General features: G+C 61.1%; 51 protein-coding genes, 2 tRNA genes and 1 pseudogene (1 of these 54 only partly in view). 24 read left to right on the top strand and 30 right to left on the bottom strand.

The annotated features are described in order from the left end of the window. Window positions 1-293, bottom strand: partial view of an MFS transporter gene (locus OPU96_RS20440; RefSeq protein WP_498559570.1) — the 5' end (the start) only. It extends 925 nt beyond the left edge of the window; 293 of the gene's 1,218 nt are visible here — the first part of the coding sequence; it begins with the start codon at window positions 291-293; its stop codon lies beyond the left edge, outside the window. 119 nt (window positions 294-412) lie between these two features. Here OPU96_RS20440 and OPU96_RS20435 point away from each other — a divergent pair, with 119 nt between their 5' ends. The 6 genes from OPU96_RS20435 to OPU96_RS20410 all read left to right on the top strand — a co-directional run bounded on the left by OPU96_RS20435 (window position 413) and on the right by OPU96_RS20410 (window position 7,858). Next, entirely contained in the window at window positions 413-1,051 is a 639-nt protein-coding gene (locus tag OPU96_RS20435; RefSeq protein ID WP_192296887.1) for a TetR/AcrR family transcriptional regulator, read from the top strand. A gap of 146 nt (window positions 1,052-1,197) precedes the next feature. Further along, window positions 1,198-3,060, top strand: a complete 1,863-nt coding sequence (locus OPU96_RS20430) for a DUF3857 domain-containing transglutaminase family protein (RefSeq protein ID WP_498559569.1) — start codon at window positions 1,198-1,200, stop codon at window positions 3,058-3,060. Between the two features lie 402 nt (window positions 3,061-3,462). Next, entirely contained in the window at window positions 3,463-4,314 is an 852-nt protein-coding gene (locus tag OPU96_RS20425; RefSeq protein WP_192296889.1) for an AraC family transcriptional regulator, read from the top strand. A gap of 310 nt (window positions 4,315-4,624) precedes the next feature. Further along, a complete protein-coding gene (locus OPU96_RS20420) occupies window positions 4,625-6,937 on the top strand; it encodes a TonB-dependent siderophore receptor (protein WP_498559568.1) in 2,313 nt (770 codons plus the stop codon). A 119-nt stretch (window positions 6,938-7,056) separates the two neighbouring features. Beyond that, the gene (locus OPU96_RS20415) at window positions 7,057-7,470 is read left to right on the top strand and encodes a hypothetical protein (protein ID WP_498559567.1); all 414 of its coding nucleotides are present in this window, start codon (window positions 7,057-7,059) and stop codon (window positions 7,468-7,470) included. Beyond that, window positions 7,457-7,858, top strand: coding sequence for a hypothetical protein (locus OPU96_RS20410; RefSeq protein ID WP_463984515.1), 402 nt, complete (start codon window positions 7,457-7,459; stop codon window positions 7,856-7,858). The genes OPU96_RS20415 and OPU96_RS20410 overlap by 14 nt, the downstream gene beginning before the upstream one ends. Before the next feature lie 102 nt (window positions 7,859-7,960). Here the strand turns inward: OPU96_RS20410 and OPU96_RS20405 are convergent. From OPU96_RS20405 to OPU96_RS20380, 6 genes and pseudogenes are all read right to left on the bottom strand, one after another. Beyond that, window positions 7,961-8,030: transfer RNA gene (locus OPU96_RS20405), tRNA-Asn, on the bottom strand. A 293-nt stretch (window positions 8,031-8,323) separates the two neighbouring features. Further along, window positions 8,324-8,827: an RES family NAD+ phosphorylase gene (locus OPU96_RS20400; RefSeq protein ID WP_498559566.1), complete on the bottom strand. Its 504-nt coding sequence runs from the start codon at window positions 8,825-8,827 to the stop codon at window positions 8,324-8,326. Then, window positions 8,827-9,300: an Xre family toxin-antitoxin system antitoxin gene (locus tag OPU96_RS20395; protein WP_192296893.1), complete on the bottom strand. Its 474-nt coding sequence runs from the start codon at window positions 9,298-9,300 to the stop codon at window positions 8,827-8,829. The genes OPU96_RS20400 and OPU96_RS20395 overlap by 1 nt, the downstream gene beginning before the upstream one ends. A 285-nt stretch (window positions 9,301-9,585) precedes the next feature. Continuing rightward, window positions 9,586-9,753: pseudogene (locus OPU96_RS20390) on the bottom strand (ParA family protein); the annotation flags it as partial. 122 nt (window positions 9,754-9,875) lie between these two features. After that, a tRNA-Asn gene (locus OPU96_RS20385) sits at window positions 9,876-9,951 on the bottom strand. A gap of 41 nt (window positions 9,952-9,992) precedes the next feature. Continuing rightward, complete coding sequence (locus tag OPU96_RS20380) at window positions 9,993-10,898, bottom strand: LysR family transcriptional regulator (protein ID WP_498559565.1); 906 nt, start codon at window positions 10,896-10,898, stop codon at window positions 9,993-9,995. 101 nt (window positions 10,899-10,999) lie between these two features. Between OPU96_RS20380 and lldD the strand changes: the two genes are divergently transcribed. After that, window positions 11,000-12,136, top strand: coding sequence for an FMN-dependent L-lactate dehydrogenase LldD (gene lldD, locus OPU96_RS20375; RefSeq protein WP_226455068.1), 1,137 nt, complete (start codon window positions 11,000-11,002; stop codon window positions 12,134-12,136). A gap of 290 nt (window positions 12,137-12,426) precedes the next feature. Then, window positions 12,427-13,353, top strand: a complete 927-nt coding sequence (locus OPU96_RS20370; RefSeq protein ID WP_498559564.1) for a GGDEF domain-containing protein — start codon at window positions 12,427-12,429, stop codon at window positions 13,351-13,353. 23 nt (window positions 13,354-13,376) lie between these two features. Here OPU96_RS20370 and OPU96_RS20365 read toward each other — a convergent pair whose 3' ends face one another. The 7 genes from OPU96_RS20365 to OPU96_RS20335 all read right to left on the bottom strand — a co-directional run bounded on the left by OPU96_RS20365 (window position 13,377) and on the right by OPU96_RS20335 (window position 21,073). Next, window positions 13,377-14,144, bottom strand: coding sequence for an iron-containing redox enzyme family protein (locus tag OPU96_RS20365; RefSeq protein WP_225595247.1), 768 nt, complete (start codon window positions 14,142-14,144; stop codon window positions 13,377-13,379). A 78-nt stretch (window positions 14,145-14,222) separates the two neighbouring features. Further along, window positions 14,223-16,685, bottom strand: a complete 2,463-nt coding sequence (locus OPU96_RS20360; protein WP_498559563.1) for an EAL domain-containing protein — start codon at window positions 16,683-16,685, stop codon at window positions 14,223-14,225. A gap of 71 nt (window positions 16,686-16,756) precedes the next feature. Next, a complete protein-coding gene (locus OPU96_RS20355) occupies window positions 16,757-18,559 on the bottom strand; it encodes an ABC transporter ATP-binding protein (protein ID WP_192296901.1) in 1,803 nt (600 codons plus the stop codon). Then, window positions 18,552-19,154, bottom strand: a complete 603-nt coding sequence (locus OPU96_RS20350; protein WP_305392790.1) for a DsbA family protein — start codon at window positions 19,152-19,154, stop codon at window positions 18,552-18,554. Before OPU96_RS20350 ends, OPU96_RS20355 begins: the two co-directional genes overlap by 8 nt. A gap of 36 nt (window positions 19,155-19,190) precedes the next feature. After that, window positions 19,191-20,132, bottom strand: coding sequence for an oxygen-dependent tRNA uridine(34) hydroxylase TrhO (gene trhO, locus OPU96_RS20345; protein ID WP_226455064.1), 942 nt, complete (start codon window positions 20,130-20,132; stop codon window positions 19,191-19,193). Window positions 20,133-20,251: 119 nt separating this feature from the next. After that, entirely contained in the window at window positions 20,252-20,548 is a 297-nt protein-coding gene (locus OPU96_RS20340) for a BolA family protein (RefSeq protein ID WP_192296903.1), read from the bottom strand. 6 nt (window positions 20,549-20,554) lie between these two features. Continuing rightward, complete coding sequence (locus OPU96_RS20335) at window positions 20,555-21,073, bottom strand: DUF2059 domain-containing protein (RefSeq protein ID WP_192296904.1); 519 nt, start codon at window positions 21,071-21,073, stop codon at window positions 20,555-20,557. Window positions 21,074-21,266: 193 nt separating this feature from the next. On the opposite strand from OPU96_RS20335, the gene OPU96_RS20330 reads away from it, so the two are divergent. Continuing rightward, window positions 21,267-22,649, top strand: a complete 1,383-nt coding sequence (locus tag OPU96_RS20330; RefSeq protein WP_226455062.1) for a class II fumarate hydratase — start codon at window positions 21,267-21,269, stop codon at window positions 22,647-22,649. Here the strand turns inward: OPU96_RS20330 and OPU96_RS20325 are convergent. From OPU96_RS20325 to pap, 3 genes are all read right to left on the bottom strand, one after another. Next, the gene (locus OPU96_RS20325; protein WP_498559562.1) at window positions 22,646-23,602 is read right to left on the bottom strand and encodes a DMT family transporter; all 957 of its coding nucleotides are present in this window, start codon (window positions 23,600-23,602) and stop codon (window positions 22,646-22,648) included. The two genes, OPU96_RS20330 and OPU96_RS20325, sit on opposite strands and share 4 nt — an antisense overlap. A gap of 192 nt (window positions 23,603-23,794) precedes the next feature. After that, a complete protein-coding gene (locus OPU96_RS20320) occupies window positions 23,795-24,979 on the bottom strand; it encodes a thiolase family protein (RefSeq protein WP_498559561.1) in 1,185 nt (394 codons plus the stop codon). Window positions 24,980-25,278: 299 nt separating this feature from the next. Beyond that, window positions 25,279-26,793, bottom strand: a complete 1,515-nt coding sequence (pap, locus tag OPU96_RS20315) for a polyphosphate:AMP phosphotransferase (RefSeq protein ID WP_226455060.1) — start codon at window positions 26,791-26,793, stop codon at window positions 25,279-25,281. A 141-nt stretch (window positions 26,794-26,934) separates the two neighbouring features. Between pap and mnmC the strand changes: the two genes are divergently transcribed. After that, window positions 26,935-28,914 (top strand): bifunctional tRNA (5-methylaminomethyl-2-thiouridine)(34)-methyltransferase MnmC2/FAD-dependent 5-carboxymethylaminomethyl-2-thiouridine(34) oxidoreductase MnmC1, encoded by a 1,980-nt coding sequence (gene mnmC, locus OPU96_RS20310; RefSeq protein ID WP_498559560.1) that lies wholly within the window; start codon window positions 26,935-26,937, stop codon window positions 28,912-28,914. Here mnmC and OPU96_RS20305 read toward each other — a convergent pair whose 3' ends face one another. Continuing rightward, complete coding sequence (locus OPU96_RS20305) at window positions 28,915-33,741, bottom strand: NEL-type E3 ubiquitin ligase domain-containing protein (RefSeq protein WP_498559559.1); 4,827 nt, start codon at window positions 33,739-33,741, stop codon at window positions 28,915-28,917. Window positions 33,742-34,051: 310 nt separating this feature from the next. On the opposite strand from OPU96_RS20305, the gene OPU96_RS20300 reads away from it, so the two are divergent. The 4 genes from OPU96_RS20300 (at window position 34,052) to OPU96_RS20285 (ending at window position 39,181) form a co-directional block, all read left to right on the top strand. Then, the gene (locus tag OPU96_RS20300) at window positions 34,052-35,824 is read left to right on the top strand and encodes an N-acetylglutaminylglutamine amidotransferase (RefSeq protein WP_498559558.1); all 1,773 of its coding nucleotides are present in this window, start codon (window positions 34,052-34,054) and stop codon (window positions 35,822-35,824) included. A gap of 3 nt (window positions 35,825-35,827) precedes the next feature. Then, window positions 35,828-37,561 carry an N-acetylglutaminylglutamine synthetase gene (gene ngg / locus OPU96_RS20295; protein WP_498559557.1) on the top strand — a complete coding sequence of 578 codons (1,734 nt, stop codon included), beginning with the start codon at window positions 35,828-35,830 and terminating at the stop codon, window positions 37,559-37,561. 148 nt (window positions 37,562-37,709) lie between these two features. Continuing rightward, window positions 37,710-38,894, top strand: a complete 1,185-nt coding sequence (locus OPU96_RS20290; RefSeq protein WP_192296913.1) for an osmoprotectant NAGGN system M42 family peptidase — start codon at window positions 37,710-37,712, stop codon at window positions 38,892-38,894. 59 nt (window positions 38,895-38,953) lie between these two features. Beyond that, the gene (locus tag OPU96_RS20285; RefSeq protein WP_003192759.1) at window positions 38,954-39,181 is read left to right on the top strand and encodes a YheU family protein; all 228 of its coding nucleotides are present in this window, start codon (window positions 38,954-38,956) and stop codon (window positions 39,179-39,181) included. Window positions 39,182-39,186: 5 nt separating this feature from the next. Here the strand turns inward: OPU96_RS20285 and csrA are convergent, their stop codons facing one another. Next, window positions 39,187-39,384: a carbon storage regulator CsrA gene (csrA, locus tag OPU96_RS20280; protein WP_226455055.1), complete on the bottom strand. Its 198-nt coding sequence runs from the start codon at window positions 39,382-39,384 to the stop codon at window positions 39,187-39,189. 252 nt (window positions 39,385-39,636) lie between these two features. Next, window positions 39,637-40,452, bottom strand: coding sequence for an SDR family oxidoreductase (locus OPU96_RS20275; RefSeq protein WP_226455054.1), 816 nt, complete (start codon window positions 40,450-40,452; stop codon window positions 39,637-39,639). Window positions 40,453-40,751: 299 nt separating this feature from the next. On the opposite strand from OPU96_RS20275, the gene OPU96_RS20270 reads away from it, so the two are divergent. Beyond that, complete coding sequence (locus tag OPU96_RS20270) at window positions 40,752-40,904, top strand: DUF3309 family protein (RefSeq protein WP_015885095.1); 153 nt, start codon at window positions 40,752-40,754, stop codon at window positions 40,902-40,904. Between the two features lie 54 nt (window positions 40,905-40,958). Here OPU96_RS20270 and OPU96_RS20265 read toward each other — a convergent pair whose 3' ends face one another. From OPU96_RS20265 to OPU96_RS20245, 5 genes are all read right to left on the bottom strand, one after another. After that, entirely contained in the window at window positions 40,959-43,046 is a 2,088-nt protein-coding gene (locus tag OPU96_RS20265; RefSeq protein ID WP_498559556.1) for an LTA synthase family protein, read from the bottom strand. A 357-nt stretch (window positions 43,047-43,403) separates the two neighbouring features. After that, on the bottom strand, window positions 43,404-43,595 hold the full coding sequence (locus tag OPU96_RS20260) for a PLDc N-terminal domain-containing protein (protein ID WP_003172956.1): 192 nt from the start codon (window positions 43,593-43,595) through the stop codon (window positions 43,404-43,406). Between the two features lie 68 nt (window positions 43,596-43,663). Then, window positions 43,664-44,194: a hypothetical protein gene (locus OPU96_RS20255; protein ID WP_192296917.1), complete on the bottom strand. Its 531-nt coding sequence runs from the start codon at window positions 44,192-44,194 to the stop codon at window positions 43,664-43,666. A gap of 42 nt (window positions 44,195-44,236) precedes the next feature. Further along, window positions 44,237-44,743, bottom strand: coding sequence for an ankyrin repeat domain-containing protein (locus tag OPU96_RS20250; RefSeq protein ID WP_305391274.1), 507 nt, complete (start codon window positions 44,741-44,743; stop codon window positions 44,237-44,239). A 112-nt stretch (window positions 44,744-44,855) separates the two neighbouring features. Continuing rightward, window positions 44,856-46,682, bottom strand: a complete 1,827-nt coding sequence (locus OPU96_RS20245) for a long-chain-acyl-CoA synthetase (RefSeq protein WP_498559555.1) — start codon at window positions 46,680-46,682, stop codon at window positions 44,856-44,858. Here OPU96_RS20245 and OPU96_RS20240 point away from each other — a divergent pair. Next, complete coding sequence (locus tag OPU96_RS20240) at window positions 46,681-46,887, top strand: hypothetical protein (protein ID WP_498559554.1); 207 nt, start codon at window positions 46,681-46,683, stop codon at window positions 46,885-46,887. The genes OPU96_RS20245 and OPU96_RS20240 overlap by 2 nt on opposite strands. Before the next feature lie 149 nt (window positions 46,888-47,036). After that, window positions 47,037-47,315 (top strand): DUF3509 domain-containing protein, encoded by a 279-nt coding sequence (locus tag OPU96_RS20235; protein ID WP_010208870.1) that lies wholly within the window; start codon window positions 47,037-47,039, stop codon window positions 47,313-47,315. Window positions 47,316-47,371: 56 nt separating this feature from the next. Here the strand turns inward: OPU96_RS20235 and OPU96_RS20230 are convergent, their stop codons facing one another. The 4 genes from OPU96_RS20230 to aroC form a co-directional block, all read right to left on the bottom strand. After that, complete coding sequence (locus tag OPU96_RS20230; RefSeq protein WP_192296921.1) at window positions 47,372-47,635, bottom strand: response regulator transcription factor; 264 nt, start codon at window positions 47,633-47,635, stop codon at window positions 47,372-47,374. Between the two features lie 210 nt (window positions 47,636-47,845). Beyond that, complete coding sequence (locus tag OPU96_RS20225; protein ID WP_498559553.1) at window positions 47,846-48,376, bottom strand: 1,2-dihydroxy-3-keto-5-methylthiopentene dioxygenase; 531 nt, start codon at window positions 48,374-48,376, stop codon at window positions 47,846-47,848. After that, entirely contained in the window at window positions 48,373-49,530 is a 1,158-nt protein-coding gene (locus tag OPU96_RS20220) for an MFS transporter (protein ID WP_305391278.1), read from the bottom strand. The genes OPU96_RS20225 and OPU96_RS20220 overlap by 4 nt, the downstream gene beginning before the upstream one ends. Before the next feature lie 64 nt (window positions 49,531-49,594). Beyond that, entirely contained in the window at window positions 49,595-50,686 is a 1,092-nt protein-coding gene (gene aroC / locus OPU96_RS20215) for a chorismate synthase (RefSeq protein WP_192296924.1), read from the bottom strand. Between the two features lie 143 nt (window positions 50,687-50,829). On the opposite strand from aroC, the gene OPU96_RS20210 reads away from it, so the two are divergent. Together OPU96_RS20210 and OPU96_RS20205 are read left to right on the top strand one after the other, a co-directional pair. Continuing rightward, window positions 50,830-51,792, top strand: a complete 963-nt coding sequence (locus OPU96_RS20210; protein ID WP_305391279.1) for an alpha/beta hydrolase — start codon at window positions 50,830-50,832, stop codon at window positions 51,790-51,792. Between the two features lie 98 nt (window positions 51,793-51,890). Continuing rightward, on the top strand, window positions 51,891-52,697 hold the full coding sequence (locus tag OPU96_RS20205) for a hypothetical protein (protein WP_192296926.1): 807 nt from the start codon (window positions 51,891-51,893) through the stop codon (window positions 52,695-52,697). Between the two features lie 159 nt (window positions 52,698-52,856). Here OPU96_RS20205 and prmB read toward each other — a convergent pair whose 3' ends face one another. Beyond that, the gene (gene prmB, locus OPU96_RS20200; RefSeq protein WP_498559552.1) at window positions 52,857-53,765 is read right to left on the bottom strand and encodes a 50S ribosomal protein L3 N(5)-glutamine methyltransferase; all 909 of its coding nucleotides are present in this window, start codon (window positions 53,763-53,765) and stop codon (window positions 52,857-52,859) included. A 239-nt stretch (window positions 53,766-54,004) separates the two neighbouring features. Between prmB and OPU96_RS20195 the strand changes: the two genes are divergently transcribed. The 5 genes from OPU96_RS20195 (at window position 54,005) to OPU96_RS20175 (ending at window position 56,782) form a co-directional block, all read left to right on the top strand. Continuing rightward, entirely contained in the window at window positions 54,005-54,595 is a 591-nt protein-coding gene (locus OPU96_RS20195) for a cysteine hydrolase family protein (protein WP_192296928.1), read from the top strand. A 136-nt stretch (window positions 54,596-54,731) separates the two neighbouring features. Next, window positions 54,732-55,052, top strand: a complete 321-nt coding sequence (locus OPU96_RS20190; protein WP_192296929.1) for a hypothetical protein — start codon at window positions 54,732-54,734, stop codon at window positions 55,050-55,052. A gap of 75 nt (window positions 55,053-55,127) precedes the next feature. Then, window positions 55,128-55,685 (top strand): Smr/MutS family protein, encoded by a 558-nt coding sequence (locus OPU96_RS20185; RefSeq protein WP_032888029.1) that lies wholly within the window; start codon window positions 55,128-55,130, stop codon window positions 55,683-55,685. 78 nt (window positions 55,686-55,763) lie between these two features. Then, on the top strand, window positions 55,764-56,309 hold the full coding sequence (gene folE / locus OPU96_RS20180; protein ID WP_003442011.1) for a GTP cyclohydrolase I FolE: 546 nt from the start codon (window positions 55,764-55,766) through the stop codon (window positions 56,307-56,309). Between the two features lie 101 nt (window positions 56,310-56,410). After that, window positions 56,411-56,782, top strand: a complete 372-nt coding sequence (locus OPU96_RS20175) for a glutathione S-transferase N-terminal domain-containing protein (RefSeq protein ID WP_192296930.1) — start codon at window positions 56,411-56,413, stop codon at window positions 56,780-56,782. Window positions 56,783-56,871 lie beyond the last annotated feature (89 nt).

Genomic DNA, 56,871 nt, shown 5'->3' with positions numbered 1-56,871 from the left:
ATCGAGTTGAACAGCAGGAAACCGACGATGGTCAGCAACAGCACATTACGCCGACGCCAGCCACGGGTCGCGATGGTCATGGGGATGACTGCCAGCACCGAACCCAGCGCATAGGCGGTGACCATCTGCCCAGCCATTGCCGGAGAAATCGCCAAGCCTGCGCTGATATGCGGCAGCAGGCCTGCGGGCAAGGTCTCGGTGACGATACAGATGAAACCGGTCATGGCCAGGGCGAGCAAAGCGCCGATGGGCAAGCGTTCTGAAGACGCGGACAAGCTGAGTGAAGGTGTCATGGGCAACTCCTGGGACGACTTAAATACTGATCGATACAAATGTTGCAAGCCCAGCGGGTACATTGTCAACGACTTATGTATCGACTAGTATTTATCTCGTTTTCTACTGGAGACCTGACATGGCACAGATGGGCCGCCCGCGTAATTTCGACCGTGACCATGCCGTGGAACAGGCCATGCACCTGTTCTGGCAATACGGCTACGACGCCACCTCCCTCGCCCAACTCAAGGCCGGCCTGGGTGGCGGTATCTCCGCGCCAAGTTTTTACGCCGCGTTCGGCTCCAAGGAGGCGTTGTTCGACGAATGCGTGCAGCGCTACCTGTCGACCTACGCCAGAGTCACCGAATGCCTGTGGGACGAAACCCTGTTGCCCCGCCAGGCTATCGAAACCGCCCTGCGTCAGTCGGCGCGCATGCAGTGCGAAGACGGGCACCCCAAGGGCTGCATGGTCGCGCTAGGCGTGATGAGTGCACCGAGCCCGGAGAATGCGCGGGTCGCCCATGCACTGACGCAATCACGCCTGCGCACACGGGCGGGGATCGTCGCGTGTGTGGAGCGCGCGATCCGCGCCGGGCAATTGCCGCAACACACGCAGGCCCCGGTGCTGGCAACGGTGTTTGACAGCTTTTTGCAGGGGGTGTCGATCCTGGCACGGGATAACGTGCCCCATGCCGTGATCGACGCGGCGATTGATCAGTTGCTGATGGCGTGGGATGTGGCGGCGTCGGTTGTGGCGCCGCAACTCAAACAGCCGTAGCAAACCTGGAAAACCGCCGGGGAAGCGTGGAAAAGCACTGCAGGCCTATCGCCACTTCTATATAGTAATGCTTCGCATTAAGCGGATTACCCAAGGAATGCGCGCCCTGTTACCGACGGCGCACGTCATCGTTCAGAAGGATCTTTATGCAAGGCTTTACTCTCTCCCCGGCGCGCCTGTTCGGTGTGCTGGCTGTGGTGGTTTGCGGGCTGTTCACGGCACAGGTGCAGGCCGATGACACCGACCACTCCCTCACTGTCGAAAAAAATACCCACGCCTATGTCGTCAATGCTGACGGCAGCTTTGTGCTCAACGTGGAAATGATCTCGCGGGTCAATGAAGAGCGCGCAATCAAGCTGCACGCCCAACGGCCACTGAGCTTCAACCGCACACTGGAAACCTTGAAAGTCGTCGAGGCCTACACCCAGAAAGCCAGCGGTCGCAAAATCCGCGTACAGCCCAAACAGATCAAGGAGCAGCAAGAGCGCGCCTCAGCCGATGCGCCGATGTTCCAGGACTCCCGGGTCAAAGTGGTGATCTTCCCGGACGTGGCGGTCGGCGACCGCCTGGTCTTGCGCTACCAGTTGCAGCGCAACAAGCCATTGTTTCCCCAGCAGTTCGAAGACATCAACATCCCGGACTTCTACCAAACCGAGCAAACCAGCTTTTCCTACGACATGCCAGCGAGCATGCCACTGTACGCCGACGTCAAAGGCTACAAGGCCTCCACGCCAGCGGCGGCACCCGGTCGTAAGATCTATCACTGGGAACAACTGCCCAGCGAGAAATTCCGAATCGAAAACGGTGCAGTCGCCTACAGCGACTACGGGCAATTCATAGCTGTATCGACGTTCGCCGACTACAAACAATTTGCCCAAGCCTACGCCGCCAGGGCACAGATCGAAGTGACGCCCGCCATCAGCAAACTGGCCAAGGAACTCACAAACAACCTCGACACCCCACGTAGCAAAGCCCTGGCGCTGAGCGACTGGGTGCGTAAGAACATTCGCTATGTCGCGGTTTACGTCGGCCCTGGCGGCGTAGTACCGCACCCGGCGCAGGCGGTGCTGGACAACCGTTACGGCGACTGCAAAGACCATGTCGCCCTGCTCGAAGCCTTGCTCAAGGCCGTCGCCCTCGAAAGCTCACCGGCGCTGATCAACTTCGGCAACGCCTATACCTTGCCAACGGTGCCGACGCTGGGCCTGCTCAACCATGCGATCACCTACGTGCCGAGCCTGGACCTGTACCTGGACTCCACGGCGGCGCCGATTGGCGCCGGCTACCTGCCGATTCCGGACCTGGGCAAGCCGGTGTTGCTGACCCAGACCGGCGCACTGGAACGCACGCCGATCAGCCAACTGGGCAAAGTCGAGAACACCCTGACCTTCACCGTCGCCGACAACGGCGGCGCCGACTTCAACCACGTCTCCACCGTGGAAGGCTGGGGCGCGGAGTTCAACCGCTTCGTATTCAAGTCGCTGCCGCCCGCCGACCTCAAGAAACTGACGCAGGAAATCCTCAGCATGTACGGCCAGTCCGGTAATGGTGAAGTCGTCAGCGACACCCTGGAAGGCAATGCGCCGATCTTCAAATCGACGATCACGGGCCACACCGACAACCTGGTCAACCTGCCCGGCCCGACCGGCGTGCCGACCCTCACCAGCCTCGCCGGCGGCATTTCACAGAACGTGTTTGCGTTTATGGCCGAGAAAGAGCGCACCCAGAACTTTACCTGCCTGTCTGGCGAAATTGCCGAACGGGCGCGCTTCGAATTTCCGAAGACGGTAAATATTCTGGCAGTGCCCAAGGCGGTGTCTCTCAAGAGCGGCGGCTTCGATTACCAAGCCAAGTACACCCAGGACGGCAACAGCGTGGTGGTGACCCGCAGTTACCAGTTCGCCCACACCGACGCGCAGTGCAGTGCACAGGACTACGTCACGATGAAGCCGACGATTGAAGGGATGGTCAACGACCTGAAAAGCCAGGTGATTGTGCAGACCCTATAACTGCGCCTACCTACGCGATTGCCCAGCCAATCCCAAGGCAAAAAGAGGCCTGCATCTGTGCAGGCCTTTTCATCTGGCTATCAGCCACACCCCATTAGAAAAAAACTCAACGGTTGCCGGTCAAACGGAACGAACTTACCGACGCGGCGATGATTGCGCTGGCTTGCGTTATAGGGGGTCGACATTTCTTTTGGTGCAGAACCTGACCAATATCCAATCGTCGAAGACCCTCGATAAGATCCGCTGCCTCATCAGAAGGCCGCTCTTTCAACACAGAAGAAAGCTCAACCTGCCTAAGCAACCCTAAGGTTAGGAACGGCTAGACGCTATTGAGCAAGTTGATCATAGTATTCTTCGATTCGGCCAAAGCCCCCTCTCTCATCCCTGGCTCTACAAGACAACATGTCCAGCATTGCGATTACCGATCTAATTGTGCCTTGGGACGTCGACAGCTTCTCGCGACCTGTTGTGGCCTTGAGTGCCACATGGGTAGCAAAGGACTGGGAAAATGCGAGGCATCAGCATCGCAAGGCGCAGCTGATCTACTCCTTACGCGGAATCCTCAACTGTGAAATTGACGACGGTATCTGGATCGTGCCGCCGCAGTGCGCCATCTGGATACCGGGGGACTTACCGCACGCGGCGCGGGGGGCGGGTGAAACGGAATGCTATTGCCTGTTCGTTGAGCCAGACGCCGCACCGGACCTTCCGCAAACCTGTTGCACGATTTCGGTATCGCCCTTACTACGCGAGTTGCTACTGAAGGTGGCCGGTTTTCCCGAATTGTACCCGCCGGGGGGACGGGAAGACCGGTTGATTGCTGCCTTGCTCGATGAACTGGTGGCGGCACCGGTGGAAGACTTGCATCTGCCCATGCCACGCGATCCCCGATTGCGCCGCCTCGTAGAAATGATGCTGGCTACCCCCGCGGATAAAACCTCGAAGGCCGATTGGGCTACTCGAATTGGCATGAGCGAGCGAAGCATGAGTCGTCTTTTGCTGCATGAAATTGGAATGAGCTTTGGGCGCTGGCGTCGGCAATTGCATGTAATCCTTGCGCTGCAACGCTTGACCAAGGGTGAAAGCGTGCAAACGGTGGCATTAGAGCTGGGATACGAAAACGCCAGCGGTTTCGTGACCATGTTCCGCAAGGCAATGGGCAAACCTCCGGCACGATACCTCTCGGATCGCATCAGCGGCGCAGAGCTTGCTTCAGTGCCACACATCATGTTCACCAATGAAATCTCCCCCTGATGCATCAGGCGGATCTTGGCTCTGGGCCACCGGCCGTCCTCCATCTCCTGCTGTCCTTCCTTGCGCAGTCGCTGATATTTCGCAACCTCGTGGTGATAGTGAAGACTGACTGCTCGTCGAGAGCAGAGCCTTTCTTGGACGCATGCGACTGCAGGTGTTCACGCAACGCCAGGTTTTCAACGAAAACCATCCTCACGCCAAGATGACATCACGCTTGGCCTAAATGAATAATAATCTGGCCTGGTTTCGCCATCACACCCCTCTGTGTGTGTTGTTAAATGCAACATCTAAATACAAATGAGTATTGTTGATGTTCACCATCACAACTGTTGGGAAATCCCGTTGGCCAATTGATATGCGCGCAGAGCCCGATGGCTTTCCTCGTCCGGGAGGGTCTTACAAGGGAGTAATCCGGAGCGCGCCCCGCACCGTACTGGGCTCGGCCATAGCGGCGGCCGTTCTGATCAGCGCGCAAGGCGCATTCGCCGCCGAGCCAGGGCAGATCCAAACCACGGCGGGAGGCAAGTCTCAGGAGGAAATAGCCTTGCCGGCCATCACCGTGACGGGCCCAATGGATACGGCGACCACTGAAGGTACTGGCTCCTACACCACGGGCCAGACGACGGCGGCGACGCACCTGCCGCTTTCGTTGCGGGAAACACCGCAGTCGGTGACGGTGATCACCCGCCAGCGCATGGACGACCAGCAACTGAATTCGGTGCAGGGCGTACTGGAGAACGCCACAGGCGTCTCTTCATACCAATCCGACAGCGAACGGACGAGTTTCTACTCGCGTGGTTTCTTGATCAACAACGTTCAGTACGACGGCATACCCACCGTCGTCGGCAACATCGTTAATGGGAGCGGTATCGGTTCTCTCGATACCGCGTTCTATGATCGTGTCGAGGTAGTGCGCGGCGGCTCCGGCCTGCTGACCGGCACCGGTAATCCTTCGGCCGCCATCAATCTGGTGCGCAAACGGCCGACCCGCGAATTCTCGGCGTCCGCCTCGCTCGGTGCGGGGAGCTGGGATACCCACCGGGAAATGGCCGACGTATCGACTCCGTTGACCGAGGATGGCCGTGTCCGCGCCCGCATAGTCGGGACGTCCCAGGAAGGAAACTCGTACATCGATGGGTACAAGCCGCAAAGGAAGGCGTTCTACGGCATCATCGAGGCAGATCTGACGCCGGACACGACGGTGAGCCTGGGTTATGACTACCAGGACATCACGCCGAAGGGCTCCACTTGGGGAGGTTTGCCGCTCTGGTTCAGCGACGGCACGCAGGCGGAGTATTCACGCTCCAAAAACTACGCTCAGAACTGGAGCCATTGGGACAACACCCTTAAAACGGCGTTTGCCGAGATCGAGCACCGCTTCGACAACGGTTGGAACCTCCGGGCCGTCGCTAACCAGTACCGCACCGAATACGATGCCCAACTACTCGGCCTGGTCGGTCGCCCGGATCGCGCCACGGGGCTGGGTTCCTTTCCCAACGGAGCTTATCCGGTGGCACTGGCGTCCGAAGGTCGCAGCCGTCAAAACACCTTCGACGTGATGGCGAGCGGGCCCTTCGAACTGCTTGGCCGCCAGCATGACCTGGTGGTGGGGGCGACGAGTTCGCGCCGCACCGCCAGCCAGCAAGATATCGCTCCGTTCTATGCAGGCCTTACCCCGGTCAATGTCTATGAACTGAGCCCAGCCTTTCCTCGCCCCAACTTCGATGCCATAGCTTCGATCCCGACCCGTACCCTGATCAAACAGAGCGGCGTCTATAGCGCAGCCCGGTTCTCGCTGGCCGAGCCTCTGAAACTCATTGTCGGCGGCCGCTTCAGCAACTATGAAATCGACGACGCCGTGGGCGGCTCGTCGCTGCACTACAAAAAGAGCAGTGAATTCACGCCGTATGCTGGCTTGATCTACGACATCGACAAGACCTATTCGGCCTACGTGAGCTACACGGGCATATTCAATCCGCAAACCGACTATCGCGACAGCAAGGGCAATGTGCTCACGCCGTCGAAGGGAAAAACCAAGGAGATCGGACTCAAAGGCGCTTATCTGGACGGGCGTCTGAATGCGTCGATGGCCGTGTTCGAGACCAAACTGGACAACGCTGCACAGATGGTCGCAGGAACCTATACCCCAGGTGGTGCCCAAGCCTATGTAGGCGCGGATGGCACGAAGTCGCGCGGGGTCGAGCTGGACTTGCAGGGCGAATTGGCGCGTGGCTGGAACATCTATTCAGGTATCGCCCATTTCACGGCGCAAGATGGCGATGGCGTGCGCTTGAACTCCCAAATACCGCGCACTACAGCCCAGCTTTTCACCACCTACCAACTACCTGGAGAGTGGCGCAAGTTGACCCTGGGTGCAGGCGTCAAATGGCAAAGCCGCTTCTACCAGGCGCCTAAAACCGGCACCAGTTCGTTGGGCGGGGAACAAGGTTCTTATGCGTTGGTATCACTGTTGGGGCGCTACGCCATCACGAAGAAGATCACCGCGGCAGTCAACGTCAACAACGTGCTCGACAAGAAGTATGCGTTGCAGAAGGGCGATTTTGACACCGTAGGTTATGGCGCGCCACGCAACCTGATGGTGACGCTGGACTATAGGTATTGATTCTCCCGCAGGCAAACACTTCACCCGTTAGAAATCCCAACACATACAACAGCCCACTAATTGTCGAGAAAGCTCCTATGCCCCTTCAGCCTACCCTTCACCCCGCCCAAGACACGGCCGTGAATACCCCAAACAACGTAGCCTTGTTCTGGTTGACGACAGCCGCTGGTGCCGTACTTTTTGTCAGCTTCCAGTTATTTTTCTATGTAAATGACTTTGTGAGAGCACACGCAGCGACACCGGCTATTACGTTTGAACCCGATGTACTGTGGATGTTTTCCGCCTTCTATGGTTCTTGGATCGTCACGGTGCTTATCGCACTGATAGGAACCCGCAAGGCTCAGCGGGTTGCCCTGGTTCTCGGCAGCTTACTTGTCGCGCTGAATACCCTCGGGGGAATCTCCGACGGATTGCGCGACGGTTGGCACGTTGCTTTTTCGGCCGTGTTCTTCATTACGCTGCCAGGCGTATTCGCAATCGCAGCCACTTGGCGTTGCATCAAAAGCAAAGGAGTCGACCATGTCGGTCAATAGTTCTGACTTCCCTTTTGTCTGGATGAAACTTACGCAAGAGCCCGGGCACGATCACCAAAAGGACTTCGCCGAATTCGAGGCCAACTTGCAGCGTGGGGAGCCGTTCGTGCTCCTGACTGATATAGCACCTGCCGAAGACCATGAGCACTCGCCGGAAGAAAAGAAACGCACCGCACTCTGGATGAAAAAGCACAAAATTGAATTGCGAAAGTGGGTTCTGGCAATGATTCTGGTCGAACCCAACTCGGCAAAACGTCTTGGTTTCAGGGCATTCGCGGCCGTTTTTGCCAAGTTCTGGGGCTACCCTCTGCTTCTAGCTGCTTCACGTCAACAGGCAATGGAGATGGCAAGAGAACTGCTTGCAAAGGATAGAAAGTCATCTCATTGATGGCCCATCCTGGCATCCGCTTGCTCACGCTGTGCGCTTCGATCACCCGGCCAAATCCAAGGCAAAAAAAGCCTGCATCTCTGCAGGCTTTTCTCTATCTGACTCCACGACCTGGACTCGAACCAGGGACCCAATGATTAACAGTCATTTGCTACCGATTGGTCGCAACGGGCCCACGGAAAACGTGCTGGAGACACTGAAACGCTGCACAGCGTGAGTACATGAATGCGTCACGCCAGGAGAGTTAGTCGGGTTGGGTTGGGTTGTCAAAGCGTGGCAAAACAATGACCTATAGGAAAAGGAGGCGCCCTTTGTCAGCATTCACCCGGCAATCCTGCAAAAATCTGGTAGTGCAATTCATTCGTCATAGATCTACCCGACTCCAATGTTCTATTCACTCGGGTCTCGGCCCCCCCCCTAAGCAATCCGTTTGTCCAATGGGTACCTATCGTCCTGGTTCGACGGTCAACGCATAGGCTGAGGAGGGTTCAACCGTGTGTCGAGAGCAAACCGCTCTTGGCTGATCAATTCGAATAAATCGTTCATTGCAGAGGGATTCATCAGCACATTCCAGCTATGCCGGGAAACGGCTGAAGGAATCAACACGAAGGGATGCTCTGCTAAGAGGCTGTCACCAAACTGCTGCTGACCTCGTCCGGGGGAGCCCGGGAACAGCCAGTTTGCGTTAGGTACCGAGTCAGGCATGACCCGATGGACGAGCTTGAAGTCCTTGACCCGGGCACACGTGAGTACATGCGCAATCGTGTCCAGCGCCTGAAAACCTTTGTGCACGGCCACCTCAAGGATCGCAGTAGACGGATCTGCGGAGCAGTACACCGCTTTGATACCTTTAGAGTTCCACCGGCCGCCGGCGATTTCTGCACCAATGCCGGACGACCAGGTGGATGCATGCTTCTCTTGATCCAATCGCCACAAATACAACTCACCATTCCCTGGCACTATCGTCATCAGGAATACACCCCGTATTCCATGCGGGTCAGAAAGTCCTCTACCAACTCAAATCCCATCTGAGTCGTCAGCAGATCCAGAGGCGTCTTTCCCTCGAGCCCCATAGCAGGAGAGGTCATCCAGTTGAGCGCCTGCTGGCGATCTCCCAACACCTCCTCTGCCTTACTCAATACGCTAGCCAGACGCCACGTGCTGTTGGTCTGCTCAGCCGTCAGGGGCTCAGGCTTTTTGATACGCCGCTGCACCGTTCGATCCGAAAGCCCGAGCACCTTAGAGAACACATGGTGATCTCGTAGTTGGCTGTATGACTGAACAAACGCAATCACCAGCTCTGACGGAAACCCCTTCTCCATCATGGAATGAAGCTCAAACGCACTCGTAACCTTGAGTTTTTTGCCTTCGCCAAACAGCAGCTGTAGCGGCCGCGCTGGATCGTATGTTGTCGCTTGTAGGCTTTTGCTTGCAGGAATCATGGTCGCCCTCCTCTGCCATATGGCTAAAATATATCGCCAGATGGCAGAGAAAGCCAACCTATCCGACGATGGGTATTTTTCGCCTATCGCACACTGAAACTGGCAGATTGAAAAGAGGCATTTTCTGCAAGTCCAATTCAAGCTAGATGAGCATTGTCTGTCACTTAATACGGGAATTGGCGAACCTGTTTTCGTAATGTTCTCCCTCAAATATGCGTAGAGGATTCAGTAGATCTTCCTCTGGATCCCAGCGATGAAACTCAAATCGTCCGCTCAGTTTCATCACCCAGGCGCGTCATGCTCCAGGTTGTAAAACGAGGACAACGACGGCTGATTATCAAGATCGATGAGCAGGGTCCGAACACCTGCGTCGGCGCAGAACGCGCCCAGATTGGCGCCAACCGTAGCCTTACCCGGCCCGCCTTTGGTTGAAACGACTGCAGCGACTTTCATGGGGCTTACCTCTGAATCGTGGGATTAGAGACGTCTTCATGCCTGCCACGCTGTGCGCTTCAATCACCCCGGCCAAATCCAAGGCAAAAAAAAGCCTGCATCTCTGCAGGCTTTTCTCTATCTGGCTCCACGACCTGGACTCGAACCAGGGACCCAATGATTAACAGTCATTTGCTCTACCAACTGAGCTATCGCGGAATGCGCCGTATGTTACTGATTAAAAAGAAGAAGTCAAGCATTCAGTGCGAACGTACCGGATGATCGGTCGTGAGTGGCTGTTCCTTGGCCAAATCCAGCCAGGCCCGCGCGGCGGGTGGCAGGTGGGCGCTGGCGCGCCAGGCCAGGGCGATGTGCCAGTCGGTGTGGGGTTCGTCCAGCGGGATCAGGGCGATGCCGGTGTGTTGATGCTTGTGCGCCAGCATGCGCGGCAGGAAGGCGACGCCCAGGCCGGCCGAGACCAGGTCGACGATAAAGTCGATCTGCCCGCTGCGGGCCGCGACCCGAGGGGTCACGCCTTTGCGTTCGCACGCGGCGAGGATCTTGGCGTTGAGGGCGAAGCCGGCTTCGAACAGGATGAACGGCGAGTCCGCCAGGTCGTTGAAGTCGATGCGCGTGTTTTGCGCCAGAGGGTGCTCCACGGGCAGCACGGCCATCAACGGTTCGTTGCGTACGGGCTGGTGGTCGAAACCTTCGTCCATCGGCAGCAGTAGCGCCGCCAGGTCGACCTCCCCCGCTTCCAGGCAGTCGCGCAGTTTTTTGCTGCCGTATTCGGTGAGTTCGATCTCGATGTCCGGATAGCGGCGGCGGTAGGTCGCAAACATCGCTGCAAACAACACACCGCAGCCCACTGGCGGCAAGCCGATGCGCAGTACGCCGCGCTTGAGGCCACGCAAGTCGTTGATCTCGGCCAGCAGGTCATTGTGCTCGGCAAGCAGCACCTGGGCGCGGCGGTAGGTCATTTCGCCAGCAGCGGTGAGTTCGTTCTTATGCCCGAGGCGATTGAGCAGCGGCATGCCCAGTTCATCCTCCAGGGTCTTGACCGCCTTGCTCACCGTGGATTGGGTCAGGGACACAACCTCAGCCGCCTGGGAGAAACCGCCCTGGCGCACCACTTCGACAAAGGTGCGCAGTGTTCTGAGGTTCATCAGTATTCCTTTAGCGACTGGATGCTAGTTGAAAAAGTTGTTTTTATCATGCCAGAGCTTTGCTTATCGTGAACCCCCTTTGACCTGTGGAGTTTACGCTGATGATCATTTCGTCCGCTTCCGATTACCGTGAAGCCGCCCGACGCAAGCTGCCGCGCTTTCTGTTCGATTACATCGACGGTGGCGCCAACGCTGAGCACACGATGCGCGCCAACGGCACGGACTTGGCCGACATCAGCCTGCGCCAGCGCATCCTGCGTAATGTCGACAACCTGAGCCTGAAAAGCACGCTGTTCGGCCAGGAATTGGCGCTGCCGGTGATCCTCAGCCCGGTTGGCCTGACCGGCATGTATGCGCGTCGCGGTGAAGTGCAGGCCGCCAAGGCGGCGGCGAACAAAGGTATTCCGTTCTGCCTGTCGACAGTGTCGGTGTGCCCGATTGAAGAGGTCGCGTCGCAAAGCCCACAGGCGATCTGGTTCCAACTCTATGTGCTCAAGGACCGCGGTTTCATGCGCAATGCCCTGGAGCGTGCGCAAGCCGCCGGGGTCACGACGCTGGTATTCACCGTCGATATGCCCACGCCGGGTTCGCGTTACCGCGATGCGCACTCGGGCATGTCCGGGCCGTTCGCCGCTTCGCGCCGCATACTGCAAGCCGTGACCAAGCCGCAATGGGCCGTCGATGTCGGGTTGATGGGGCGCCCCCATGACCTGGGCAATATCTCCAAATACCTCGGCAAACCCACGCACCTGGAAGACTACATCGGCTGGCTGGCCAACAATTTCGATCCGTCGATCAGTTGGAAAGACCTGGAGTGGATCCGTGAATTCTGGAAGGGCCCGATGATCATCAAGGGCATCCTCGACCCGCAAGACGCCAAGGACGCCGTGAGTTTCGGCGCCGACGGCATCGTGGTCTCCAACCACGGAGGCCGGCAGTTGGATGGCGTGTTGTCCACCGCCAAGGCATTGCCGCCGATTGCCGAAGTGGTCGGGGACGATCTGACGGTGCTGGTGGACTCGGGTGTGCGCTCCGGGCTCGACGTGGTACGCATGCTCGCCCTCGGCGCCAAGGCGTGCCTGCTGGGACGTTCGACCGCCTACGCGCTGGCCGCCGAGGGTCAGCACGGCGTGGAAAACCTGCTGGATATCTTCGCCAAGGAAATGCGCGTGGCCATGACCCTGACCGGTGTGACCTCGATCGATCAGATCGACCGTACAACGCTGGTCAACCCATAGCCAAATAAATGGCGTCACTGGGCACCGTTGCACCTTGGCTGTATTTACAGCCATTTGATTTAAAAGGACTTTTATAAAAACAAAGGATTTGGCATGAATCTCGCTCTAACTTGTCTCAAGCAGGTTAGGCGATGACAAGACGTGTGGCAGTGCCCAGGGGTTATAACCCACTGCAAAGCGGTCTAAACTGTTTCCAATGTTTTACGGAACTGAGGGAACAGTACGACGCATGGCACTCGCCACTCTTATCGAGCCTGTAAGACAGTTCTGCGCTTAGAGGCTGATAGTTTATGAAAACACCGACCCATACCAACGCAATTGACTTCGACAGTGCCAAATTGCAACGCCTGGGTTTCGGTCAACCGTCCTCCCTGCCACGACGCCCCACCACAGTCGCGCAGCTGCGCCAGCAGTTGAGCATGCACTTGCAGACCAGCCTGGAACCGGAGCGGATCCTCGGCCTGTTTTTCCGCGAAATCCAACGCCTGGTCCCCCTGGACGCCCTGCAATATCACCACCAGGCCAGCGACCTGCGCCTAGAGTTTGGCCATCGCGGCCATCACTCGGTGAGCTACGCGCTGAGCCATGAAGGCGAGCACCTGGGCGAGTTGGTGTTCCGCCGCAACCAGCGCCTTCTGGAAGACGAACTGAGTCAGCTCGAATCCTTGCTGGCTACCCTGCTCTACCCGATGCGCAATGCCCTGCTCTATCGCGCGGCCACCCGCAGCGCGCTGCGCGATCCGTTGACGCAAACCGGTAACCGCATCGCCATGGATCAGACCCTGCAACGGGAAATCGACATGGCGCGCCGGCATTTGAACCCACTGTCGCTGCTGATGCTGGACATCGATCACTTCAAGATCATCAACGACACCCATGGCCATACGGCCGGCGACAGCGTGTTGCGCACCGTGGCCCAGGCCATCAAGAGCCAGTTGCGTAACGTCGACATGGTGTTCAGGTTTGGCGGGGAAGAGTTTCTGATCCTGCTGTCCAACACCGGCCGGGACGCGGCGGCGATGGTCGGCGAACGCCTGCGCAAGGCGGCACAAGCCCACGACTATTGGGCGGATGGGACAAGAATCGAACTGACCGTGAGCCTCGGTTGCTCGACCCTGCTGGCCGCAGAGTCGGCCGACAGCCTCTTGCGCCGGGCCGACAGCGCCTTGTACGTGGCCAAGCGCGAAGGCCGCAACCGCTTGGCAATGGCGGGGTAAGCACCCCGCCATCACGTGTTACATCACGCCTCGCTGGCGACGCGCATCGGGCGCTCACGCACGGCCGCAGGCGCTTTCTCTTTCTCCAGGTGCATGCAGCTTTCCAGGAACAGATACATGTAGTCGTAGCTCTTGCATACGGCTTGGCGCAGTTCGACCTGCAAGGCCTTGCTCGGGTTCATCCCGGCCAGGGTGCAGATGATTTCCAGTGCTTCCCACGGGTGGGCATCGTCGTACTGGGCATGCATCTTCAGCCACTTCATCGCACGCTTGCGTTCTTCTTCGGGGAAGGCCGCCGCGTAGACACCGGTGGAACACACCACGGCCGACCACTCCCCCGTCGCCCCTTCGATTGCATAGTTGGTCGCGGCCACGGCCACGATCAGCGAATCGGCCGAGCTGGTGTGCCAGCACCAGTGGCTGAGCGCATGCAATTCAGGCGGCACGTTCTGCGCCTGCAACTCCTCGAGGCTGACCCCATGGGCACGCGCCCAATGCACCCAATAATCGGCGTGGTTCAACTCGACGCGAATATTGCGCATCAGCCAACGTCGCGCCATATCCTCCCCAGGATGGCGGGCAAACTTGGTCTTGGTGAGGTTCTGTGCCATGTACAACGCAAACTGTTCAACCACCGGCCAGCCACCGATCAGGTAGTGGCGCATGGTCTTGGCGCTGAGCGTGTTGTCACGCATGCGCTGGTACAGTTCGTGCTCGACAACTCGGCGCTTGCTCTCGCTACAGTCCTGGATCAATTGCTGTGCCCAGGCTGGGTAACTTGAGGCTTCCATTAGCGGGCCGGTTCTGTTGAATGTGTCGATCACTATAAGGCTCCTTTTTTAGTGTGATAGTACAGACCAGCGTATGTTTCAGCGGAATGTGCCGGGCGCCCTGAATAACAGGGGCTGCGGTCGCACAGGTCGACACTGCAAGCTATCAAAGGTAAACAATTGCGGGCGTTCTATCAGGTAGCCCTGAGCGTAATCCACACCAATCTCAAGCAACGCCTGTTCGATGTGCGGTGTTTCAACAAACTCGGCAATTGTGCGCTTACCCATGACGTGGCCGATGTGATTGATCACTTCGACCATGGCGCGGTTAATCGGGTCGTCCAGCATATCCTTTACGAAACTTCCATCGATCTTCAGGAAGTCTACAGGTAAATGTTTGAGATAAGCGAATGAGGACATTCCGGCACAAAAGTCGTCGAGCGAGAAATGACAACCTAAGGCTTTGAGTTCATTAATAAAGCGAATTGCACTGCCCAGGTTGGCGATAGCACTGGTTTCGGTTATTTCAAAACAGATCATCGCCGGCGGTATACCGTAGTTATTGAATTTCTCACGTAAAAAGCCGAGAAAGTCGTCATCGCCGATGGTAATACCCGACAGATTGATCGCACACATCGCCATGGGCAGGCCCGGCCGCTCGTGCATGCAGTCGGCGATGATCTTGAACACATTATCCACCACCCAACGGTCCAGCGAGGTCATCAAGCCATAGCGCTCGGCGGCCGGGATAAAACTGTCGGGCAAGATGATGCGACCGCCTTCGTCATGCAGGCGCAGCAGGATTTCAATATGCCCGGTGCCGCCATCGGTATACCCCAGGGGCGCGATTTCCTGGGCGTACAAGCAAAACCGGTTTTCCTCCAGGGCCATGTGCAAGCGCTGCACCCAGGCCATCTCGCCAAACCGCAGGGACAGTTCCGAATCGTCGGCATGATAGACCTGCACCCGGTTGCGGCCCTTTTCCTTGGCCATGTAGCAGGCCATGTCCGCCGCTCGCAGTGACGTCTCCAGGGTGGTCGGGACCTGGGAGATATGCACCAGGCCAATGCTGACGGTGGTCATGAACGGCCGGCCCTTCCACACAAAATGCAGGCTTTGCACGGTATGGCGCAGGCTCTCGGCGATTTTCTCCGCCACCGGCGCCGGGCAGTTTTCCAGCAGGATGCCGAACTCGTCGCCGCCCAGGCGCGCCAGGGTGTCGCCGTCGCGCAGGTCCGATTGCAGGAGCGCGCAGATGTGCCGCAGCAGTTCATCGCCCGCTGCGTGGCCGCAGGTGTCGTTGACCAGCTTGAACTGGTCCAGGTCGAGGAACATCAACGCATGCCGTGGGTTCTGCTGGCGCCCCACGTGATGCAGCACCTGCTCCAGCCGGAACTCGAATTCGCGACGGTTGGCCAGGCCGGTCAACGCATCGTGGGTGGCCTGCCACGACAGGTTGGCAATGTACTGGCGCTCCTGGGTCATGTCATGCAGCACCAGCACGGCCCCGCTGACCTTGCCGGCACTGCAGATCGGCGCCCCCACCAGCGTCACCGAAACCGTGCTGCCGTCCAGGCGCTGGATCAGCTTGGAATGCTCGCTGCCACCACTGAGCCGGCCCTTGATGATGTGATCGATCAGGGTAAAACCGTCGGGCTCGGCGTTTTCGTCGAGCAGTTTGAACAACGCGGCCAGGGGCAGGCCCTGGGCCTGGGCCGACTTCCAGTGGGTCAACGCCTCGGCCGCCGGGTTCATGTAGGCGATGGCGCCATCGACGTCGGTGGTGATCACCCCATCGCCAATCGACTCCAGGGTGATCTGCGCACGCTCCTTTTCCGCCTGCAAGGCGTCGGCGAACGCATGACGCTGGGCCAGCAGTTTGTGGGTGCGCAACAGCGCCAGCACGATCAGGCCCAGGGCGGTCGCCAGGTTCGTGATCAGCAGCAGGCGCAGAATCATCCGCGAACCTTCGCCCAAGGCGTCGCTGAAGGCCTTGGCGGCCGGCGTCACCCCTTCATTGATCGCAGTGATGCGCGCCTTCCATTGCCGCACGTCGTTGCCGCTGAGGTGGTCGGCGCGGATCGCGCGGTGCATTTCCTGGGCCAGGTCATCCAGTTGCAGCAGGTAGCCGTCGCCGACCGTCCACAGCTCGATGGCTTTTTCCAGGTAGCTGAAATGGCGGAAGTTGAGGTACAGCCAGATCAGGCTGGAGACATCGTCGGGATGGTTACCGCCCTTGAGGATGCCCTGGCGGGCGGCGGCGATGTCGGGAGCGGGTTGGTCGAGGGCGATGCGCAGTTCATGCCCGCCCTGGGGCACGGCGATGGCTTGCTGGTACTTGAGGTAGGTGGTTTCGTCGCGGTTGTCGGCGTAGAGGGTCAGGTAATAGATGGCATCTTTCTGGCCCTTGGACCACAAGCTTTCGCCTGCCACGTAGCCGCGCACGGCCGAAAGCACGTAGAGACTGACGCAGCCTAACAATGCCTGGAACAGCACGACGGCGATAAAGGGCCACACAATGCCCAACAGCCGAGGCGTTCCGAGAGTCCGCTTTTGCTTCATGAAGTCCCTTGCACATGCACCGCTGGATACGCACGCGAAAAACCGCTTCCGATAGCTCAGCCTAGGCTAAATCAACGCACTTGTTGCAAGTGTCCATAAAGTTTTGCGTACAGCCCGCCGTCGGCGATCAGTTGTTGATGATCACCATCCTCGGCAATGTGCCCGCCGTCAAACACCAAGACCCGGTCTGCCTGCTTAACCGCCGACAGACGGTGGGCGATGATCAGTGTAGTACGCCCGCTGAGAAACCGCGCCAGCGCCTGGTGCAGGTTGTACTCGGTGGCGGCGTCGAGGGCGGAAGTCGCTTCGTCGAGGATCACCACCTTCGGCTCGGCCAGGACCATCCGCGCAATCGCCAGGCGTTGCCGCTGGCCGCCGGAAAACCGCACCCCGGAACGCCCCACCACACTGTCCAGGCCCATCGGCAGTGCCTTGACGGTAGCATCCAGCTGGGCAATTTCCAGTGCCTGCCAGCAGGCCTGGTCGCTGCGGGTGCGCCCCATGGTCAGGTTGGCGCGCACGGTGTCGTTGAACAACGCCGGGTGTTGCAGCACCACGGCGACGTTCTCGCGGATGGTCTCCAGGCCGATTTCCTGCTGGGTCGCACCGCCGAAGCGGATGCTGCCCGCCTGCGGCGTGTACAACCCCAGCAGCAACTGCACCAGGGTGCTCTTGCCGCCACCGCTGGCGCCGACGATCGCGACCTTCTCGCCCGGCGCAATGGCCAGGTTCAGTTGGTCGAGCACCAGGTCTTCGCCATAGCCGAAATTCAGCCCGCGGACTTCGATACCGACCGTTTCCCGCCCGCTGAACGGGTCTTCGCCGCCGGCGTATTGCGGCTCGTCGGCCCGTGCCAATAGCTCGTTGATCCGCGTCAGCGCGCCGCCCGCCGCGTAATAGGCGTATTGCAGGTTAAGCAGTTGCTCCACCGGGCCGATCATGAACCACAGGTAGCTGAACACCGCGAGCATCTGGCCGATGGACAGGTCGGAAAACAGCACGGTGAGCATCGCCGCCGCGCGGAAGATGTCGATGCCGAACTGGAACAGCAAGCCACTGGCGCGGCTGGACGCATCGGTTTTCCACTGCGAGTGCACCGCATAGTCACGCACTTCCTGGGCGCGCTGGCCCAGGCGGCCCAGGAAAAACCCCTGGCGGTTGCCGGCGCGCACTTCCTGGATCGCATCCAGGGTTTCGGTCAGGGCTTGAGTGAACCGCGAGGTGCTGTCGTTCTCGAGTTTCTTCAAGTGCTTGACCCGTTTGCCCAACTGCACCGTGGCGTAGATCACCAACGGGTTGAACAGCAGGATCAGCAGCGCCAGCTGCCAATGCATCCACACCAGGATCGCCGACGTGCCCACCAGGGTGAGCATCGCCACGAGGAAACGGCTGAGGGTTTCACCGACGAATTTGTCCAGGGTGTCCAGGTCGGTGACCAAATGGGTGGTGACCGTGCCGCTGCCCAGGCTTTCGTATTCCCCCAGGGAGATGCGCTTGAGCCGCTCGATCAAGCGCACGCGGATGCGGTACACGATGTCCTTGGCCAGCCGCGCAAACAGCCGCGCCTGCACCACGTTGAACACCAGCGCGCCGCAGCGCAGGAACAACGTCACCAGCAGCATCAGGCCGATATAACCGGCGGCTTTCTGCCAGCCCAGCGGCAGCGCGTGGTTCATCACCTTGAGCGCGGCGTCGCCGTGGCCGAGCAGCACTTCATCGACCAGCAGCGGCAACAGCAGCGGGATAGGCACGCTGCACAGGGTCGCCAGGACGGCGACGCCATTGGCGATCCACAGGGATTTCTTGTGACGCAGGGCCAGGCGGCGGATCTCCGCCCAGGTCAGTCGATCAGTGCGCTGGGCCGGTTCATGCACAGGTGGCTCGCTCCAGCCATCGGCCCAGTAGCGGCGACAGCTCGGCCAGCGGCTGGTAGCCGTTGGTCAGCAAAGCCAGCTGGCCATTGCGCTCGGCCAGCAGCGTCGGAAAACCGGCGATGCCCAGGTCCTGCACCCAGGTGAAATCGGCAGCCGTGGCCGCGTGCTGCTCGGCACGGTCGAAGGCACCGGCAAACTCGATACGCGGGATGCCCGCCTGTTCGGCCAGGTCCACCAGCACGCTGGCGAGGGTCACGTCGCGGCCCTCGACATAAAACGCGCGCTGGATCAGCCCCAGCAACGTCCACGCACAATCCGGCGCCAGGCTGCGCGCGGTGACGATGGCGCGACACGCAGGCTCCGTGTCATACACAAAACCGTCGGGCAACGCCCCTTCGCGCTTGAACGGCTGGCCGGTAGCGTCGGTCACCGCCTGCCAGTGTTCGAGGATGTAGCGCCGCGTGGTCGGCTCCAGCGCCGCACCGCTGCCGGTGCGCAAGCCGCCCACCACCAGGTGCAGTTCCACACCGGCGGCCCGGGCCTGCTCCACCAAGGCTTCGGCTACCGGGGCAAACCCCCAGCACCAGGAACACATCGGGTCCATTACATAGAGCAAGCGCGCGGACATGGCTCAGGCCTCGGAAGGGGATTGCTTGTAGTTGAAGCCAATCGGGTGCGGCATATTGCGGGCCTTGGCCAGCTCGATCTGCTTCTGCCGGTCGATCGCGCTACGGCGGGTCTTCTCCGGCAGCTTGTCCCAGCAATGCGGGCAGCTGATGCCGGCCACGTAGTGCTCGGACGCGCGGTCTTCGACACTCACGGGTGTGCGGCAGGCATGACATTGATCGTAGTCGCCTTCGCTCAAGTCGTGGCGCACGGTCACGCGATTATCGAAAACAAAGCAGTCGCCCTGCCACTTGGTTTCGGCCTGCGGCACCTCTTCGAGGTACTTCAGGATGCCGCCCTTGAGGTGATACACCTCATCGAAGCCTTCGCTGAGCATGTAGCTGGAGGCCTTTTCGCAACGAATACCGCCGGTGCAGAACATGGCGACTTTCTTGTGCTTGGCCGGGTCGAAGTTGGCTTTGATATAGTCGGGAAATTCGCGAAAACTGGTGGTTTTCGGGTCGATTGCGCCTTCAAAGGTGCCGATCGACACTTCGTAGTCGTTGCGGGTGTCGATCAACAGCACTTCCGGATCGCTGATCAACGCGTTCCAGTCCTGCGGATCCACGTAGGTGCCGACTTTCTTGTTCGGGTCGACGCCTTCGACGCCCAGGGTCACGATCTCTTTCTTGAGCTTGACCTTGGTGCGGTAGAACGGCTGGTCGTCGCAGTAGGATTCTTTGTGGTCGATGTCGACCATGCGCGGGTCGTTCTTCAGCCAGGCCATCAGGCCATCAATGCCTTCGCGGCTACCGGAAACGGTGCCGTTGATGCCTTCTTCGGCGATCAGCAAGGTGCCTTTGATGCCGTTGTCGACCATCGCCTGCAGCAGTGGCTCGCGCAGGGCGACGTAATCTTCGAGGGTGACGAACTTATACAGTGCCGCCACGACAATCGGTTGAGTCATGGGTGTTCTCTCCAGGTGGCTACCCTCGTAAAGGGTGAACCGGATGCAAAAAAAAACGCGCCGACTGAGCGGCGCGTTGCGGATTCTAACAAATGCCCGGTGTCAGAGACACCCGATCATCAATCATGCCCGCCGGCGCAGGTCGGCGAGGCCGGGGCTGCGTCGATTTTCGCCCATTCTTCAGGCGTGTAGGTATGCAGCGCCAGCGCATGAAACTCGCTCATCAGGTCACCCAGGGTGGCGTAGACCTTCTGGTGGCGCTTGACGCGGTTAAGCCCCTCGAACTGTGGGCTGACCAGCACGGCCTTGAAGTGGGTCTGCAACCCACGGCTGTGCATGTGGCTTTCATCCAGCACGCTCAAGTGGTCCGGGCCCAGGGCGGCGAGCGCCGTTTCGATACGCTGTTGCATGGTCATTCCTGCTTACTTCTTCTTGGCCGGTGCGGCGGCTTTCGGCGCCAGCTCGTTGGTCATGTCGTCCAACAGCTTGTTCACCACCGGCACGGCGCTTTCCAGCTTGGCCTGGGTCATCTGGGCCGATTGCTGGGTCAGTTGCGGCATTTTTTCGAGGACCTTCTTGCCCAATGGCGATTGGTAGAAAGCCACCAGGTCCTTGAGTTCGGATTCGCTGAAGTTGGTGGTGTAGAGCTTGACCATGTCCGGTTTCAGCTTGTCCCAGCCAATGGCCTTGTCCAGGGCGGCGTTGGCCTTGGCCTGGTAGCTGTCCAGCACGGACTGCTTGGCGGCAGGTGCCTTGGTCTGTTCGAAACGCTGGGCGAACATTTGCTGCACTTGCATGTACACCGGGGTACCCAGCTTGTCGGCGTGGGCCAGGGTAAGGAAGGCTTCGGCACTGGCGTTGTGGCTGGCGGTATCGGCAAAAACCTGGCCGCTGGCGCAAACCAGAGCAACCGCGGTACAGATGGCACGAAGACGAGTCATCGAGTTTCCTTTTCTAGCAGGCGAGGTAAGACCCCAAGGGCGCCCATTCTGCGCCTAAAAAACCTCGCGGCTCAACCCCGGGCCTTGCCGGGCAAGGATTCCGCGCGGATGAATCCGATGAAAAGTCTTTTAGGGAACCCCACCGGCCGATCACGGCCTAAACTGCGCAAACCGATCTCAAGGAGTGTGCCCGATGAGCCGTATCGAAACCGACAGCCTGGGAGACGTAGAAGTCCCGGATGACGCTTACTGGGGCGCGCAGACCCAACGTTCACTGGTGAATTTCGCCATCGGCGAGCAACGCATGCCGCTGGCGGTGTTGCACGCCCTGGCGCTGATCAAGAAGGCCGCCGCGCGGGTCAACGACCGTAACGGCGACCTGCCCGCCGACATCGCCCGCCTGATCGAACAGGCCGCCGACGAAGTCCTCGCAGGCAGGCACGACGACCAGTTCCCGCTGGTGGTCTGGCAGACCGGCAGCGGCACCCAGAGCAACATGAACGCCAATGAAGTCATCGCGGGCCGCGCCAATGAGCTGTCGGGCAAATCCCGTGGCGGCAAGAGCCCGGTGCATCCCAACGACCATGTGAACCGCTCCCAGAGTTCCAACGATTGCTTTCCCACGGCGATGAGCATTGCGGCGGTCCAGGCGATACACCAACGCTTGCTGCCAGCCATTGCCGCCCTCTCCGGTGGCCTGGCCGAACAGGCTGCACGGCATATGAAGCTGGTGAAGACCGGCCGTACCCACATGATGGATGCCACGCCGATCACCTTCGGCCAGGAGCTCTCGGCGTTCATCGCCCAGCTCGACTACGCCGAACGCGCCGTGCGCAGCGCCCTGCCCGCGGTGTGCGAGTTGGCCCAGGGTGGCACGGCGGTGGGCACCGGGCTGAACGCGCCCCATGGCTTTGGCGAGGCGATTGCCTCCGAGCTGGCGGCGTTGTCCGGGCTCCCTTTCGTCACCGCGCCGAACAAGTTTGCCGCCCTCTCCGGCCATGAGCCGCTGGTGACCCTGCACGGCGCCCTGAAAACCCTCGCGGTGGCGTTGATGAAAATCGCCAACGACCTGCGCCTGCTGGGCTCCGGCCCGCGTGCCGGGTTTGCCGAGGTCAAGTTGCCCGCCAACGAGCCTGGCAGTTCGATCATGCCGGGCAAGGTCAACCCGACCCAGTGCGAAGCCCTGTCGATGCTGGCCTGCCAGGTGCTGGGCAATGACGTGACCATCGGCCTCGCCGCCAGCCAGGGTCACTTGCAGTTGAACGTGTACAAACCGGTGATCATCCACAACCTGCTGGAATCGATCCGTCTGCTGGCCGACGGCTGCAACAACTTCCAGGAACATTGCGTGGCTGGGCTTGCGCCCGACGCCGGGCAAATGGCCGAACACCTGGAGCGCGGGCTGATGCTGGTGACAGCGCTCAACCCGCATATCGGCTACGACAAATCGGCCGAAATCGCCAAGAAAGCCTACGCCGAAGGGCTGACGCTACGGGAAGCCGCCCTGGCGCTGGGCTACCTCACCGATGCCGAGTTCGATCTGTGGGTGCGCCCGGAAAACATGCTGGGAGCCTAAGACGCCATGCGCAACCGCCGGGCCTTGAGCCCGGCCATCAATGAAGGCGCCAGCGCCACGGTCGCCGAGCCCAGCACCACCACCAACGCCCCGGCATACCCCAGGGCGTTGATATCTTCGGCCTGCACATAATCCGGCCACCACCACGCTGCCACCGCCACCGCAACAAAAGTCACCAACGGCGTGAGCGCCAGAGTCGCACTGACCCGTGAGGCTTCCCAATGCGCCAATGCTTCGGCAAACGCACCGTAAGCCACCAGGGTATTCATGCAGCACGCCAGCAACAGCCATGCTTGCAGCGGGCTCAGGCCCAAGGCTTCCAACGGGTGTGCCCACGGCGTAAGCAACACGGCGCAACACAGGTAGATCACCATCATCACTTGCAGCGAATTCCATGCGGTGAGCAATTGCTTCTGGCCCAAGGCGTAGAACACCCAAATGGTGGTGGCCAGCAGGACGGTCAGAACGCCCGCCGTGTAATCGCCAAGGGACGTCAGCAACTCCTCCAGGCGTTGATTGAAGAACAAACCAAAGCCACAGATCAGCACGATCAGGCCAAGCACCTGGCCCAGGCTGAAGCGCTCCTTGAACACAAACACACTGGCGACCATCAAAAAGATCGGGCCCATCTGCACCACCAATTGCGCGGTGCCGGGGCTGAGCAGTTGCAAGCCCACCAGGTACAACACGTAGTTGCCCACCAGGCCACACACGGCCATGCCCACCAGCCAGCCGCCCTTGGGGCCGAGCACCTTGTGGCTGGGCAGGCGCTTGGTCAGTGCGAGGTAGAAGAACAGACACCCACCGGCAACGGTGAGGCGAAACCACGTGACGGTGATCGGGTCCATCACCTGCAGCACCTGCTTGAGTTTGATCGGCAGGATGCCCCACAGGAACGCGGTCAGCAGGGTCAACAGAAAGCCATAGACCCAGCGGCCGGAAGAGATGTGCATGAGTGCCCCAGAAGCCAGAGGAAGTGGAGCCGCATTCTAGGGGCAAGAACACGACTCGCGATACGCTGCAGTTCAAATGTGGGAGCGGGCTTGCTCGCGAATGCAGGGTGTCAGTCGCTGCATGTATTGGCTGACACACCGCATTCGCGAGCAAGCCCGCTCCCACAATTTGATCCGGTTTCTTCAGTAGCCTTAGCGTACGGCTTCGAACAGGCCGGTGGCCCCCATGCCGCCGCCCACACACATGGTGACAATGCCGTAGCGCAGGTTGCGCCGCTGCAACTCACGCACCAGATGCCCCACCTGCCGCGAACCGGTCATGCCGAACGGATGCCCGATGGAGATCGAACCGCCATTGACGTTGTACCTGGCATTGTCGATCTCCAGACGATTGCGCGCATACAGGCACTGGGACGCAAACGCTTCGTTCAACTCCCACAGATCAATGTCCGCCACCTGCAAACCCTTGGCCTTGAGCAACTTGGGCACCGAGAACACCGGGCCGATGCCCATTTCGTCCGGCTCACAACCGGCCACGGCAAAACCACGGAAAAACGCCTTGGGCTTGAGCCCCAGCTCCAGGGCTTTTTCCAGGCTCATCACCAGGGTCATCGACGCACCGTCGGACAACTGCGACGAGTTACCCGCCGTCACCGAACCGTCGTCGGCAAACACCGGCTTCAAGCCTTGCAGGCTGGCCAAGGAGGTATCGGGGCGGTTGCAATCGTCGCGGTCGACCACACCGTCGAGGATCTGCACCGCACCGGAGTTCTTGTCCTCGACCTTGTACTTGACCGCCATCGGCACGATCTCATCGTTGAACAAACCATCGGCCTGGGCCTGGGCCGTACGCTGCTGGCTTTGCAGGGCGTACAGGTCCTGCTCTTCACGGCTGACGTTGTAGCGGCGGGCGACGATCTCGGCGGTCTGGCCCATGGGGAAATAGATGCCCGGCACCTGCTCTTTGAGCAGCGGGTTGATCAGGTTGTCGGTGTTGACGCTTTTCATGGTCAGGCTGATGGACTCGACTCCACCGGCAACGATGATGTCGCTGCACCCCGAAGCAATCTGGTTGGCCGCAATCGCAATCGCCTGCAAGCCCGACGAGCAGAAACGGTTGAGGGTCATCCCCGCCGTGCCGGTGCCCAGTTGCGACAATACCGCCACGTTGCGCCCGATGTTGTAGCCCTGGGCGCCCTCGTTGGAACCCGCGCCAACGATGCAATCTTCCACGGCGGCCGGGTCGATGCCGTTGCGGCTGAGCAGCGCGTTGACGCAATGGGCCGCCATGTCATCGGGGCGGGTCTGGTTGAACTTGCCGCGAAAGGATTTGGCCAGGCCGGTTCGCACGCTGTCGACGATCACTACTTCACGCATGGGCTACCTCGATCTTGTCATTGTTGGGAGATGGATCGAGCATAGATCCAGCTGATTCCAACCGCGACGATCATTCACCCGGCGTATGCAAAAGCATGGGGACAAAAATCATCCCCTGCTGAACCGCCATCCCCGTAGTGAGCGGGCTTGCCCCGCGCCGGGGGGCGAAGCCGCCCCAAATCGATCCGCCGCGGTGTATCAGGAAGACCGAGGTGCCTGGGTTTGGGGCGGCTTCGCCCCCCAGCGCGGGGCAAGCCCGCTCACTACAACAGGCGAGGCGGGAATCCATCACGAGTCGGTTATTTGTGTTTCTTTTTGGCGTGCTTGTCGGACTTGGCAAACGCCTCCTCCAGCGCCAGGTTGATGGTGCGCAGCACCTTGACCCGCGCCCAGCGTTTGTCGTTGGCCTCCACCAGCGTCCAGGGCGAGACTTCAGTGCTGGTACGGTCGACCATATCGCCGACGGCCCCACGGTAGTCATCCCATTTGTCCCGGTTGCGCCAGTCGTCTTCGGTGATCTTGAAGCGCTTGAACGGGATTTCCTCGCGGGCCTGGAAGCGCTCCAACTGAGTGTCCTTGTCGATCGCCAGCCAGAACTTGACCACGATCACCCCCGCGTCGCGCAGTTGCTCTTCGAAGTCATTGATTTCGCCATAGGCGCGCATCCAGTCGGCGGAGGTGCAGAAGCCTTCAATACGCTCCACCAGCACGCGGCCGTACCACGAGCGATCGAACACGGTGAACATGCCGCGCGCCGGGATCTTCTGCCAGAAGCGCCACAGGTACGGTTGGGCGCGTTCGTCTTCACTCGGCGCGGCGATCGGCACGATGTGGTACTGGCGCGGGTCGAGCGCGGCCGCGACACGGCGGATCGCCCCGCCCTTGCCTGCCGCATCGTTGCCTTCAAACACCGTGACCAGCGCGTGCTTGCGCATGCGTTTGTCGCGCATCAGGCCGGACAGCCGCGCCTGCTCGGTGATCAGCTGTTCTTCGTAATCGTCCTTTTCCAGGCGCTGGCTCAGGTCGAGGCTGTCGAGCAGGCTTTTCTTGTCCACCGACGCAATCAACGGCGCCGGGTTCATGCCGCTGGCCTTGCCCTTGGGCAGTTTCAGGGCGTTCTGGATGCCTTCGAGCAGCAGCTTGCCCACGGTGAGGCTGCGGTAATTGGCGTCGACACCTTCGATCACATGCCACGGCGCATAGTCGCGGCTGGTGCGGCGCAGCACGCGCTCGCCAAAGTGCACGAACTTGTCGTAGGTCTCGGACTGCTGCCAGTCCAGCGGGCTGATGCGCCAGCTGTGCAGCGGGTCGTCGGCCAGGGCCTTGAGCCGTGCCTTCATCTGCTTCTTGGAGAGGTGGAACCAGAACTTGAAGATCAGCGCGCCTTCATCGCAGAGCATCTTTTCCAGGCGTTCGGCGCCGGCGATGGCCTGGTCCAGGCGGGCGTCCTTGATCTGCCCGTGCACCCGGCCTTGCAGCATCTGGCTGTACCAGTTGCCAAAGAACACGCCCATGCGCCCCTTGGCCGGCAACTGTCGCCAGTAGCGCCAGGCCGGTGGGCGGGCCAGTTCTTCATCGGTCTGCTGGTCGAAGGTGCGCACCTCGATCAGGCGTGGGTCCATCCATTCATTCAGCAGCTTGACCGTCTCGCCCTTGCCGGCGCCTTCGATGCCGTTGATCAGGATGATCACCGGGAAGCGCTTTTGCTGTTGCAGCTCGTACTGCACCTCCAACAAGGCTTCGCGCAGGGCGGGCACTTCGGCGTCGTAGGTGTCTTTGTCGATGGCGTGACCGATTTCGGCGGATTCGAACATGGGCAGCTCCGTTTCAAGATGGCTCAAGACTAGCGGATTGGGCAGCAACACGCGGGAGGAAATTCCACCGGCGCTTGCCGTGGGTCAATTCATTCCCCATTGATCGGCTAGAATGACGGCCTTGTGTTTACCGAGCCGCCCATGAACCCCATCACCCACGCCCAGCTCGACTGGGACGAACAAGGTCGCCCGCACTCGCGGGTCTTCGACGACGTGTACTTCTCCGACCAGTCGGGCCTTGAAGAAACCCGCTATGTGTTCCTCGAACAGAACCGCTTGCAGGAACGCTTTGCGGCCTTGCCGGTGGGTGGGCGGTTGGTGATTGGCGAAACCGGCTTCGGCACGGGCCTGAATTTCCTGTGCGCCTGGCAGCTGTTCGAACAGCACGCGGTGGCCGGGGCGCGGCTGCATTTTGTCAGCGTGGAAAAATACCCGCTGAGCCACGCCGACCTGCAACGTGCCCTCGCCCTCTGGCCTGAGTTGCAGCCATTCGCCGAGCAACTGCTCCAGCAGTACGTCGCCATCCACCAGGGTTTCCAGCGCCTGGTGCTGGACAACGGCCGCGTGACCCTGACCCTGTTGATCGGCGACGTACTGGAGCAATTGCCGCAACTGGATGCGCAGGTCGATGCATGGTTTCTCGACGGCTTCGCACCAGCGAAAAACCCCGAGATGTGGACCGCCGAGCTGTTTGCCGAACTGGCACGCCTGGCCGCGCCGGGCTCGACCATCAGCACCTTCACCAGCACCGGCTGGGTGCGACGACTGATCAACGCCGCCGGGTTCAAGATGAAGCGCACGCCGGGCATCGGCCATAAGTGGGAGATCCTGCGCGGCGAGTTTCTCGGCTGGCCCGAAACAGCCCCGCTGCCCACCCGCGCCAAACCCTGGTTCGCCCGCCCTGTGCCCGTGGAAGGCGAACGCAAGGCCCTGGTCATCGGCGGCGGCCTGGCCGGTTGCGCCACGGCCGCCAGCCTGGCAGCGCGGGGTTGGCAAGTGAGCCTGCTAGAGCGGCATGCCACCCTCGCCCAGGAAGCCTCGGGCAACCCCCAGGGCGTGCTTTACCTCAAGCTCTCGGCCCATGGCACCGCGTTGTCGCAAATGATCGTCGCCGGTTTCGGCCACACGCGCCGCCTGCTGGAGCACTTGCATCGCGGCGTGGACTGGGACGGCTGCGGTGTATTGCAACTGGCCTTCGACACCAAGGAAGCCCAGCGCCAGGCACAGCTTGCGCAAGCCTTCGCGCCAGACCTGTTGCACCTGCTTGACCGCGACCAGGCGCAAGCCAGAGCCGGTATTGCGCTGGAACACGGCGGGCTGTTTTTCCCTGAAGGCGGTTGGGTACATCCCCCCGCGCTGTGCGAATGGCAAGCCAGCCAAACCGGCATTACGGTGCTGCCCCACACCCATGTGCTCGACCTGCGCCGCGTCGACGATCACTGGCAAGCCTGGGACGGTGAACACCTGCTGGCCAGCGCCCCCGTGGTGGTCCTGGCCGGCGCCGCCGAGGTCCAGCGTTTCGCTGACCTGCCCCTCAAGCGCATTCGCGGGCAGATCACGCGTCTGCCACAGACTGCCGAGAGCCAGGCCCTGAGCACCGTGGTGTGTGCCGAAGGTTACGTCGCCCCGCCGCGCCTGGGCGAACACACCCTGGGGGCCAGCTTCGACTTCAAGAACGAAGACCTCACCCCCACGGCTGCCGACCACGCCGGCAACCTGACGATGCTGTACGACATCTCCACCGATCTGGCCCAGCGCCTGCACGCCGACACGCTCGACCCCAGCGTATTGCAAGGCCGCGCTGCGTTCCGCTGCACCAGCCCGGATTACTTGCCGATTGTCGGGCCGCTGGCCGACAGCATGGCGTTCAACCAGGCCTACGCAGTATTGCGCAAGGACGCACGCAGTGTTCCGGACACACCCTGCCCTTGGCTCGACGGTTTGTATGTCAACAGCGGCCACGGCTCCCGTGGCCTGATCACCGCACCACTGTCTGCCGAGCTGCTCGCGGCCTGGCTCGATGACGAACCCTTGCCGGTGCCCCGCAGCGTGGCGGACGCCTGCCACCCCAATCGGTTTGCCGTGCGCGGGCTGGTGCGCAGCAACGCGAACAAGGCCTGACTAGATGCACCCCTTCAGTTCGCCTTGCTTCAAGGCGTCCAGGGTCAAGCGCTCCAGTTCGGTTTTCTCGGCCTTCTCCTGCTCCCGAAGAATGATGTTCATCTGCTCGCGGTAACTGGCGTCGTCCAGCGTAAGGCTTTGGTCGAACACCGCTTGCAGCCGTCCATCAAAGGGCTCGTTCAAGCCCTCGAACCTGGCCGCATGCGTGCGCTTGAGGTACTGCGTCCAGAACGGTAGTTCCACCAGGTACTTCATTAGCTTTGGCGAGAGTTCGGCAGCCCTGACCCGGCTTTCCGCCTCCTCCAGATTGGCGGCGGTCACCCCGCCAAGGCTGGCAAAGCGCATATGCCGTGGCTGCCCAGGCAGATGGAACCGTTCAACCAGGCCTGTGCGGAACGCCAGGCTGACTTCCAACGGGTCGACCAAGGGATGTTCGAGGCTGTGGTTATGGGCCAGCCGCTCAAGCTGGTCGAGACGAAACAATCCTTTGGCCAACTTCAACAGCGGCGTGGCGGTCAGGCGCCCGGTTGCCGCCAGCCGGGCGGCCTCGCGAATTTCCACCAGCACCTCCAGGCTGCTGAAATTGACTGCCGCGGCATCATCGCAATTGAGAGGGGTTGCGGCGCGCTCGAAGATTTCCTCGCGCAACTCGGCGTCTTTGCCGGTGGCCTCGAGTACGCGCCAGACGCGCCGATCCATGTCTTCGCGGACCTGAGCAGCATCCGCCGTACCGCCCAGTTCGGCGAGCAGGGTGAACAAACCGTCCGAGCCCGGCTCGTCCCTCAACCCCGCCCAGGTCTGGTCCTTTTCGGTGTAGCCGGCCACCCGCTCATCCGACAGCCACAGGTCGCGTGCCCTCTGTTCCGTCAGGCGAGCGAGGTCGTCCTCCAGAAACCCCATGCCCACACCATGGGCACTGCGGTAGTTGCGCAGTAACTGCTGACTGCGCACATCCAGAGGGTTATGCCGCAGATTGATCGTCTGGGCATAGCTGCGCGGCGCCTCGAACAACCAGGCGGGCAATACACTGATATCGTTTTCCCTAAGGTCGAGGGTTTCCAGATACGGCAGGCGGGCAACGCCCTTGGGGAACTCCGTGAGACGACAATTGCGCAGCATCAACTCGCGCAGCACGAACAGCTGACTGACGTCGGGCGGGTCCAGCAGCGGGTTGTTGTTCAGGTTCAACACTTGCAGGCTGCGCAGCCCGGCCAGTGTGGCACGCGAGTATTCATTCAGTTGCAGGCCGTTGTTGGCCATGCACAGGTACTCCAGCTGCGGCATCTGCGCCAGCACTTGGGGAATCCGCTTGACCTGGTTGTCCGCCAGGTTCAGGGACATCAGGTTTTTGAAGTGTTTGAGAAAGTAGGCCACCCTATCGTCCAGGCCCATTTTGCCAAGGGACAACAGCCGCACCCCATCAAAGCTGACTTGCGGCGGCAACGTCGGCAAGGGGTCATGCAGCATACCGTCCAGCGACAGGCCCGGCACTTTCCTGGCGTTATGATCGAGCAGGCTCGTCATGCGCTTCCAGCCGTGCTCAATGGCCTTGGCCACCTGATGGCGGCTCAAGCGGTAGTCCCTGTGTGATGTAACCTCAGGGTTTTCCGCAGAACGGTCACTGCGCCAGATTTTCAAGGCTCGGTGCAACGCGTCGAACTGCTGCTCCAGCGCCTCCACGAACTTGGCCCGCCCGAGATGATCAACGCCCGCGTCCTGAATAATGTTGGTCAGCTTGTGGTCATCCTCCAGGGGATAGAGTTTCCTCAGCTTGCGCATCAATGCCGGCTCGGCCTCTGACAGGCCTGGCGGCGCCGCCTGGAAACAGGGGAGTGGGTCGGGCTCGACCGCAGCCCAGTCGGAACGCAGGTAGGCCGCTACCCGTCTGCGTTGACTCTGGGTGCTCGAGCGTATGCGACTGAGCAACTGCTGGGGCGCCGACTCGCCCATCAGGTTCATGCTTGTGCGATGGCGCGCGGGCAATGCATCCACCAAGGCCTGGTAGAACCCATAAGGGCCATCGGCTCGGCCTGACAGCGGCCGACCCACCTCATCGAACGCCTGGACCCCCTCCTCAGTCTCCACCAACGTGCGTTGGACAGTGGCCGAGGGGCTCCCCACCCGGGCCATCACCTCGCCGCGCACGCTTTGCCGGCGAAGTTGCACTGACAGGTCCCGTGGCCACCCCGCCAAGTCCTGCGCTGCCCCGAGGGCAATGCGACGGGTGTCGGGCAGCGCCTGCTCCGGCAGGTACAGACCGGTCAGGGCGCGATCCTCGTGCATTCGCTCAAGCGCGCCGTGCGCGCGCTCGGCCATACCCAACGGCACACGGCCGGTCTTGCGCAAACGCTGGCGCTGGACGTCCGGAGATTCGATCAGCACTTCCCTGGCCAAGCGGTTGGAGAGCCTGGGATGTGCCTCTTTCAGAGACTGCAACTCGCCCTCGGCCACGCCCTCCTGATCCAGATAGAGTTTGTGCGTCAGCACCTGGTGATGCGCCTTGAGAGTTTCCAGCAAACGCCGCTCCAACACCGGCTGCGCCTGGTCCCGCGGGATACTCTCACCGAGCAGCGCATGACGTTCTTCATCGTTCAACGCCTGCAGTACGGTCTGCATCACCCGGCCCTCCTTAAGCTCGTGCTGGGTGATATGGATGCTCAGGTCTTCGTAATCGAAAGGCTCAAGGTCCGGATGGCGCTCCAGCAAATACTCCTCATCATCCAACACTTCGAAAAAGCGCCCTTTGGGCCAACCCGGCATCATCGGAATCGCCAGCAACTGGGTGCGCGCAGTGTCGACCGAGGGCGACTCACCTCGTTGCAGCTGGCTGATCAGGTCGACGACTTTCTGATGCTGCTTGACCCGCACCACACAATCCTGGAAGCGCTCCGGCAGCGCTTCATGCCCCCGGGCCAGGCGCCGCGCTTCGGGGATGGTCATATCCGTGATGCCGGCAATGGTGTCCAACTGCTCGCCATTGATCTCTTCAAGGCTGGGATCGAGACGCTTCAAGCTGTAGCGCAAGTCCTGCCAGTGCTCCGGGCGTTCGAAAGCGTGCTGCCAGCCACCACGATAATTGTGATACAGCGGCGGACGGTAGGCCGTAGGGCGCAGCGGATGGTTGATCCGCCAGTGGCCAATGCCGGGGTCGAAGCCGATCGAATACAGCGCCCCGTCGATCTTGATCCACGACTGCCCTTTTGACTGATACAGGCCCTTACTGTTGGTAACCCAGCGCGCATCCTTGGCGGGCGCTTGCCGGTAGGGCGCCAGGCGCGGGCGCCATAAACCCGGACGCGCGTCCGTGCGGGTAATGGCCTCGACCTTATTGAAGAAATCCGTCGAGGGTTCGCGCGGTTTCAACGCACCGACTATTCGCCCCCCCGCCGCGAACGCCACCATGGCCGCCAGGCTTTCTGCGATGTTGACCAGATGCCGCAAGGCCTCGGTACTGTCGTCATCCAGCCAGTCCTCGACACCGTCGAACACCTCGCCCAACAGTTGCCCGATGGCCACGCCGCTCATCAGTTGGCCCAGCACCGGCACCATCAAGGCTGCAACGTTCAAGATATTCAGGCCCGCCTCCAGGTAGCCTTGCCAGCGAGCCTCGTCAGCGTCCTGGTCGACCTGCAACGTCGGCACTGCCAGGGCAAGGGCATCGCGCTGGATTTTTCCGGTGTAGGCATGGAAAAAGAACGCCGAAAATTCACTGGTCGTCGGTACGGGCTCCAACCGCCCCAGACGTTTGTTCACGTCGAAACGCTCAAAGAAGCCCAGGCGGTCGTTTTCATCCAGGTACTGCTGGAAAACCTCGCGATAACTGGCCACCTGCAACTTCAACGTGAGGTAAAGCCGGAAGTCCTCCAGGGATTCGTACTCATACCAGGGCCTGAAGGGCTCATTGGGCATGTACACCAGGAACGCCCCGCCCCCGAGCTTGCCGGGGTCGTCGTCACACACCACCAACACGCTCCACAGGCAGGTGCTATCGATGTTCAGGCCTTGCCATATCAGGGGTTTTTCCAGTGGGGTCAGGTACGCCAGCTCACTGGCGGGGCGGTCGGCCTTGATCAACTTGAGCATGCGCTCGCCCAACGCCGCGCTGACATGCTCCTTGGCGCAGGCAATGTGCAGGTCGATCTGCATGTCGAGGTTCTTCGATTGGCCAATATGCGTGGCCGCCGTGTTGTAGCTCAAGCCACTGTTTTGCAGTGGATCCGTCGGTTGTGGCAAGCCAAAGACGTCGCACAGATGGCGTTGGTAGGCCCCCCCCAGGTCCAGTTCGCGACAGTACTCGACGAACTGTTGCACCGTGAGGTCCGGTATTGGCTTGCCCGTGGCGGCTGAACGGATCACCGCCCGCGGCGACATGCCGCCCCTTCTGGCCCGGGCGGCGTCGAAGTTCTGCATGGCGGCTTGCACCAGGCTGCGTTTTTCCCAGGTGGTGGTTTCGATCAACGCGCCACCCAGGTCGGGGGTAACGCCTGTCAGGCTACGTCTTGGCAGCTCCAGGCGATCCTGCTTTACATCCACCTGCTCCACGCCTTTGCTCAGCAGAAAGGTATGCAACCGCTCGGCACAGAACTCATCCAGGGGCTGCACGCGCTGCAGGAGCGCCTTGAGTTGGCGTCGCGGTTGCTGGCTGTCGCGATGGGCTTGCTCAAGGGCAGCCAGGGTGGCGGGCCTGGCTTCCACCAACCACGGCGGCAGGGTGCTGCGCAGCACCCGTGCCTTGTCCAGGTCACCGGTCATGTCCAACACGACTGCCAACAGTTCATCTTCAGTCACAGGTTCCGTGACTGCACTCAAATCGCGTTTCTCCGTCATGGGTAGGCGTCCTTGTCGCACTGCTAACTGAGTGCTCACCCTAAGCGCGCGGCAGCAAAAAACGCATTCGAATATCGACGTGGTCAGCCCGCCAAACGAGCGGCAATCCCAATGCATCCTGGCGGTATGTAACACCCCTGCCTTACGGGCCGCGCAGCGCCGAGGGGCATACAAGCGCGGACCAGGCCAGCAGACTTATAACTTATTGATCTAAAACTCCCACCATAGCCCCGTGTCAGTTTCTGGGTACGCGCCCTCCGGGCGTATTGAGTGTTTCCCCCTCCCCAACGGAAAAACCGGTAAGGAATTTATGTGCGGATTAGCTGGCGAGCTACGTTTTGATCAACAACCTGCCGACCTGGCAGCGATAGAACGCATCACCCATCACCTGGCCCCCCGTGGCCCCGACGCCTGGGGCTTCCACGCTCAGGGGCCGATTGCCCTGGGCCACCGACGCCTGAAAATCATGGACCTGTCGGACGGCTCGGCCCAACCGATGGTCGACGCCCACTTGGGCCTGTCCCTGGCCTTCAATGGCGCCATCTACAATTTCCCGGAACTGCGTGAAGAGCTGGAAGCCTTGGGCTACGCCTTCTATTCCGGCGGCGACACCGAAGTGCTGCTCAAGGGCTATCACGCCTGGGGCGAGGCGCTGCTGCCCAAGCTCAACGGCATGTTTGCCTTCGCCATCTGGGAGCGCGACACCCAGCGCCTGTTTATCGCCCGTGACCGTCTCGGCGTGAAGCCGCTGTACCTGTCGCGCACCGGCCAGCGCCTGCGCTTTGCCTCGGCGCTGCCAGCGCTGCTCAAAGGTGGCGACATCAACCCGATCCTCGATCCGGTAGCGCTCAACCACTACCTGAACTTCCACGCCGTGGTCCCGGCGCCGCGCACCTTGCTGGCGGGCATTGAAAAACTGCCGCCGGCGAGCTGGATGCGCATCCATGCCAACGGCACCACCGAACAGAAAGTCTGGTGGACCTTGCCCTACGGCCCACACAGCGATGAGCAAAACCTGACGCTGCAAGACTGGACCGACCGCGTCCTCGACAGCACCCGCGAAGCCGTGGCCATTCGCCAACGTGCCGCCGTGGATGTGGGTGTGCTGCTCTCCGGTGGCGTCGACTCGAGCATGCTCGTCGGCCTGCTGCGTGAAGCCGGGGTAAAGGACTTGTCGACCTTCTCCATCGGTTTTGAAGACGCCGGCGGCGAGGCTGGCAACGAATTCCAGTATTCGGACCTGATCGCCAAGCACTACGGCACCCGTCACCACCAACTGCGCATCGCCGAAAGCGAGATCATCGAGCAACTGCCGGCGGCGTTCCGCGCCATGAGCGAGCCGATGGTCAGCCACGACTGCATCGCCTTCTACCTGCTGTCGCGGGAAGTGGCCAAGCACTGCAAGGTGGTGCAAAGCGGCCAGGGCGCCGACGAGTTGTTCGCCGGTTACCACTGGTATCCGCAGGTGGACGGCGCCAGTGACCCCTACGCGGCTTATCGGGAGGCGTTTTTCGACCGCAGCTACGACGACTATGCGGCCACCGTCGCACCGCAATGGCTGACCGCCAATGACGCCGCCGGCGACTTCGTACGCGAACATTTCGCTATGCCCGGCGCGACTGCCGCCGTGGACAAGGCGTTGCGCCTGGACAGCACGGTGATGCTGGTGGACGACCCGGTCAAACGCGTCGACAACATGACCATGGCCTGGGGCCTGGAAGCCCGTACACCGTTCCTCGACTACCGCCTGGTGGAGCTGTCGGCCCGTGTGCCGGGCAAGTTCAAGCTGCCCGACGGCGGCAAGCAAGTGCTGAAGGAAGCCGCGCGCCGAGTGATTCCAAGTGAGGTCATCGACCGCAAGAAAGGCTACTTCCCCGTCCCTGGCCTCAAGCATTTGCAAGGCGACACCCTGAACTGGGTACGCGACCTGCTGCTGGACCCCAGCCAGGATCGTGGCCTGTTCAACCCGGCCATGCTCGACCGCCTGCTCACCGACCCGCAGGGCCAACTGACCCCGTTGCGCGGCTCCAAGCTGTGGCAACTGGCGGCGCTGAACCTGTGGCTCAGCGAACAAGGAATCTGATTGATGAAACCTCATGCAGCGGCTTACAACCAACGCCTACTGAGGGGCCAGGCGCCATCCTACGAGCGCCTGCAAGCCCGACTGGCCGAAGATGGCAGCCCGCAGAGCCCTGACCCCATCGCCGTGCATTGCGGCTGGGGGCGCCTGTTGATCGGGCACACCTTCGCCGACCCGTCGAGCCTGGCCCTGGAGTTGCTCAATGAGCAGGCCGGCGAACGGGACATCGCCCTGTACGTGGCCGCGCCCCAGCAGATCCTCGGCATCGATCCGCAGCAGCTGTTCCTCGACCCGTCTGACACCCTGCGCCTGTGGTTCACCGACTATCGCCCGGCGACCCGTGTGTTTCGCGGCTTTCGCATCCGCCGTGTGCAGAGCGACACCGATTGGGAGGCGGTCAACCAGTTATACCAAGCGCGCGGCATGTTGCCCATCGACCCCAACCGCCTGACGCCGCGCCATCAAGGTGGCCCGGTGTATTGGCTGGCTGAGGATGAAGACAGCGGCGCGGTGATCGGCAGCGTGATGGGCCTCAATCACCAGAAGGCGTTTCACGACCCGGAGAACGGCTCCAGCCTGTGGTGCCTGGCAGTCGACCCGCGTTGCACGCGCCCCGGCGTCGGCGAAGTGCTGGTGCGTCACTTGGTCGAGCATTTCATGAGCCGTGGCCTGAGCTACCTGGACCTGTCGGTACTGCACGACAACCGCCAAGCCAAGAACCTCTACGCCAAACTGGGCTTTCGCGCGCTGACCACCTTTGCGATCAAGCGCAAGAACGGCATCAACCAGCCGCTGTTCCTCGGCCCTGGTCCGCAGGCCGGGTTCAATCCGTATGCGCGGATCATTGTCGAAGAGGCGCATCGACGCGGCATCGACGTGCAGGTGGATGACGCCGATGCAGGCTTGTTCACCTTGAGCCACGGCGGTCGCCGCGTACGTTGCCGCGAGTCGTTGAGCGACTTGACCAGCGCCATCAGCATGACCCTGTGCCAGGACAAGAGCCTGACCCACAAGGTGCTCAAGGCCGCCGGCCTGCAACTGCCATCGCAACAATTGGCGGGCAGCGCCGATGACAACCTGGAATTCCTCGACGAACATCTGCGCGTCGTGGTCAAGCCGCTGGATGGCGAGCAGGGCCAAGGCGTGGCGGTGGATTTACAGACCATCGAGCAAGTGCAGCAGGCGATCGAAGCGGCGCAGCGGTTCGACAGCCGCGTGCTGCTGGAAAGCTTTCACGAGGGCTTGGACCTGCGCATCCTGGTGATCGGCTTTGAAGTGGTCGCCGCCGCGATCCGTCGCCCGGCTGAAGTGACCGGCGATGGGCATCACAGCATCGGTGCGTTGATCGAAGCGCAAAGCCGTCGCCGCCAGGCCGCCACGGACGGCGAAAGCAAAATCCCCATGGACGCCGAAACCGAACGCACCCTGCACGCCGCCGGCTACGACTACAACAGCATCCTGCCACGCGGCCAGACCCTGGCCGTGCGCCGCACCGCCAATCTGCACACCGGCGGTTGCCTGGAGGACGTCACTGCAATCCTGCACCCCACGCTGGTGGACGCCGCCGTGCGTGCCGCGCGCGCCCTCGACATCCCCATGGTGGGCCTGGACCTGATGGTGTCCGCCGCCGACCAGCCCGAGTACGTGTTTATCGAAGCCAATGAACGGGCCGGGCTGGCCAATCATGAACCGCAACCGACGGCTGAGCGGTTTGTGGATTTGTTGTTTCCGCACAGTTAGCTGACGGCTTGAGAGGTGCATTGCCTGACCTGGCGCCTTCGCGAGCAAGCCCGCTCCCACATTTACACCGCATTCCCCTGTGGGAGCGGGCGTGCTCGCGAAGGCACTGGCACAAGCACCACCTGACCATAAGCACAGAGGAGTCTTTATGAGCCGAACCATCCCCGAGCCGGACCTGAACTACCTGCAAAAAGTCCTGCTGGAAATGCTCGCCATCCCCAGCCCCACCGGGTTCACCGACACCATCGTGCGCTACGTCGCCGAGCGCCTGGAAGAGTTGGGTATCCCGTTCGAAATGACCCGGCGCGGCACGATCCGTGCCACCCTCAAGGGCCAGAAAAACAGCCCCGACCGCGCGGTGTCCGCGCATTTGGACACCATCGGCGCCGCCGTGCGGGCGATCAAGGACAACGGGCGCCTGACCCTCGCGCCAGTAGGCTGCTGGTCGAGCCGCTTTGCCGAAGGCAGCCGTGTGAGCCTGTTCACCGACAACGGCGTGATCCGTGGCAGCGTGTTGCCGTTGATGGCCTCCGGGCATGCGTTCAACACCGCCGTAGATGAAATGCCGGTGAGCTGGGACCACGTGGAGTTGCGCCTCGACGCCTACTGCGCCACCCGTGCCGATTGTGATTCCCTGGGCATCAGCGTCGGCGACTACGTGGCCTTCGACCCGCTGCCCGAATTCACCGAGAGCGGGCATATCAGCGCCCGCCACCTCGACGACAAAGCCGGCGTGGCCGCCCTGCTCGCCGCACTCAAGGCCATCGTCGACAGTGGCGAGCCGTTGCTGATCGACTGCCACCCGCTGTTCACCATCACCGAAGAGACCGGCAGCGGTGCGGCCGCCGCCCTGCCCTGGGATGTCAGCGAGTTTGTCGGCATCGACATTGCCCCCGTCGCCCCCGGCCAGCATTCCAGCGAGCATGCGGTCAGCGTGGCGATGCAGGATTCCGGCGGGCCGTACGACTATCACCTGTCGCGGCACCTGCTGCGGCTGGCGGCGGACAACGATCTGCCGGTACGCCGCGACCTGTTCCGCTACTACTTCAGTGATGCGCACTCGGCCGTGACCGCCGGCCACGACATCCGCACCGCCCTGTTGGCGTTTGGTTGCGATGCGACCCACGGCTACGAACGCACCCATATCGACAGCCTGGCGGCGTTGAGTCGCCTGCTGGGCGCATACATCCTCAGCCCGCCGGTGTTCGCCAGCGACGCGCAACCGGCCCAGGGTTCACTGGATCGGTTCAGTCACCAGCTGGAACATGAAACGCAAATGGAGAGCGACACGCGGGTACCGTCGGTGGACAGCCTGGTCGGTCAGAAATCCTGAGACTGGCAACCTGGGTCCCGGCGCAGTAGCATCGCCGGGATTCTCCAGCCGAGGCTTGTATGCTGATTCCCTACGACGCACTTGAAGTCGACACCCTGACCCGCCTCATCGAAGATTTCGTCACCCGTGACGGCACCGACAATGGCGACGACACGCCCCTGGAAACCCGCGTATTACGCGTGCGCCAAGCGCTGACCAAAGGCCAGGCGCTGATCGTGTTCGACCCGGAAAGCGAGCAATGTCAGTTGATGCTCAAGCACGACGTGCCCAAGCATCTGTTCGACTGAGAAGGTTATGGGTTGGTAACGGCGGGGGTTTCTGTGGCTTGGCGTTCGAGGATTTTCTGATACACCTCGGCACGATGCACATTGACCCCCACCGGCGCCTGGACGCCGAATTTCACCTGTGAGCCATTCAACTCGACGATGTGCAAGGCGATGTCATCGCCGATGGAGATGATTTCGCCTACAGCGCGGCTTAGTACCAGCATGGCGGTTGCCCTTTGAGAGTGACAGGACCTTGACCATGCGCGCTTGCAAGGGAGTGCAGCAATGGCTTGCGGCAAAATCAGGCGAGGCCTACATCAACAGGTAATTTACCTGACAGACTACGGCTAAAAATGTGGGAACGGGCTTGCTCACGAATGCGGTATATCGGCTACACATTCAGTGACTGACACTCCACTTTCGCGAGCAAGCCCGCTCCCACACAAGCCCGCTCCACATTTACACCAGGGCTGCGCTCAAGCTTTGGTGGCTTGCGCCTTGGCGCGCATCTTGTCGGCCATGGTGGTCATTTCGTCATACAGCAACTGCGGGTTCTTCTGCTTCAACGCCCAGGCCATCCGCCCCTGTTCGTGGGGCAAGATCATGAATTCGCCTTCAGCCACACGCTGGTAGATGTAATCGGCAATATCCGCCGCCGAAATCGGCGAGCTTTCGAGCAGTTTGCCTACCTGGGCCTTCATCGCCGGGGTCGGGCCACGGAACGAGTCCAACAGGTTGGTCTGGAAGAACGACGGGCACACCACATGCACCCCGACGTTCTGTTGCTTGAGCTCCACCAGCAGGCTTTCCGACAACGCCACCACACCGGCCTTGGCCACGTTGTAGTTGCTCATGGCCGGGCCCTGCATCAGCGCGGCCATCGAAGCGATATTGATGATGCGGCCCTGGCTCTTTTCCAGCAGCGGCAGGAACGCCTTGCAGCCCTTGACCACGCCCATCAGGTTGATTGCGATCTGCCAGTCCCAGTCCTCCAGGGACAGTTCGGCGAAGAACCCGCCCGAGGCCACACCGGCATTGTTGACGATCACATCGATGCCGCCGAGCTTGACTTCGCAAGCCTGGGCAAACGCGGTGAGCTGGCTGTAGTCGCGCACGTCGCAGCGTTGCACGAAGCCGTCGCCACCCGCCTCGCGCACCAGCTTGAGGGTTTCCTGCAAGCCCGGTTCGCTGACATCCGACAAGGCCAGCTGCCAGCCCTCGCGAGCCCAGCGCAGAGCGATTTCACGACCCAAGCCGGACCCGGCGCCAGTGATCATCATGCGATTTTGCATAGGAAGTAGCCTTGTGGTTCACGGAAGAAGTGATCGGCAGTGTAGCGAAGGTTATTCCTGCACCCACGCACCATCAGATTGATGAATGCCCCAGGCAAACCCACGGCCGGGTCGGAGCATTGACGCAGGGGTAAGTTCAATCTTTTTCAACTAAGTCGATGCTTTAAAAGAAATAAGCAAGTTTGCAAAAAGCTTTAAAAAAACTTGGAATTTTCCGCACAACAACACAGTCGGAGTTGTTAAGGCGCCTGCAATTAAACGTGCAAGCCTATCGCTCAATAACCAGAAGGAAGTAACCCATGAGCCTTATTCTGATCATCATCCTGATCCTCCTGCTGGTCGGCGGCCTGCCGGTATTCCCGCACTCCCGCAATTGGGGTTATGGCCCGTCGGGTATCCTCGGCGTCGTCCTGGTAGTGTTGCTGGTGCTGTTGTTACTCGGCCGGATATAAACACCAGGCAAAAAAAGAGGCCCTCTAGAGGGCCTCTTTTTTATTGCCGGTTAGTTAGTCCGGTTTGCCATCCACGACGCCAGCGGTGTTATCCAACAGGCTCTTGGTGGCGGTCTGCAGGAACGACTCAAGTTTCTGCTTGAGTGCGGCCTCGTCCGGCGAATCGGGAATCACTTTACCAGTCGGCTCGGCGCCCAGTTCGTATTCCCACAGCTTCGGTGGCATTTCCTTGGGCAGTACCAGGATGCGGTCTGCGGTGACCAGGGCCACGGTCTGATCGCTGCCCGAAGGCTTGATCACGCCGAAGCCCTTGTCGCCTTCCGGCAGGTTCAGCAGGTCACGGCCCCAGCACTGGTGCAGGGTGTCGCCACCCAGGCGGCCCATGATGGTCGGCACGATGTCGATCTGGGTGCCCACGGTGTGGTCACGCTCGCCGAACTTTTCCTGCACGCCCGGTGCGATCATCAGCATCGGCACGTTGAAGCGGCCCAGGTCCATCTCGGTGATCTGCTGTTCGTTGCCGAAGCCGTGGTCGCCCACGATGACGAACAGGGTTTCCTTGAAGTACGGCTCTTTGCGGGCCTTCTCGAAGAACTGGCCCAGGGCCCAGTCGGAGTAGCGCATGGCCGTCAAATGCTCGTTGAGGCTGCCACGGTCGGTGACCTTCTCGACCGGCAATGGGGTCGGCAATGCGTACGGCGTGTGGTTGGACAGGGTTTGCAGCAGGGCATAGAACGGCTTGCCGCCTTCACGGGCTTTCAACTCTTCCAGGCCACGGTTGAACATGTCCTGGTCGGACACACCCCACGTCGGGTCGGAGAACACCGGGTCGACGAAGTCGTTACGGCCGATGAAGTTGGTCATGCCCTGGTTGCTGAAGAAACCCGACTGGTTGTCCCAGGCGAAATCGCCGTTGTAGACATACACGTCGTCAAACTTGCGCGCGCTGAGCAGCTGCGGCAGGCCCGACAGCTTGTGGCTGCCTTCCGGGGTCTGCATCAGGTATTCGAAGCCCGGCAGGTTCGGGAAGCAGGCCATGGTGGCAAACATACCCTGGTGGGTGTGGGTGCCGTTGGAGAAGAAACGGTCGAACAGCAGGCCTTCCTTGGACAGTTTGTCGAAGTACGGCGTGATGTTGCCCGGACGGCCCAGGGCGCCCACCGAGTGACCGGCGAAGCTTTCCATCAGGATCACGACCACGTTCTTGATCGGCAGTGTCTTCTCGGCCGGTGGCGTGTAGTCGCGGCGCACGGCAGCGGTGTCGGTATCCACCAGTTTTTCCTGTGGCAGTACCAGCATGTCGCGCACGGTCTGGGTCGCCAGCGGCTGGTCCAGGGTGGCCTTCCAGATGTTCGAACGATCTTCGGAGAAGCGCGACTTGGCCGCCGCGATCAGCGACAACGTGCCGTTGAGGCCCAGTTGGTTGGCGAAGTTGGAGTCGGTGGTGTACACGTCACCCCAACGCAGCGGCGGGCCCTGGCGCAGGGTGCCGCGGGCGGCGACAACGGCGATCAACAGGCAGACCACGAACACCGCGATGCGGCTGTACCACGGCGCCACCTGGCGGGTGCCGATGCTGCCGCCGCTGAATGGGCCGCGTGGGCGTGTCGCACGGTCGGCGCCTTTGAAGGCGATGCTCAGGATCAGCGTGCCCACGGCCCAGGCCAACAGGTAGCGCACCACCGGGAAACCGTACCAGAGCATGCTCATCACGGTTTTCGGGTCTTCCTTCACGTACTGGAAGACCAGGCCGTTGAGGCGCTGGTGGAACTCGCGGTAGAAGTCCATTTCCATCAGGCCGAGGAACAGCGCGATGCTCGACGCCACCGTCAGCCAGAACCGGAAGAACCCGCGCGCGGCCATGGCCCGTACGCTGAACAATGCCAGCAGCAGCGGGATGATCAGGTAGACCACCAGGCGGATGTCCAGGCGCAGGCCATTGCCGAACGCTTCGAGGAAGGTCGAGGCCGGTGTGTCGAGGATCATCTCGCGGTTGTACACCAGCAGCGCCAGGCGCAGCAGCGAGAACATCACCATCATGACCAGTGCGCAGAGCAGCGTGTACGCCAGATGGGATTTGACGGTCGGTTGCAGCAGGCGAGTTGAAGCTCGCTGCTGATTCAGGGCGTCCGGGTTTGCCATGTCGTTTTAGGACCCATTGGAAGTTTAAGTGGCTGGATAATGCAGTGGCGCGAATGGTGCCCGATCAACAGCAGCAAGGCTATTAATTACTGAGCGCGCACACCTGCCCCACCGTGACGGCACTTGAGATAGAGCCCCGGCGGGAAGGAAATCTGGCGAATTGTCTTGGATGGAATGTGAAAATTGTGTGTAGCGAATATTTCGATACACAAATCTCATGACTGTACTGAAACCATTGTGGGAACGGGCTTGCTCGCGGATACGGCGTGTCAGTCACAGATGCTTTGACTGGCACACCCCATTCGCGAGCAAGCCCGCCCCCACATCGACGGCGCTTGCTCTAGATCCTTTGAGTGATCAGATGCGCACGTTGCCCCGTGGCCCGGCGATGGCCCAGATGATCAAGCCCAGTACCGGCAACAACAGGATCAACAGAATCCACAGCACTTTGGCACCGGTGCTCGCGCCGCTTTTGAACACGTTGATGATCGCCCAGATGTCCAGCGCAAGGATGATCAGCCCGATCAAGCCATTAAAAGTGGAACCCATGGTGTCGCTCCTAAAGTGAGGGCATGCACTTGTAGGATAGTCAGCCCTGACGGGGGTTCCGTTTTATTTCAGACGTGTAGGGCGATTCGTAGAGCTTCCAGCGAAGGCTCGGCCTTGATGCCGACTTCGGCACACAGTTCCAGCACGCGCGGCAGGTCGTTGCCGTACACCAGCACCGCCTGGATCTCGTCATCCAGCAATTCGCTGAAGTTGAGCAGCACGTAGCCACCGTCTTGTGGGCTCAGGGCGCTCATCTGGATCTGGATGCGGTTCAGTGCGGTCAGGGCTTCAGTCTTGGCCAGTTGCTTGGGCTTGAGGTTGAACGCCACGCCCGGGCCGAAGGAGGCGACGATCTGCGCGAACAGGTCGCCATAGGTGTCGGCCTGGAACAGCACGGTGTCCGGCAGGCTGCCGACCACAACCCATTCACCCAGTGGGATCGGGAAGCTGTCGTCGTAGTTGATGTCCGGGTTGGCCGCCAGAAACGCCGCCGGGTCCGCGTAGGCCTGGGCCGCTTCGTCGGCGATGCGCGCCACCTCGTCCTCACCCATGACGCCGGCGCTGATTTTGCTGATGAGTTCGACGAGGGCGGTTTTCATGGCGATGGTCCTGTGGCGGGCGGGTTTTCGAGGGCGCGTAGCCTACACCAGTTTCTGCAAGCGCGCCGCCGTATCCACCGCGCCCATGGTGTGTGCCGCCGCCAGTGCGGTGGCGCCCTGGGCGTCAGCGGCCTGGGGGTTGGCGCCCTGGCCGAGCAGGTAGTCGAGCATTTCGACGCGGTTGAACATCGCCGCCAGCATCAACGCGGTACGCCCATCGGAAGACGCCGCATCCACCGGCGCGCCGCCTTCGATCAGCGCCTTGACCACGTCCAGGTTGCCCTTGAACGCGGCGCCGGCAATCGGCAGCTGGTTCTTGTCGTTGGGGATCTGCGGGTCGGCCTTGAATTCCAGCAGCACTTTTACCGCTTCGGCATGGCCGTGGTACGCCGCGAGCATCAACAAGGTGTCACCATTGTGGTTGCGCAGGTTGGCCGGCAAGCCCTTGGCCAGCAGCGCGGCGAGCATCGCGGCGTCGCCCCGGCGCGCGACATCAAAGACCTGTTCGGCAAATTCGGCGGCTTCGGTTTCGGTCATTTGTTTGGACATGTGAGGGGCTCCTTGTCTGATGCTGTATAGGGCGCCAGTGTCGCTACGGAGTTCCTCACTGTCATGGTTTTTTTGCCAAAAGCCGCCATAGGCAGAATCAATAACGCGGCTTTTAATAACGGAAGTGGCCGCCCTGGATCTGCGCCAACAACTGCCCGGTCACCGGCACATAGCAGTCGGAGCCCGGCAACCAGGCGTAGACCGGGTCGTTTCCGGCTTTGTCCGGGTCGAACGCCTCCTCCTTGAGCTTGACCTTCTGGTACTTGAAGGTCCCGGTGGTCTCCATCTTCACCTTGATCCGCAGGAACAGCGGCACCGCATAGTGCGGCAACTGGCCGTGGGCAAATTGCAGCAACTCGCGCATGTCCAGCGAAGCCAGCGACTCGCTTGGGGTAATCGCAACCATGCCTGCGCGGCCGTTGGTGTTTTCGATCTCCACCCCGTAGGCCACCACCTCGGCGATCTGCGGGTGTTGCAGCAGGATGTTCTCGACCTCGGTGGTGGAGACGTTCTCGCCCTTCCAGCGATAGGTGTCCCCCAGGCGATCGACAAACTGCGCATGGCCAAAGCCGATGCTGCGCAGCAAATCGCCGGTGTTGAAGTAACGGTCACCCTTCTCGAACACGTCGGTGAGGATTACCTTGCGGTTCTTTTCCGGATCGGTGTAGCCATCGAACGGGGATTTTTCATCGATGCGCGCCAGCAATAGGCCCTGCCCGCCCGTCTGCACCTTGCGCATAAAGCCATCGCTGCCACGCAACGGCTCACCGCTGTCGTGGGCGTAGTCCACCAGCGCCCAGTGTTGCAGGCAAAAGCCGATGGTGTTGTCGAAATTCAGTACGTTGGTGAAGCCGATGTTACCGTCGCTGGCGGCATACAACTCGCAGATATGCTCGACGCCATAGCGCTGCTTGAACTGCGCCCACACGCCGGGACGCAGGCCGTTGCCGACCATCTTGGTCACGCGGTTGTCACGGTCGTTTGCGCTGGCAGGCTGGTCGAGCAGGTAGCGGCACAACTCGCCGACATACCCCAAGGTGGTTGCGTTGAACTTGCGCACATCGTCCCAGAACTGGCTGGCGCTGAATTTGCGCCGGATGGCGAAACCCGACGCGCCGACAATCGCCGAGCCCCAGCACACACACAGGCCGGTGGCGTGATACAGCGGCAAGGTGCAATAGAGGACGTCGTCCGGGCCCATGTCCAGGGCAATGCTGCCGAAACTGACGGCGGTCTTGGTCCAGCGCCCGTGCTTCATGATGCCGGCCTTGGGCAGGCCCGTGGTGCCGGAGGTGTAGATATAGAAGCAGGGGTCATTGAAAAAGATCTGCGCGGTGCTGGCCGGGTTGCCCTCCGGGCTCTCGGCGCTGGCGGCCAGCAGGTCGACATAACCCGCAGGCAGCGCACTCGAGGCCTGATCGGCGACAAACCAGGTGCGCTCGGCCGGGATCGCCACGTGTTCACGTACCGCGTCATAGGGCCCAACCAATTCCGCCCCCACCACAATCGCCACCGGCCTCACCAGGTTCAGGCTGTGCACCAGCGCGGCCTGGGTCTGCGCGGTATTCAGCATCGCGCAGACGCCGCCGATCTTGGCCACGGCCAGCACGTTCAGCAGCAATTCGGGACGGTTTTCGATAAACAGCGCCACCACGTCACCCTTGCGGATGCCTTGGGCCTGCAGGTGATGAGCGATACGGTTGGCGCGGCGGTTGGTTTCGCGGTAGCTGAGCACCTGATCGCCGTACAACAACGCGATGCCGTCCGGATTGCGCAAGGTGGCCTGCTCGAAGTGCCAGCCCAGGCCGCAGGGCTGCGCCGGGTCGGTGACGTTGGCGGCACGCATGCCACGCAGGACCCGCGGCAAGGCGCGAACAATGGCGGGCACCTTACGCAGCAGCATGCCCCAACTGATCATGTCGTTTTGCGGGTGGCTCATGGAGGAACGTCCTTTTTCTTATTGTTCGTATGCGTTGCAGGAAAATACGTCAGCCGTTCTGGCGCTGTACACGCGGGATTTGAAAAGTTTTGTATCCCATCGGGCAGGCCATGAAAAAAAGGAATTTAGCGACGCGCAGGCAGTCTTTAAACATATCGGCACGCCAAAGCACCGCCCTGAGCAGCGCAAAATGCAGGATGCATGATGGCCATTCATGCAAATTGCACGAAAACGAAAATTTCCATTTTTTATATCTTATTGATTTATAACGATATTTTTCAATATCACTAGATGGCACAATCACTGCACCTATCACTCCATGCTTGCCAACTTGAGCCAACGGAGCTGATAGACATGAGCCTGATCCAAGATAAATTCGCTTCAGTATTCTCCAACTACGACGTCACCACTCAGCCACGTCCCGACGGCGGCATCCTGTTGACCCTGCGCAACAGCGAAGGCAAGCAGGTCAAGCGCTCGATCTCTTACCAGCAATTGCACACCGCCGACCAACTGACGTGGGTGATCAGCGCGATTCGCCGCGACCTGGCCGAACAAGCCAGCGATCTGCCGCAGATTTCCATGCTGCAAAGCCAGAACCGCTTTGCCTTGCCGACTTATCACTCAGCCTGAGTGACAGGTACAAAAAGGCCGCGACGCCCCCAGGTGTCGCGGCCTTTTTTTTCGGTTCAGCACAGCCCTTGGCGTGCCGCTGCATTCAGCGCCTGTACGCGGTTGTTGACGTCCAGCTTGCCGTAGATATTGCGCAGGTGGAACTTGACCGTGGCTTGAGAGGTGCTGCGAATCTGGCTGATCTCCCAGACGGTCTTGCCCTCCGAAGCCCATCGCAGGATGACCCGCTCCGTGGGCGTCAAGGGCTTGCCGGACAAGTTCAGACGTCTTCTCACAGCGGTGGGCACGGAATACGGCAACGATTCCTCGGGGACGCTCATGAGGTGCTCTCCTTTTTATTAGCTGATGCTCCATCACCCTTCGGATTGCTCCTATTGACAGGCGATATAAACACTGAGGCCGGAGAGCGTTACATAACGAATAGTATTAGTGCGTAGGGTCAACAATAAACATCCGAACCCTACAACTAAATAAGGCACTTCCCACAGAAACTTCCACCTTGCCAGGGTTGAACATTCAAGGATTAGTGCTTAGTCATCCAAACCGGGAAACCGTCGGGCAATGTCATCGCCGCTGAACTCGGGGACCCGGACAGTCGTTGCATTGAACAAACGCAGTGCCACTACGTGCGGGTTCTCCCCCATGTCAAACCAATGTGGCAATCCGGCCGGGACGACCAGCAGGTCGTTTTTCTCACAACGCACGGCGTACACGTAGTCGCCAATGTGCAGGCTAAACAAGCCTTGGCCGGCGAGGAAAAAACACGCGGCGTCTTCACTGTAACGATGCTCATCGAGGAACTGCGCACGCAGCTGCGCCTTTTGCGGATGATCGCCGCTGACACTGAACACTTGTACGCCTGCATAACCCGAAGCGTCGATCTGCGCCTGGTACGCCGCGATCATTTGCGCGTCGCTGGCGCCCTTTTCGATAGGGCTCGGCTGCCAACGCTCGAAACGCACGCCATGCTCGGCCAACGTCACCGCGATGTCATCGAGGTGGGTCAGGACTTTGTTCGGGGTATCCGGCGAAGCAACGTGGTAGACGGCGACATAACTCATTGCACGGTTCCTTTGTTGGGCTCTTGCAATCGAAGGCCAATGATAATGGCGGCGGCCAGCGCCGCGATGCTGGCAATACTAAAGGTCAGGGTCGGCCCCAACAGGTTCCAGCTGTAGCCGGAGTACAACGCGCCCAGCGCGCCGCCGGTGCCAGCCAGTGCGGCGTACAGCGCCTGGCCCTGGCCTTGTTGTTTGGCGCCGAAGCTGCGTTGCACAAAGGCAATCGCCGCCGCATGAAAGCTGCCGAAGGTGGCGGCATGCATCACCTGCGCCAGCAACAGCACCCAGAAAAATTCGGCAAACGTGCCCAGGAGCAACCAGCGCAGCGCCGCCAACAAAAAGCTCGCCAGCAGCACCCGACGGATGGAAAAGCGCGTGAGGATGCGGCTCATGCCCAGGAACATCAGCACCTCAGCCACTACGCCCAACGCCCAGAGCAGGCCGATCACCCCACGGGCGTAGCCCAAATGTTCAAGGTGCAGCGTAAGAAAGGTGTAGTACGGGCCATGGCTCATTTGCATCAGCGCCACGCAGGCATAAAACGCCAGCACGCCAGGGCTGCGCAATTGCTTGAGGAAACCATCGCCGGCCAAGCGGTTGCCGTGGCTGGCGGGTTGCGCGTTCGGCACCCACAGGCTGGCGCCGATGATGCCGGCCATGATCACCACGACCACCACCGGGTAAATATCCAGGCTCAGCCAGTCGAACAGGCGCCCCATGATGACCACGGTGAGGATAAAGCCGATGGAACCCCACAGGCGGATCTGGCTGTAGCGCGCGGTCTGTTGTTGCAGGTGGGCCAGGGTGATCACTTCAAACTGCGGCAGCACCGCATGCCAGAAGAAGGCGTGCAGAGCCATAACCAGGGCCAGCCAGGCGTAGGTCTTGCTGACGAAGATCAGGGAAAAACTGATAAGGGTGCACACCGCGCCGAACCGCACGATGGCCAGGCGCCGCCCGGTGTAGTCGCCGAGCCAGCCCCACAGGTTGGGCGCCACGCAGCGCATCAACATGGGGATGGCCACCAGCTCGCCGATGCGCGCGCTGGTGAATCCCAGGTGGTCGAAGTACAGGGCCAGGAATGGCGCGGTCGCCCCCAGCAAGGCGAAATAGAACAGGTAGAAGCTGGAGAGGCGCCAGTAGGGGAGCGTCATGTCTGTTGGGGTTGGGGCTGCTTCGCAGCCCACAGAGAGCAAGCTCCCTCGCCACAACAGGCTGTCACAGTTGGCCCAGCACCGGGGTGTCGACGCGGACGTCGGCGTTTTGCCCACGATTGCGCAGCAGGTGGTCCATCAGCACGATGGCCATCATGGCTTCGGCAATCGGCGTGGCACGGATGCCGACGCACGGGTCATGACGCCCCTTGGTGATCACGTCCACCGGGTTGCCGTGTACGTCAATGGAACGGCCCGGCGTGGTGATGCTCGACGTGGCCTTCAGCGCCAGGTGCGCCACGATCGGCTGGCCGGACGAAATGCCACCGAGGATGCCGCCGGCATTGTTGCTGAGGAAACCTTGCGGGGTCAGCTCGTCACGGTGCTCGGTGCCGCGCTGGGACACGCAGGCAAAGCCGGCGCCGATTTCCACTCCTTTCACGGCGTTGATGCTCATCAGCGCATGGGCCAGTTCGGCGTCGAGGCGGTCGAAGATCGGCTCGCCCAGGCCCGGTTTCACGCCCTCGGCAACCACGGTGATCTTGGCGCCGACCGAATCCTGGTCGCGGCGCAACTGGTCCATGTAGGCTTCCAGTTCCGGCACCTTGTCCGGGTCGGGGCTGAAGAAGGCGTTGTCTTCGACGCTGTCCCAGGTCTTGAACGGGATCTCGATCGGGCCCAGCTGGCTCATGTAGCCACGGATCACGATGCCCTGGGTGGCCAGGTATTTCTTGGCAATGGCACCCGCGGCCACGCGCATCGCGGTTTCGCGCGCCGAGCTGCGGCCACCGCCACGGTAGTCGCGCTCGCCGTATTTGTGGTGGTAGGTGTAGTCGGCGTGGGCCGGGCGGAACAGGTCCTTGATCGCCGAGTAGTCCTTGGACTTCTGGTCGGTGTTGCGGATCAACAGGCCGATGGCGCACCCGGTGGTGCGGCCTTCGAACACGCCGGAGAGGATCTCGACTTCGTCCGGCTCCTGGCGCTGGGTGGTGTGGCGGCTGGTGCCGGGCTTGCGGCGGTCGAGGTCACGCTGCAGGTCTTCCAGGGACAGCTCGAGGCCGGGCGGGCAGCCGTCGACAATGGCGACCAACGCCGGGCCATGGCTTTCGCCCGCGGTGGTGACAGTGAACAGCTTGCCGAAGGTATTGCCGGACATGCAGGGCGCTCCGTGAAATCAGTTGTAATCACTCAGGGGTGATAACCAAGCGCGCCAGTATACGCGGGCCAACCGACTAGTTCATCCTCGAAACCTTCCGGGTAGACATTGGTCGAACCGGCACCTCCTACGATGATGGCGCGATGATGCTTCGAGTTTTACTGCTGACCCTCACCCTGTTTACCGCCGTGGCCCATGCCGCCTCCCCCGTGGTGCTGCAACGGCCGATCAGCCTGGACACCGGCAGCGGCGAGCTGTTTGGTTCATTGCTGCTGCCCCAATCCGACAAACCGGTGCCAGTGGTGCTGATCATCGCCGGTTCCGGCCCCACCGACCGCAATGGCAACAGCGCCGACGGCGCCCGCAACGACAGCCTCAAGCGCCTGGCCTGGGTACTGGCGCGGCACAACATCGCCAGCGTGCGCTACGACAAGCGCGGCGTCGCCGCCAGCCTGGCCGCCACCCCCGACGAACGCAACCTGACCCTCGACGCCTACGTGGCCGACGCCGTGGCCTGGGGCAAGCTGCTCAAGGCCGACCCGCGCATGGGCCCGCTGGTCGTGCTGGGACATAGCGAAGGTGCATTGGTCGCGGCCCTCGCCGCGCCGCAGCTGGAACCGGCGGGAGTGATTTCGTTGTCCGGCAGTGCAAGGCCAGTCGATCAGGTGATCCGCCAACAGTTGGCCGATCACCTGCCCCCTGCCCTGCTGCTGCGCAGCAATCAAATCCTCGACCACCTCAAGGCCGGCCAGGTGGATGCGGACGTACCGGACCCGTTGCAAGGTATTTTCCGACCGAGTGTGCAACCGTATCTGATCAGCCTGTTCCGCGCCGACCCATCGGCCGCCTTTGCCAGACTGGATATGCCGGCGCTGATCATCCAGGGCACCAACGACATCCAGGTAGGCGTGGCGGATGCCCGGCAACTGAAGCAGGCCAAGCCCGACGCGCAGCTCGTGCTGATTGAGGGCATGAACCACGTGATGCGCATCGTGCCCAACGACGTGAAGCAGCAATTGGCCTCCTACAACAACCCGCAATTACCCCTCGCCGCCGAGCTGGGCAACCGCGTGGTGCGCTTTATCGCCGGACTTCAGCCCCGTTAAGCGACAATTTGCCTCCAGTCCTGCAGAAAGCGGCCGATAAGCGGGTGTCGACCGCAAAAAGACTGTCGACTTGCAGGGCTTGGACAGGATCGCGCCGCATGACAACCACAGAAGCAACACCGGAACCCACCGCCGACACCAAGGCTGAAAACACCGAGGCCGTCGACGCGGCGCCCCTGCCGTGGGCGGATGTTCAGGCCGAGCATTTCAAGATGCTGCGCCTCGCGCCCCTGGCCACCGACCGTGCGACCGGCGTGCGGCCGCTGCGTTTCGTGCAATTTGGCTATGCCGAGCGCAATGACGCGCATCACAGCCTGTTGCGCATGGTCATCCAGTTGCCGGGGCAACGGGTGCGCCGCGAGCAGAATCACCTGGATGTGTGGGTTGATCACGATAAACACCGCGTGCACTTCGGCCCGGGCAACAGCCTCGAAATCGAACCGCCCAACCGCGGCCTGGGGCGCTTCCTGGTGGCCCAAGGCGCGGCGTGGGCGAAGAAACGATGGGCCAGCTACCGCATCGACGGCGTAGACCTGTCCAACAAGGACGCGCTGAACGAAGCAACGCGCCTGCGTCGCGACCACTTCCTGCGGGTCCACGGTTTTGATGTGGCCTACGCCGATGTGCAGCACCTCAAGGGCAACGTGCAGCCGGGCAAGGTCGGCGATGTGCTAGAGAGCTGGAACACCGAGAAGGTGCAGTTCGTCGAGATCCTTGAAGCGGCGCAGATGCTGCAACAGGCTGAGCAGAACCTGGCGGAGCAGGAAATCAAGCTGCGCAAGGAAGAGGAAAAGGTCACCAAGTTCAAGCGCGAAGACAGCGGGCTGCGCTTTACCATTACCTGCCTGGTGGCGTTTACCGTGTTCCAGGCGGGGCTGCTGATCTGGATTGCCACGCACCGCTGACAGCGGGGTGAAATGCAATCAACCTGTGGAAACGGGCTTGTGTGGGAGCGGGCTTGCTCGCGAAAGCCGTAGATCAGCCAATACATCCGATGACTGGTCCACCGCATTCGCGAGCAAGCCCGCTCCCACACTGCCCCTGTTCCTACAGGGATAGACGGGTCAGACCCTGGCGGCAAACACCGCCTGATGCTGGCGGCACTGCTCCGCCGTCAGCATGAACACCCCGTGCCCACCGCGCTGGAAGTCCAGCCAGGCAAAGTCGACTTCCGGGTACAACGCCTCGACATGCACCTGGCTATTGCCCACTTCAACGATCAACAGGCCCTTCTCGTTCAGATGATCCGCCGCTTCGGCCAGCATGCGCCGCACCAGGTTCAAACCATCGTCACCGCAGGCCAGGCCCAACTCAGGCTCGTGCTGGTATTCGTCGGGCATGTCGGCGAAGTCTTCAGCGTCCACATACGGCGGGTTCGACACGATCAGATCAAAGCGCTGGCCCGGCAGGCCATCGAAACCGTCACCCTGCACGGTGTAGACGCGCTCATCGACGCCATGGCGCTCGATATTCTGGTTGGCCACTTCCAGCGCTTCGAAGGACAGGTCAGCCAGTACCACTTCGGCGTCCTGGAACTCGTAAGCACAGGCGATACCGATGCAACCGGACCCCGTGCACAGGTCGAGAATGCGTGCCGGCGCCTGGGCCAGCCAGGGTTCGAAGCGGTTTTCGATCAGCTCGCCAATGGGTGAGCGCGGGATCAGCACGCGCTCATCGACGATAAACGACATGCCGCAGAACCACGCCTCCTTCAACAGGTAGGCGGTAGGAACACGCTCGTGGATACGGCGATGCAGCAAGCGCTGCACATGGGAGACTTCCTCTTCTTCGAGATTGCAGTCCAGGTAGCTGTCGGCAATTTCCCACGGCAAATTCAAGGCACCAAGCACCAATTGGCGGGCTTCGTCCCAGGCATTGTCGGTGCCATGGCCAAAAAACAGGTCTTCCCCATGGAAACGGCTGACAGCCCAACGGATGTGGTCGCGCAAGGTGCGCAGGCGGGAAGTGATCACGGGGGCAGACTCCTGGAAAAAACGACTGGCGATTCTAGCAGCCTTCGCCTGTACCGACGATGTACGAAACGCCGCCGCCATCCGTCGGATTTCATCCAAATTGCCATCATTGCGTTAAACAAGCCCACCTCTTGACATCGCTGCACGTCAACAACGGCGTACCTTACGATGGTAGCGATTCACAGAACCGCTCAGCCAGTGGACAATGTCGCAAAAGCCCCCCTCACAGGAGCCCCAGAATGTCCGTTCCAAAGACGATGTTTCAACTCAGCGGTCGCGGTTACGCAGCAGCCAATCTCAACCATGCGACCCTCGTGATCATCGACGCCCAGAAGGAATACCTCAGCGGCCCACTCGCCCTCTCGGGCATGGACGCCGCGGTCGACAACATCAAGCAACTGGTTGCAGCGGCGCGCCACGCCGGGCGCCCGATTGTGCATGTGCGTCACCTGGGCACCGTCGGCGGCCTGTTCGACCCTCAGGGCGAGCGCGGCGAGTTCATTCCTGGCCTTGAGCCAGTGGGCGACGAAACCATCATCGGCAAGCTGCTACCCAGCGCCTTCCACGGCACCGGCCTGGAAAAACACCTGCAAGACCTGGGGTCCCTGGACTTGATCGTGGCCGGTTTCATGAGCCACTCCAGCGTCAGCACCACCGTGCGCGCCGCCAAGAACCTGGGCTTTCGCTGCACCCTGGTGGAAGACGCCTGCGCCACCCGCGACCTGCCCTACAAAGGTGGCATCCTGAGCGCCGAACACGTGCAGCAAACCGAAATGGCCATCATGGCCGACAACTTCGCCACCCTCGCGTTGACCAAAGATCTGATCTGATCGTCCTGCCGGTGAGCGGCGTGTTTATGGCCCCGCTCATCCGCAAAGCCTTCTCATTTGGCGCATTTAGCCCTCCCCCCGGAACAACCTGTGTATTGTCCGGTCGAAGGGCCGATACCCTGGAGGAAAGGTCGGAATGAAGATATCCGATGGTTTTGATGCTCGTCGCTTGCGCCCCAAGGGCCCGAGCAACTGGCGTCTGCGCCTGGTGGCGGGCTTTGCTGCGCTGCTGGCGATCGTAGGTCTGTTGTTGGCCGGTGCTGGTGGCGCCGGTTTATTTGGCCACTCACCGGCCCTTGGCGAACTGAATGCCAGCCCCGGCGGCTCGGCGATTCTGCTGGGGACCGGGCTGCTGGTACTGTGGTTGGGAGTGTGGTTGTGGCGACGCAGCCGTCGGAAAATGCGCCAACCGTTGTCGCTGAACATCTCCGCACACCTGATGAAAAAGCACGACTGATGGCGCTTGGATAGCGTTTCCTGCGCCCTGGCCGCCGCGATTTAGGTAAACTGCCCGCCCTTCGCGGAGGCTGACATGCAAGACGACGATTTTTCCCTGTTCAAAAACGAGCTGCGCGGCGTCAAGCCGATCAAGCACGACCGTGCCGACACCGGCAAACCCAAGGCCGACCGCGCGCAGATCGCCAAGCTGCGCCAGGCCGCGACCGTGCGCACCGATGCCACCACCGTGGATGGCCTGTCGGACCAGTTCGTGATCGATGTCGGCCCCGAAGACGAACTGATGTGGGCCCGCGACGGCGTGCAGGAAAGCCAGATGCGCAAGCTCAAGGTCGGGCAGATCCCCTTCGAAGGCAGCCTCGACCTGCACGGCATGACCGTGGAGAAAGCCCGCGAAACCCTCTGGGCCTTCCTCGCCGAAGCGACCAAATTCGAGATCCGCTGCGTGCGCGTCACCCACGGCAAGGCCGTGCGGCTCGATGGCAAGCGCCCGATGATCAAAAGCCACGTCAACACCTGGCTGCGCCAGCATGCCCAAGTGCTCGGCTTCACCTCATGCCAGGCCCGCCATGGTGGGGCCGGTGCGGTGTATGTGATGCTCAAGCGCACCATGATGGAAGGGCGTGACGAGTAACCGGTGCCATCGTCAGGCTTGCAGCGTTGTGTCCGCCACCGTAACCTTGCGCTTTGCAAAAATCCCACAGGTAGTTTCATGTCCCTGGAACAGAATTACACCGCGATCCTCGGCCAACTCGGCGAGGACGTTTCCCGCGAGGGCCTGCTCGACACGCCAAAGCGTGCCGCCAAGGCGATGCAGTACCTCTGCCGCGGTTATGAGCAGACCCTGGAAGAAGTCACCAACGGTGCCTTGTTCAGCTCTGACAACAGCGAAATGGTGCTGGTCAAGGACATCGAGTTGTACTCGTTGTGCGAACACCACCTGCTGCCGTTCATCGGCAAGGCCCACGTCGCGTATATCCCGAGCGGCAAAGTGCTGGGCCTGTCGAAGGTCGCGCGGATTGTCGACATGTACGCGCGCCGCCTGCAGATCCAGGAGAACCTCAGCCGCCAGATCGCCGATGCCGTGATGCAAGTCACCGGCGCCCTGGGCGTGGCCGTGGTGATCGAGGCCAAGCACATGTGCATGATGATGCGTGGTGTGGAGAAACAGAATTCGTCGATGATCACTTCGGTGATGCTGGGTGAGTTCCGCGAAAACGCGGCGACCCGCAGCGAATTCCTCAGCCTGATCAAGTAAGCGGCTGGGTAGGAAAAAACCGGCGTTCATCGTCGGTTTTTTTTCGCCTGCAGAAATCAGGTAAGCTGCGGCCCCTTCTTCATGGGCAAGAGGTTTCAGCCATGTTCGTCAAAGCACTTCGTGTGGGCCTCGGCCACATCATCATCGCGGGCGACTTTCTAACGCGCCCAAGCAAAAAGCAGCGTTCGGCCGAGCAACAGGCTCAGGTCAACGCAGCGGCCAAGGAGTTGACGCTGTATCAGTTCCACGCCTGCCCGTTCTGCGTGAAGACCCGCCGCACCCTGCACCGCCTGAATGTGCCGGTGGCGTTGAAGGACGCGAAAAACAACGAACAGGACCGCCAGACCCTGCTGGAGCAAGGCGGCAAGATCAAGGTGCCGTGCCTGCGCATTGAAGAACATGGCCAGGTCACGTGGATGTATGACTCCAAGGTGATCATTGATTACCTGGACAAGCGGTTTGCCGCGATCTGACAGGCTGGCACAGATCAAAATGTGGGAGCGGGCTTGCTCGCGAATGCGGTGTGTCAGTCACAGATATTTCAACTGACACACCGCATTCG

Source organism: Pseudomonas sp. RP-B7 (assembly GCF_059803535.1).
Note: the sequence above shows the minus strand (reverse complement) of the source record. Positions and strands in the feature narration are given on the sequence as shown.

Excerpts from the sequence above, each read along its gene's own strand:
- lldD (WP_226455068.1), top strand. The coding sequence starts at position 11,000 with ATGATCATTTCGTCCGCTTCCGATTACCGTGAAGCCGCCCGACGCAAG.
- OPU96_RS20305 (WP_498559559.1), bottom strand. The coding sequence starts at position 33,741 with ATGACGGAGAAACGCGATTTGAGTGCAGTCACGGAACCTGTGACTGAA.
- OPU96_RS20205 (WP_192296926.1), top strand. The coding sequence starts at position 51,891 with ATGACAACCACAGAAGCAACACCGGAACCCACCGCCGACACCAAGGCT.
- OPU96_RS20425 (WP_192296889.1), top strand. The coding sequence starts at position 3,463 with ATGTCCAGCATTGCGATTACCGATCTAATTGTGCCTTGGGACGTCGAC.
- OPU96_RS20225 (WP_498559553.1), bottom strand. The coding sequence starts at position 48,376 with ATGAGTTATGTCGCCGTCTACCACGTTGCTTCGCCGGATACCCCGAAC.
- csrA (WP_226455055.1), bottom strand. The coding sequence starts at position 39,384 with ATGCTGGTACTAAGCCGCGCTGTAGGCGAAATCATCTCCATCGGCGAT.
- OPU96_RS20365 (WP_225595247.1), bottom strand. The coding sequence starts at position 14,144 with ATGGAAGCCTCAAGTTACCCAGCCTGGGCACAGCAATTGATCCAGGAC.
- pap (WP_226455060.1), bottom strand. The coding sequence starts at position 26,793 with ATGTTCGAATCCGCCGAAATCGGTCACGCCATCGACAAAGACACCTAC.
- OPU96_RS20255 (WP_192296917.1), bottom strand. The coding sequence starts at position 44,194 with ATGAAAACCGCCCTCGTCGAACTCATCAGCAAAATCAGCGCCGGCGTC.
- OPU96_RS20240 (WP_498559554.1), top strand. The coding sequence starts at position 46,681 with ATGGAGGAACGTCCTTTTTCTTATTGTTCGTATGCGTTGCAGGAAAAT.
- OPU96_RS20370 (WP_498559564.1), top strand. The coding sequence starts at position 12,427 with ATGAAAACACCGACCCATACCAACGCAATTGACTTCGACAGTGCCAAA.
- OPU96_RS20230 (WP_192296921.1), bottom strand. The coding sequence starts at position 47,635 with ATGAGCGTCCCCGAGGAATCGTTGCCGTATTCCGTGCCCACCGCTGTG.
- OPU96_RS20190 (WP_192296929.1), top strand. The coding sequence starts at position 54,732 with ATGAAGATATCCGATGGTTTTGATGCTCGTCGCTTGCGCCCCAAGGGC.
- OPU96_RS20290 (WP_192296913.1), top strand. The coding sequence starts at position 37,710 with ATGAGCCGAACCATCCCCGAGCCGGACCTGAACTACCTGCAAAAAGTC.
- OPU96_RS20285 (WP_003192759.1), top strand. The coding sequence starts at position 38,954 with ATGCTGATTCCCTACGACGCACTTGAAGTCGACACCCTGACCCGCCTC.
- OPU96_RS20420 (WP_498559568.1), top strand. The coding sequence starts at position 4,625 with ATGTTCACCATCACAACTGTTGGGAAATCCCGTTGGCCAATTGATATG.
- OPU96_RS20210 (WP_305391279.1), top strand. The coding sequence starts at position 50,830 with ATGATGCTTCGAGTTTTACTGCTGACCCTCACCCTGTTTACCGCCGTG.
- OPU96_RS20220 (WP_305391278.1), bottom strand. The coding sequence starts at position 49,530 with ATGACGCTCCCCTACTGGCGCCTCTCCAGCTTCTACCTGTTCTATTTC.
- ngg (WP_498559557.1), top strand. The coding sequence starts at position 35,828 with ATGAAACCTCATGCAGCGGCTTACAACCAACGCCTACTGAGGGGCCAG.
- OPU96_RS20175 (WP_192296930.1), top strand. The coding sequence starts at position 56,411 with ATGTTCGTCAAAGCACTTCGTGTGGGCCTCGGCCACATCATCATCGCG.
- OPU96_RS20235 (WP_010208870.1), top strand. The coding sequence starts at position 47,037 with ATGAGCCTGATCCAAGATAAATTCGCTTCAGTATTCTCCAACTACGAC.
- OPU96_RS20275 (WP_226455054.1), bottom strand. The coding sequence starts at position 40,452 with ATGCAAAATCGCATGATGATCACTGGCGCCGGGTCCGGCTTGGGTCGT.
- folE (WP_003442011.1), top strand. The coding sequence starts at position 55,764 with ATGTCCCTGGAACAGAATTACACCGCGATCCTCGGCCAACTCGGCGAG.
- OPU96_RS20430 (WP_498559569.1), top strand. The coding sequence starts at position 1,198 with ATGCAAGGCTTTACTCTCTCCCCGGCGCGCCTGTTCGGTGTGCTGGCT.
- OPU96_RS20410 (WP_463984515.1), top strand. The coding sequence starts at position 7,457 with ATGTCGGTCAATAGTTCTGACTTCCCTTTTGTCTGGATGAAACTTACG.
- OPU96_RS20265 (WP_498559556.1), bottom strand. The coding sequence starts at position 43,046 with ATGGCAAACCCGGACGCCCTGAATCAGCAGCGAGCTTCAACTCGCCTG.
- OPU96_RS20330 (WP_226455062.1), top strand. The coding sequence starts at position 21,267 with ATGAGCCGTATCGAAACCGACAGCCTGGGAGACGTAGAAGTCCCGGAT.
- OPU96_RS20300 (WP_498559558.1), top strand. The coding sequence starts at position 34,052 with ATGTGCGGATTAGCTGGCGAGCTACGTTTTGATCAACAACCTGCCGAC.
- OPU96_RS20400 (WP_498559566.1), bottom strand. The coding sequence starts at position 8,827 with ATGACGATAGTGCCAGGGAATGGTGAGTTGTATTTGTGGCGATTGGAT.
- OPU96_RS20340 (WP_192296903.1), bottom strand. The coding sequence starts at position 20,548 with ATGACCATGCAACAGCGTATCGAAACGGCGCTCGCCGCCCTGGGCCCG.
- OPU96_RS20350 (WP_305392790.1), bottom strand. The coding sequence starts at position 19,154 with ATGTGTTCCTGGTGCTGGGGGTTTGCCCCGGTAGCCGAAGCCTTGGTG.
- OPU96_RS20260 (WP_003172956.1), bottom strand. The coding sequence starts at position 43,595 with ATGGGTTCCACTTTTAATGGCTTGATCGGGCTGATCATCCTTGCGCTG.
- OPU96_RS20380 (WP_498559565.1), bottom strand. The coding sequence starts at position 10,898 with ATGAACCTCAGAACACTGCGCACCTTTGTCGAAGTGGTGCGCCAGGGC.
- OPU96_RS20195 (WP_192296928.1), top strand. The coding sequence starts at position 54,005 with ATGTCCGTTCCAAAGACGATGTTTCAACTCAGCGGTCGCGGTTACGCA.
- aroC (WP_192296924.1), bottom strand. The coding sequence starts at position 50,686 with ATGTCCGGCAATACCTTCGGCAAGCTGTTCACTGTCACCACCGCGGGC.
- OPU96_RS20325 (WP_498559562.1), bottom strand. The coding sequence starts at position 23,602 with ATGCACATCTCTTCCGGCCGCTGGGTCTATGGCTTTCTGTTGACCCTG.
- OPU96_RS20250 (WP_305391274.1), bottom strand. The coding sequence starts at position 44,743 with ATGTCCAAACAAATGACCGAAACCGAAGCCGCCGAATTTGCCGAACAG.
- OPU96_RS20395 (WP_192296893.1), bottom strand. The coding sequence starts at position 9,300 with ATGATTCCTGCAAGCAAAAGCCTACAAGCGACAACATACGATCCAGCG.
- OPU96_RS20360 (WP_498559563.1), bottom strand. The coding sequence starts at position 16,685 with ATGAAGCAAAAGCGGACTCTCGGAACGCCTCGGCTGTTGGGCATTGTG.
- OPU96_RS20185 (WP_032888029.1), top strand. The coding sequence starts at position 55,128 with ATGCAAGACGACGATTTTTCCCTGTTCAAAAACGAGCTGCGCGGCGTC.
- OPU96_RS20245 (WP_498559555.1), bottom strand. The coding sequence starts at position 46,682 with ATGAGCCACCCGCAAAACGACATGATCAGTTGGGGCATGCTGCTGCGT.
- mnmC (WP_498559560.1), top strand. The coding sequence starts at position 26,935 with ATGAACCCCATCACCCACGCCCAGCTCGACTGGGACGAACAAGGTCGC.
- OPU96_RS20270 (WP_015885095.1), top strand. The coding sequence starts at position 40,752 with ATGAGCCTTATTCTGATCATCATCCTGATCCTCCTGCTGGTCGGCGGC.
- OPU96_RS20335 (WP_192296904.1), bottom strand. The coding sequence starts at position 21,073 with ATGACTCGTCTTCGTGCCATCTGTACCGCGGTTGCTCTGGTTTGCGCC.
- trhO (WP_226455064.1), bottom strand. The coding sequence starts at position 20,132 with ATGACTCAACCGATTGTCGTGGCGGCACTGTATAAGTTCGTCACCCTC.
- OPU96_RS20320 (WP_498559561.1), bottom strand. The coding sequence starts at position 24,979 with ATGCGTGAAGTAGTGATCGTCGACAGCGTGCGAACCGGCCTGGCCAAA.
- OPU96_RS20435 (WP_192296887.1), top strand. The coding sequence starts at position 413 with ATGGCACAGATGGGCCGCCCGCGTAATTTCGACCGTGACCATGCCGTG.